Annotated in this window: 48 protein-coding genes (2 of these 48 cut by a window edge); 27 read left to right on the top strand and 21 right to left on the bottom strand. The window is 42.0% G+C overall.

Features of this window, described 5'->3' with window-relative positions; genetic code table 11:
* On the top strand, nucleotides 1-14 hold the 3' portion of the coding sequence (locus G7092_RS00220) for a DUF2264 domain-containing protein (RefSeq protein ID WP_166085008.1). Its footprint begins 1,207 nt before the window's first position; only the last 14 of its 1,221 coding nucleotides appear in the window; its start codon lies off the left edge, out of view; the stop codon is at nucleotides 12-14.
* Nucleotides 15-108: 94 nt separating this feature from the next.
* A complete protein-coding gene (locus tag G7092_RS00225; protein ID WP_166085011.1) occupies nucleotides 109-939 on the top strand; it encodes an MBL fold metallo-hydrolase in 831 nt (276 codons plus the stop codon).
* A gap of 44 nt (nucleotides 940-983) precedes the next feature.
* On the opposite strand, the gene G7092_RS00230 is transcribed toward G7092_RS00225, so the two are convergent.
* The 6 genes from G7092_RS00230 to G7092_RS00255 all read right to left on the bottom strand — a co-directional run bounded on the left by G7092_RS00230 (nucleotide 984) and on the right by G7092_RS00255 (nucleotide 12,101).
* Nucleotides 984-2,159: an alginate lyase family protein gene (locus tag G7092_RS00230; protein WP_166085013.1), complete on the bottom strand. Its 1,176-nt coding sequence runs from the start codon at nucleotides 2,157-2,159 to the stop codon at nucleotides 984-986.
* Nucleotides 2,160-2,162: 3 nt separating this feature from the next.
* Nucleotides 2,163-4,622 carry a glycoside hydrolase family 2 TIM barrel-domain containing protein gene (locus G7092_RS00235; protein WP_166085014.1) on the bottom strand — a complete coding sequence of 820 codons (2,460 nt, stop codon included), beginning with the start codon at nucleotides 4,620-4,622 and terminating at the stop codon, nucleotides 2,163-2,165.
* An 18-nt stretch (nucleotides 4,623-4,640) separates the two neighbouring features.
* The gene (locus tag G7092_RS00240) at nucleotides 4,641-5,837 is read right to left on the bottom strand and encodes an alginate lyase family protein (RefSeq protein WP_166085016.1); all 1,197 of its coding nucleotides are present in this window, start codon (nucleotides 5,835-5,837) and stop codon (nucleotides 4,641-4,643) included.
* A gap of 2 nt (nucleotides 5,838-5,839) precedes the next feature.
* Nucleotides 5,840-7,306 (bottom strand): RagB/SusD family nutrient uptake outer membrane protein, encoded by a 1,467-nt coding sequence (locus G7092_RS00245; protein WP_166085018.1) that lies wholly within the window; start codon nucleotides 7,304-7,306, stop codon nucleotides 5,840-5,842.
* Between the two features lie 27 nt (nucleotides 7,307-7,333).
* Nucleotides 7,334-10,483: a SusC/RagA family TonB-linked outer membrane protein gene (locus G7092_RS00250; RefSeq protein ID WP_166085020.1), complete on the bottom strand. Its 3,150-nt coding sequence runs from the start codon at nucleotides 10,481-10,483 to the stop codon at nucleotides 7,334-7,336.
* 580 nt (nucleotides 10,484-11,063) lie between these two features.
* Complete coding sequence (locus tag G7092_RS00255) at nucleotides 11,064-12,101, bottom strand: LacI family DNA-binding transcriptional regulator (protein WP_166085022.1); 1,038 nt, start codon at nucleotides 12,099-12,101, stop codon at nucleotides 11,064-11,066.
* Nucleotides 12,102-12,387: 286 nt separating this feature from the next.
* On the opposite strand from G7092_RS00255, the gene G7092_RS00260 reads away from it, so the two are divergent.
* The 10 genes from G7092_RS00260 (at nucleotide 12,388) to G7092_RS00305 (ending at nucleotide 20,461) form a co-directional block, all read left to right on the top strand.
* On the top strand, nucleotides 12,388-13,599 hold the full coding sequence (locus tag G7092_RS00260) for a glycoside hydrolase family 88 protein (protein ID WP_166085024.1): 1,212 nt from the start codon (nucleotides 12,388-12,390) through the stop codon (nucleotides 13,597-13,599).
* Nucleotides 13,600-13,602: 3 nt separating this feature from the next.
* Nucleotides 13,603-14,700: an alginate lyase family protein gene (locus tag G7092_RS00265; RefSeq protein WP_166085026.1), complete on the top strand. Its 1,098-nt coding sequence runs from the start codon at nucleotides 13,603-13,605 to the stop codon at nucleotides 14,698-14,700.
* 106 nt (nucleotides 14,701-14,806) lie between these two features.
* On the top strand, nucleotides 14,807-15,514 hold the full coding sequence (locus tag G7092_RS00270) for a TapB family protein (RefSeq protein WP_166085028.1): 708 nt from the start codon (nucleotides 14,807-14,809) through the stop codon (nucleotides 15,512-15,514).
* 191 nt (nucleotides 15,515-15,705) lie between these two features.
* Nucleotides 15,706-16,257: an RNA polymerase sigma factor gene (locus G7092_RS00275; protein ID WP_202985183.1), complete on the top strand. Its 552-nt coding sequence runs from the start codon at nucleotides 15,706-15,708 to the stop codon at nucleotides 16,255-16,257.
* Nucleotides 16,258-16,265: 8 nt separating this feature from the next.
* Entirely contained in the window at nucleotides 16,266-17,084 is an 819-nt protein-coding gene (locus G7092_RS00280; protein ID WP_166090834.1) for a zf-HC2 domain-containing protein, read from the top strand.
* A gap of 9 nt (nucleotides 17,085-17,093) precedes the next feature.
* Nucleotides 17,094-17,945: a DUF4097 family beta strand repeat-containing protein gene (locus G7092_RS00285; RefSeq protein ID WP_166085030.1), complete on the top strand. Its 852-nt coding sequence runs from the start codon at nucleotides 17,094-17,096 to the stop codon at nucleotides 17,943-17,945.
* Between the two features lie 11 nt (nucleotides 17,946-17,956).
* Nucleotides 17,957-18,784: a DUF4097 family beta strand repeat-containing protein gene (locus G7092_RS00290; protein ID WP_166085032.1), complete on the top strand. Its 828-nt coding sequence runs from the start codon at nucleotides 17,957-17,959 to the stop codon at nucleotides 18,782-18,784.
* Between the two features lie 78 nt (nucleotides 18,785-18,862).
* A complete protein-coding gene (locus tag G7092_RS00295; protein ID WP_317169979.1) occupies nucleotides 18,863-19,444 on the top strand; it encodes a Crp/Fnr family transcriptional regulator in 582 nt (193 codons plus the stop codon).
* Between the two features lie 82 nt (nucleotides 19,445-19,526).
* Nucleotides 19,527-19,943 carry a VOC family protein gene (locus G7092_RS00300; protein WP_166085034.1) on the top strand — a complete coding sequence of 139 codons (417 nt, stop codon included), beginning with the start codon at nucleotides 19,527-19,529 and terminating at the stop codon, nucleotides 19,941-19,943.
* Between the two features lie 11 nt (nucleotides 19,944-19,954).
* On the top strand, nucleotides 19,955-20,461 hold the full coding sequence (locus tag G7092_RS00305; RefSeq protein ID WP_166085036.1) for a cupin domain-containing protein: 507 nt from the start codon (nucleotides 19,955-19,957) through the stop codon (nucleotides 20,459-20,461).
* On the opposite strand, the gene G7092_RS00310 is transcribed toward G7092_RS00305, so the two are convergent.
* From G7092_RS00310 to G7092_RS00320, 3 genes are all read right to left on the bottom strand, one after another.
* Nucleotides 20,458-21,315, bottom strand: a complete 858-nt coding sequence (locus G7092_RS00310) for a pirin family protein (RefSeq protein ID WP_166085038.1) — start codon at nucleotides 21,313-21,315, stop codon at nucleotides 20,458-20,460. The two genes, G7092_RS00305 and G7092_RS00310, sit on opposite strands and share 4 nt — an antisense overlap.
* Nucleotides 21,316-21,446: 131 nt before the next feature.
* Nucleotides 21,447-24,221: a TonB-dependent receptor gene (locus G7092_RS00315; RefSeq protein WP_166085040.1), complete on the bottom strand. Its 2,775-nt coding sequence runs from the start codon at nucleotides 24,219-24,221 to the stop codon at nucleotides 21,447-21,449.
* 350 nt (nucleotides 24,222-24,571) lie between these two features.
* Nucleotides 24,572-25,261 (bottom strand): class I SAM-dependent methyltransferase, encoded by a 690-nt coding sequence (locus G7092_RS00320; protein ID WP_166085042.1) that lies wholly within the window; start codon nucleotides 25,259-25,261, stop codon nucleotides 24,572-24,574.
* 323 nt (nucleotides 25,262-25,584) lie between these two features.
* Here G7092_RS00320 and G7092_RS00325 point away from each other — a divergent pair, with 323 nt between their 5' ends.
* Nucleotides 25,585-26,298 (top strand): DUF92 domain-containing protein, encoded by a 714-nt coding sequence (locus G7092_RS00325; RefSeq protein WP_166085044.1) that lies wholly within the window; start codon nucleotides 25,585-25,587, stop codon nucleotides 26,296-26,298.
* Nucleotides 26,299-26,357: 59 nt separating this feature from the next.
* Nucleotides 26,358-27,128, top strand: a complete 771-nt coding sequence (locus G7092_RS00330) for a M90 family metallopeptidase (RefSeq protein ID WP_166085046.1) — start codon at nucleotides 26,358-26,360, stop codon at nucleotides 27,126-27,128.
* Nucleotides 27,129-27,260: 132 nt separating this feature from the next.
* Here G7092_RS00330 and G7092_RS00335 read toward each other — a convergent pair whose 3' ends face one another.
* Complete coding sequence (locus tag G7092_RS00335; RefSeq protein ID WP_166085048.1) at nucleotides 27,261-28,079, bottom strand: MBL fold metallo-hydrolase; 819 nt, start codon at nucleotides 28,077-28,079, stop codon at nucleotides 27,261-27,263.
* Between the two features lie 109 nt (nucleotides 28,080-28,188).
* Between G7092_RS00335 and G7092_RS00340 the strand changes: the two genes are divergently transcribed.
* The gene (locus tag G7092_RS00340; protein WP_166085049.1) at nucleotides 28,189-28,848 is read left to right on the top strand and encodes a YceH family protein; all 660 of its coding nucleotides are present in this window, start codon (nucleotides 28,189-28,191) and stop codon (nucleotides 28,846-28,848) included.
* A gap of 22 nt (nucleotides 28,849-28,870) precedes the next feature.
* Nucleotides 28,871-29,284 carry a hypothetical protein gene (locus tag G7092_RS00345; RefSeq protein WP_166085051.1) on the top strand — a complete coding sequence of 138 codons (414 nt, stop codon included), beginning with the start codon at nucleotides 28,871-28,873 and terminating at the stop codon, nucleotides 29,282-29,284.
* A gap of 41 nt (nucleotides 29,285-29,325) precedes the next feature.
* On the opposite strand, the gene G7092_RS00350 is transcribed toward G7092_RS00345, so the two are convergent.
* A complete protein-coding gene (locus G7092_RS00350; protein ID WP_166085053.1) occupies nucleotides 29,326-33,639 on the bottom strand; it encodes a hybrid sensor histidine kinase/response regulator in 4,314 nt (1,437 codons plus the stop codon).
* A 224-nt stretch (nucleotides 33,640-33,863) separates the two neighbouring features.
* Here G7092_RS00350 and G7092_RS00355 point away from each other — a divergent pair, with 224 nt between their 5' ends.
* Entirely contained in the window at nucleotides 33,864-34,082 is a 219-nt protein-coding gene (locus G7092_RS00355) for a VF530 family protein (protein ID WP_166085055.1), read from the top strand.
* A 1-nt stretch (nucleotide 34,083) separates the two neighbouring features.
* Here the strand turns inward: G7092_RS00355 and G7092_RS00360 are convergent, their stop codons facing one another.
* From G7092_RS00360 to G7092_RS00370, 3 genes are all read right to left on the bottom strand, one after another.
* On the bottom strand, nucleotides 34,084-35,394 hold the full coding sequence (locus tag G7092_RS00360; protein WP_202985184.1) for a DEAD/DEAH box helicase: 1,311 nt from the start codon (nucleotides 35,392-35,394) through the stop codon (nucleotides 34,084-34,086).
* A 193-nt stretch (nucleotides 35,395-35,587) separates the two neighbouring features.
* Nucleotides 35,588-36,367 carry a tRNA pseudouridine synthase A gene (locus G7092_RS00365; protein ID WP_166085057.1) on the bottom strand — a complete coding sequence of 260 codons (780 nt, stop codon included), beginning with the start codon at nucleotides 36,365-36,367 and terminating at the stop codon, nucleotides 35,588-35,590.
* A 105-nt stretch (nucleotides 36,368-36,472) separates the two neighbouring features.
* Nucleotides 36,473-36,697: a CDGSH iron-sulfur domain-containing protein gene (locus G7092_RS00370; protein ID WP_166085059.1), complete on the bottom strand. Its 225-nt coding sequence runs from the start codon at nucleotides 36,695-36,697 to the stop codon at nucleotides 36,473-36,475.
* A 313-nt stretch (nucleotides 36,698-37,010) separates the two neighbouring features.
* On the opposite strand from G7092_RS00370, the gene G7092_RS00375 reads away from it, so the two are divergent.
* Both G7092_RS00375 and G7092_RS00380 read left to right on the top strand, forming a co-directional pair.
* Nucleotides 37,011-38,042, top strand: coding sequence for an aldo/keto reductase (locus G7092_RS00375; protein WP_166085061.1), 1,032 nt, complete (start codon nucleotides 37,011-37,013; stop codon nucleotides 38,040-38,042).
* 97 nt (nucleotides 38,043-38,139) lie between these two features.
* Entirely contained in the window at nucleotides 38,140-38,487 is a 348-nt protein-coding gene (locus G7092_RS00380) for an MmcQ/YjbR family DNA-binding protein (protein WP_166085063.1), read from the top strand.
* Nucleotides 38,488-38,584: 97 nt separating this feature from the next.
* On the opposite strand, the gene G7092_RS00385 is transcribed toward G7092_RS00380, so the two are convergent.
* Genes G7092_RS00385 through G7092_RS00395 form a run of 3 tightly spaced genes read right to left on the bottom strand, consistent with a single transcriptional unit; the run spans nucleotide 38,585 to nucleotide 41,169 of the window.
* Nucleotides 38,585-39,031 carry a hypothetical protein gene (locus G7092_RS00385; RefSeq protein ID WP_166085065.1) on the bottom strand — a complete coding sequence of 149 codons (447 nt, stop codon included), beginning with the start codon at nucleotides 39,029-39,031 and terminating at the stop codon, nucleotides 38,585-38,587.
* Between the two features lie 37 nt (nucleotides 39,032-39,068).
* Complete coding sequence (locus G7092_RS00390) at nucleotides 39,069-39,743, bottom strand: hypothetical protein (RefSeq protein WP_166085067.1); 675 nt, start codon at nucleotides 39,741-39,743, stop codon at nucleotides 39,069-39,071.
* Between the two features lie 10 nt (nucleotides 39,744-39,753).
* A complete protein-coding gene (locus tag G7092_RS00395; RefSeq protein WP_166085069.1) occupies nucleotides 39,754-41,169 on the bottom strand; it encodes a hypothetical protein in 1,416 nt (471 codons plus the stop codon).
* A 365-nt stretch (nucleotides 41,170-41,534) separates the two neighbouring features.
* Between G7092_RS00395 and G7092_RS00400 the strand changes: the two genes are divergently transcribed.
* From G7092_RS00400 to G7092_RS00415, 4 genes are all read left to right on the top strand, one after another.
* The gene (locus G7092_RS00400; protein WP_166085071.1) at nucleotides 41,535-42,353 is read left to right on the top strand and encodes a peptidoglycan-binding protein; all 819 of its coding nucleotides are present in this window, start codon (nucleotides 41,535-41,537) and stop codon (nucleotides 42,351-42,353) included.
* A gap of 568 nt (nucleotides 42,354-42,921) precedes the next feature.
* Nucleotides 42,922-44,250: a Gfo/Idh/MocA family protein gene (locus tag G7092_RS00405; RefSeq protein ID WP_166085073.1), complete on the top strand. Its 1,329-nt coding sequence runs from the start codon at nucleotides 42,922-42,924 to the stop codon at nucleotides 44,248-44,250.
* 71 nt (nucleotides 44,251-44,321) lie between these two features.
* Nucleotides 44,322-45,689, top strand: a complete 1,368-nt coding sequence (locus G7092_RS00410; RefSeq protein WP_166085075.1) for a 3-keto-disaccharide hydrolase — start codon at nucleotides 44,322-44,324, stop codon at nucleotides 45,687-45,689.
* Between the two features lie 332 nt (nucleotides 45,690-46,021).
* Nucleotides 46,022-46,843, top strand: a complete 822-nt coding sequence (locus tag G7092_RS00415) for an alpha/beta fold hydrolase (RefSeq protein WP_166085077.1) — start codon at nucleotides 46,022-46,024, stop codon at nucleotides 46,841-46,843.
* Nucleotides 46,844-46,933: 90 nt separating this feature from the next.
* On the opposite strand, the gene G7092_RS00420 is transcribed toward G7092_RS00415, so the two are convergent.
* Entirely contained in the window at nucleotides 46,934-47,962 is a 1,029-nt protein-coding gene (locus tag G7092_RS00420; RefSeq protein ID WP_166085079.1) for a GntR family transcriptional regulator, read from the bottom strand.
* Between the two features lie 172 nt (nucleotides 47,963-48,134).
* On the opposite strand from G7092_RS00420, the gene G7092_RS00425 reads away from it, so the two are divergent.
* Nucleotides 48,135-49,793, top strand: a complete 1,659-nt coding sequence (locus G7092_RS00425; RefSeq protein ID WP_166085081.1) for an alpha-L-rhamnosidase-related protein — start codon at nucleotides 48,135-48,137, stop codon at nucleotides 49,791-49,793.
* Between the two features lie 111 nt (nucleotides 49,794-49,904).
* Here the strand turns inward: G7092_RS00425 and G7092_RS00430 are convergent, their stop codons facing one another.
* The 3 genes from G7092_RS00430 to G7092_RS00440 all read right to left on the bottom strand — a co-directional run bounded on the left by G7092_RS00430 (nucleotide 49,905) and on the right by G7092_RS00440 (nucleotide 53,625).
* Nucleotides 49,905-50,933 (bottom strand): cytochrome d ubiquinol oxidase subunit II, encoded by a 1,029-nt coding sequence (locus G7092_RS00430; RefSeq protein WP_166085084.1) that lies wholly within the window; start codon nucleotides 50,931-50,933, stop codon nucleotides 49,905-49,907.
* Between the two features lie 11 nt (nucleotides 50,934-50,944).
* Nucleotides 50,945-52,252 carry a cytochrome ubiquinol oxidase subunit I gene (locus tag G7092_RS00435; RefSeq protein WP_166085086.1) on the bottom strand — a complete coding sequence of 436 codons (1,308 nt, stop codon included), beginning with the start codon at nucleotides 52,250-52,252 and terminating at the stop codon, nucleotides 50,945-50,947.
* Between the two features lie 341 nt (nucleotides 52,253-52,593).
* Complete coding sequence (locus G7092_RS00440) at nucleotides 52,594-53,625, bottom strand: LacI family DNA-binding transcriptional regulator (RefSeq protein WP_166085089.1); 1,032 nt, start codon at nucleotides 53,623-53,625, stop codon at nucleotides 52,594-52,596.
* Between the two features lie 129 nt (nucleotides 53,626-53,754).
* Here G7092_RS00440 and G7092_RS00445 point away from each other — a divergent pair, with 129 nt between their 5' ends.
* The 3 genes from G7092_RS00445 to G7092_RS00455 form a co-directional block, all read left to right on the top strand.
* On the top strand, nucleotides 53,755-55,239 hold the full coding sequence (locus G7092_RS00445) for a xylulokinase (protein ID WP_166085091.1): 1,485 nt from the start codon (nucleotides 53,755-53,757) through the stop codon (nucleotides 55,237-55,239).
* 95 nt (nucleotides 55,240-55,334) lie between these two features.
* The gene (xylA, locus tag G7092_RS00450) at nucleotides 55,335-56,663 is read left to right on the top strand and encodes a xylose isomerase (RefSeq protein WP_166085093.1); all 1,329 of its coding nucleotides are present in this window, start codon (nucleotides 55,335-55,337) and stop codon (nucleotides 56,661-56,663) included.
* A 51-nt stretch (nucleotides 56,664-56,714) separates the two neighbouring features.
* A protein-coding gene (locus G7092_RS00455; protein ID WP_166090837.1) for a sodium/sugar symporter crosses the window boundary here: on the top strand, nucleotides 56,715-57,671 show its 5' portion. It continues 744 nt past the right edge of the window; only the first 957 of its 1,701 coding nucleotides appear in the window; the start codon lies at nucleotides 56,715-56,717; its stop codon lies beyond the right edge, outside the window.

Genomic DNA, 57,671 nt, shown 5'->3' on the forward strand with positions numbered 1-57,671 from the left:
ATGCTATCGATTAATACATTAATGTCTGGACTGTTTTGTTTGGAATATCTGGACTACATGAATGGTCCAGCAATGTCCGAAATTAGATCGTAATTAATCTAACCAGATATGAACGGAGATATTAGCGAACACCTAAAAAACACTTGCTGTACCTGTGGTACACAATATAAAACAACATTATCGTCACCTGAATTTTGCCCGATATGCAATGACGATCGGCAATACCTGACCGAGGATGGTCAAAACTGGACTAATTCAGCCGAAATAACGGCTAATCACCAGGTATTGATCAGAGAGCTTAGCCCCACGCTTTTCTCCTTGCAGGTAACACCATTATTCGCGCTCGGAAACAGGGCTTTAATGGTAATTTCGCCTGAGGGAAATATTTTATGGGACTGCATCCCGTTACTTAATCAGGAGATCATTGATTTTATTAGCTCAAAAGGAGGAATAAAAGCCATCGCTTTTTCGCACCCTCACTTTTACAGCAATGTGAACGAATGGGCACAGGTATTTGACTGCCCGGTTTATATCCATGCTGCTGATGACCAATGGATGTTTAACAAAGGCCCACGCATTAGATTTTGGCAGGGAAGCGAGCGGCAGCTATGGGATGGTATCTCCATCATCAATACCGGTGGCCATTTTCCCGGTAGCAGCGTGCTGCGAGTACCAGGCCTATCAGCAGACGGCACATTGCTTGCCGGTGATAGCATCTATGTGGCCAAAAGCAAAAAACATGTAGCATTTATGCACAGCTATCCCAACGTAATTCCCTTGCCAGAAAATGAATTGACCGAGGTGATCAGGCGGGTTGAACAGATAGAATTTGATAGTATTTATGGTGGTTTTGAGTGGCAAAATTTAACACAGGTAGCCAGGGAAGTTTTCAAATCGTCGATAGAACGGTATAAGCTTAGTTCGGCAGCATTGGTTTAATAAAAAAAGCCCGGTTCAATTGAACCGGGCTTTTTTTATAGTTTTTAATTGAGCCAGATAAGCGGGTGCCTTACCGGTAAGTTTCTGATGATCTCTTCGTCTGTGGGAGCATGATCCAGTTTTTTCCAGGTATCGAGCCAAGCGGCATTATCATAAGCCGCCGCGCCAAATACCAGGGAGGGTTGGGCCACCGGCCAGCTTTCCCAGTGCATTACGTCATGAGCGTAGGGCCATGTATTTTTATCCTTTAAAAAGGGATATAAAAACTCGATCCCTTTTTTGATGGAGCGACCATCGGGTGTTTGGTAGGTCCATAAGTTATCGTTTTTATCGCTCAGTATCTGGCATAGGGTGGTCATGGCATCCAGGTTAAATATCGAATAGCCATAAGGTTTGGTGCGTTTAAGCTCTAAAGGAAAACTACCGTCTACTGCTATCTGACTGGGGAGTAATACTTCTTTAAAGCGGTTACGGCAAAAATCCATGACCTCTTTATTACCCGTAAATTTGGCAAAGCAAGCGGTTTGCATAGCCCAGCAGGTACCATGATTGTTTTTGGCATTCATTTCGTCTTTACCATATGGATGGGTGGTAAGCCAGGTAATGTATTGGCTGAACCAGCTTTTGATACCTGCCAGTGTTTGCTGATCAACAAGAGGGGAGTTTTGCATGGTCTCCAGTCCCTGTACCACCTCCATTAACTGTATGGTATCAATAATACCAATACCCCGACCGGTGGCTACACCTTTGATGGCCTGTGCATATTGCAGGTTAGGGTTCATCTTGGTTTCGGGGGTGATGAACCAGGCTTTCAAATGCCAGATTGCCTGTTTAACATACTTTTTATCGCCTGTGATTTGATAAGCCGATGCTAGTGCTCCAATGATCCGGCTAAAACGGATCATAGCCAGACGGTGTGCTGTGAAGTTCTGCGGATTGGTCAATCCATCCTTTTGTATGTACGGTCCGTTGGGGTCCTGTGGATTTGGCCACCAGTAATCGCCTTCGGAATAGAAATCATGTTTACCTCCCGAACTGCGTGGGCAGGTTTCGGCAGTAACGGTTACAGGCGCCTGCTGAAGGGCCCAGGAAGCTTCTTTTAGTATATCGGCTTTTAAAGTAGCTGTTACCTGTTGTTTAACAGGTAATCCTGTATCTGTTTGCCAACTTATTAGGAGTAATGGCAAACAAAGAAATAATAGATACCGTATTTTAAACATAGCTTATAAATTAATAAATGCGGTTGGTAAGCCCGGCGATTGAACACCCACCACGCTTTTGCCATTGTTTGTTTTTATGCTGATCAAGGCGCGGCCATTATAGGCTTGTACTTTGCGCGAACCCCGTGAGGTGCCCAGATCATCTATCAAGGTACCATCGCCGGTTAAGGAAAACACTATCCAGTTTACAGCATCAAGACATGGTACACCTTTGCTGTCTTGTAATTTTACTTGTATAGTGGCCTCACCGTTTTCATCTTTCACTTTTTCGATCACAATTTTGGCCGGTTTACCCCATTTCTCGGTCTGGTATTGCTGACTGATCTGGTCGGTAACGGTTTGTTTGCCTTTGTGGGCGATTACTTTGATATCATTATTACCCGCTTGTAAAGGCACCATCCAACGTAAACCAGCCGCTGGAAAATCCTGACTGTTGCGTTTTTTTATACCGTAGCTTTTACCGTTTACAAAAAGCTCGGCATTATCACAATTGGAGTATACTTTTACCATCTTTTCTTCACCTGCATCACCCCAGCGTACTGGCCAGGAATGACCGTAGATGTGAGCCATCGGTTTATCCGTCCAGTAAGACTGAAAAACGTAATACGATTCCTTTGGTGTAAGATCGCGTTCAACCACACCCTTCTGATTCATGTAGGGGATAGGGTTATCCGGGCGGATGGGAGTGGAGAAGTCTTTAAAGATCCAAAACGCTGAACCTGTAAGCCAGGTCATGGTTTCCTGTTCTTTCAGGTGCCAGTCGAACAGGTTACAGATGTAGCTTTCGCTCCAGTCACCATCTTTAGAGGCGCGGGCTGCTCCGCCGTACAGGGATGCATCGCCCAGGCGTTCGTCGGTGCCTGTTCCCGCTTTGATATTGCTCAATGCCTTATCCGGATTTTCGGAATGACGCAAGGCGTGACTGTCGCCACCCCATTCGGCATGGAAAAAGTGTTTTACTTTTTTAAATTCTTCTTCGGATGTGGCTTTATATTCGGTGAATAAGCCACGATACCAGCCTGCCCAGATAGAGGGAGAATACACATCGGGTATATCTTTACAGAAATCACAACGCCTGATGGTAGTTTTGCGCGAAGGATCCAAACGATGGGCCAGGTCATTCTGTGCTTTCATAAATTCCCGGATCTTTTCTTTATCAAACACCGGGAAATCACCTTCCCAATCATTCTCATTACCTAATCCCCATAAAATAATGGCCGGGTGATTAAAATGCTGCTCAATCATGTTGGTCATCATTTGCTTGGCCTGGTTCTGATAACCTTCGCCACCAAGACCTCCACGACACCAGGGTTCTTCTTCCCAAACCAGTATACCCAGGCTATCGCATAAATTCAATATGGTACGGGATTGCTGATAGTGCCCTAAACGGATAAAGTTAACACCCATATCTTTCATCATCTGCATTTCCTGGCGCATCATATCATCGGTCATAGCCTCGGCAACGCCAGCCTGATCTTCATGACGATGTGTACCGCGTAATAACAAACGTTTTCCATTCAGATAGAAGGGGCCGTTATCCGCTAATTCAAAATTGCGGAAACCTACTTTTTCGGTTTGCACATCAACCTGATCACCCGATTTTACAGATACCTCAACCGTATACAAAGCAGGATCGGCAGGCGACCATAACTTTGGCCTTTTTAACTGAAATGATCCTATGGAAACATCACCGGTTAAACTATTGAGTTGGAAAGTTTTATCCGCAACAACTTTACCTTGAGGATCGATTAATTTGATCAAACAATCAGCTGCTGAGCTATTAGCAGGGTTATAAAATCTGGCTTTAACCTGAAGCTCGCCTTGCTTACCTTCTTTATCGGTTTGAGCCGAAGCAAATATTTTATCCAGCGAAACAGCTGGAACATAAACCAGGTTCAGGTAACGGTACAAGCCGCCGTAAACATTAAAATCGGATAATTGTGAGGGAATGGTTTCCAGATCACGGGAGTTAGCACACCTGATCTCCACTGGTATACGACCTTTAAATCTTTTCTGGTATACATCTGTTTTTTTGAAATCTTCTACTGCCTGGGTTATATCTACTGTCCATTCATCATAGCCACCCAAATGAGCGCCTACTTTGGTGGTGTATACATATACCTCGGTTTTTTGCCCGGCGCCTTCAAAGTGTAGCAGGGCATGACCATTGGCATAAGGGTTTTTGATATCCAATTGGGTGCGGTACCAACCCGGCCCCTGGTAATAATTGATATCCGGATCAACAGCATCACGGGCGTTGAAACAATGGGGCAGGCTTACCTTTTGCCAGACCGGTACACTCTCAGGATTGCCGGGTGTAACCGGACGAACGGCTTCCCACACGCTACCGATATCCTGCTTCAAAAACTCCCAGTTACCGGTAAGTCTTGTTTTTTGCTGGGCGTAACTCAACTGAACAAAAACACTAATAAAAGTTAAAAGGGATAATACTGTTTTTTTCATAAGTAGATTAAAAACCTGTTAATTGATATCGTTTAACTGATTTTTTATTGGGTGTTCTTTTAAATATTGTTTGAAGTTATCATCCGGATAAACAGCTGCAGCGCTACGAACGATACGGGTAAATGTACCATAGGTAATTGGCTCAATTTGCTCATGAGTCCATGCTTTTTGTTTAAGCGCGTAAGGCATGAGCCAGTTGATGGCCGTTTTGATGCCTTTGCCGTCGATGGTTTGTTCATGCCAAAGATCTACATTCACCAGCGTCGCCATTTTAGCCAGGCGGCACCAGCCCCAAAGGTTCATGTTGGCATAGCCCCATGATTTGGTGCGGATGAGTTCCAGCGGCATGGCACCATCAGGTGTAAATTGCTGATCGATCCTGGCGATAGTGGTTTGCTGCAGGGTTTGTTTGGCTAAAGCCGGGTTGCCGGTAAATAAAGCAAAATCAACTACCTGAAGGTCATAATAAGTACCGTGATTGTTGATCTGACTATGTTCCGATTTGCCATTTTTACTGGTTACCAGCCAATCCAGGTATTGTTTGTACCACTGTTTTATACCATCTACCAAACCACTATCGATGTTTTTGCTTGGTTGCAGCAGGGCAAGCATATCGGGGATAACGGTTAATCCCGTGGTTTCAATAATGCCAATACCCCGGCCATCATTAAGCCCGGGAATATATTGTGCATAGTTTAAATTGGGATTCATCCTGGTATCGGCATTTATGAACCAAACCTGCAGTAAGCTTTTAATTTTCTGTGTGTATTTTTCGTTACCTGTAAAGTACCAGGCCAGGGTGAGCTGCTCTACGCTATTGCATAAGCTGCCCATCTGGCTGCCATCATGCAATAAATAAATTTCGGGGTTGCGGCGGCCATCTTTGCGGATGTATGGCTTACCGTCTTTTTTGGAGGAATCGGCCCACCAATAAGGCGCCTGGCTCACATAGTCGTGTTTATCATTACTGGGAGCCAGTTTTGTTTTATGAAAGGTTACCGAGTAAGGGCCTGCACTTATTAGGCTATCGGCATGAATAATCAGGTTGCTAACCTGAGCTACCATAGCCGTGTCTTTATTTTGATACTGCTGTTTACATTGCTTAAGCACTTGCTCATCAAGCAATATAAAAACAGTTTTACCGGCTTTGCGTTGTGCAAAGCCGGTAAAATATAGGGGTATTAACAGAAACAGGATGATGTGTCTGTATGTCATGATTAATATCCAGGGTTTTGAGTTAAGTTAGGATTTACGTCGCGCTCTGGTTGGGGTATGGGTAGCAGCAACAGATTATCCGGAAGGGTAAAACCATTAATCGTCTGTTCAACTTGTTTAATGCGACCCAACCTGATCAGATCCCAACGACGATGCCCTTCTACGCAAAGTTCACGGGCGCGGTCTTTTACCAACGTATCAATAAAAGCCGAAGGTGTAGGCGTATTAGCCAAACTTAAGTGCACGGCAGATAAACCTGCTCGGTCCCTCACCGTATTTAGCCCGTTAAATTTGGCAGGATCGCCTGGGTTAAGGTTATTCATGGCTTCTGACTGCATCATCAATACGTCGGCATAACGCAGTATGATCCAGTTCATGCGGGAGTTATTGCTTCCCTGTACCCATTGCGGGTCTTTATATTTGCTGATCCAGGGAGAAACGGTTGTGGTAACTCCTTTTGAATCGGTTACTTTGTTGGTTACGTTCCAGGCTTTTCTTACATCGGCTCCAAAATAAAGATTGTTGAACACATAAGGGTTAGCCACAAATGATCCGGAACCGCCACCGGCCAGCGGTGTAAACATACGCACGGTTATATTTTGTGTGGTAGTGGTGTTATTGCTGCCAAACTGCACATCAAAAATGTGTTCTGTTTGCTGTGGGAAGTATTTGATATCCCAGTTAAAAACGTCAGTATAATTCGGCATCAGTTTGTAAAGGCCTGAATTGATCACTTTATTACATTCGGCAAGGGCATTCTGATTGTCGTTCGGATCGGCAAAGGTGGTGCTAGCCCTTTGCAGGTAAACCCGGGCCAGCATAGCTGATGCCGCACCTGATGATACCATCCCTTTATTAGCCGATGATATTTTATCTTCTGATAAACAATTAGCTTCGGCAAACAACAGATCGGCAATAGCTTGAGCGTATACTTTGCTTGCCGCTGTTCTTGACGGAGAAAAATCCGGATCGTTTTTGTCAACCACCGGATGTGTGATCAATGGAACATCGCCAAAGCTTTTGGCCAGGTCAAAGTAAGCCATGCCGCGTAAAAAACTGGCGTTACCCAATAGGTTGTTCTTGGTAGGGACATCCATGGTGATTTTGGGTACGTTGGCCAAAATATCATTGGCCCTGCTGATCAGTTTGTAGCTATTTACCCACCAGTTGTTTATTTCGATGTTTGATGGAGTGTAAGTTAGCTTGTACATATCAATACGCTCCTGATTTTGCGTAAGCAGGGGGATAAGACAATCGCCAGAAAGCTCACCCATAATATAAACCGTACGCTGATAGTAAGCCTGGGGCTGTAACTGGCTTAAAGCGCCTACAACCGCTGCCTGCGCATCGGCAGCACTTTGATAAAAGTTGGTATTGGTTAAAACGCTGGTTGGTTTTTCGTCTAACAGCTTTTTGCAGGAAGAAAAAGTTAATCCAGCCAAAGCACATAATATATATATCTTTTTCATGATTTTCTCTGTTTAAATAATTACCGGTTACATGCCTAATCTTAAGCCCAAAGTGTAGGTTTTGATATTTGGATACGGGTTATAATCGGTACCTAATGAAGTATAGTTACCGCTTGCCGTATCATAAGTATTTACTTCCGGGTCATAACCTGAGTATTTGGTAATGGTGAACAAGTTTTGTCCCGTTACATATACGCTGGCAGATTTAAATACCTTACTCACTTTTGGCAATGGCAGATTATAGCTTAAAGTGATAGTTTTAAATCTTAAATAACTCCCATTCTCTAATATATCACTGGTTGGACCTAAACTGCGACGCAAGGTACTACCCACGCTTGGCAAGGAGTTATCAGAGCCCGGCATACCAAAGCTTCTGGTTAACACATAAGCCAGTTTATTATCGTTGGTAGTTCCGTTTTCGGTCTCAATTTTGTTCTCGTTCATGATCTTATTGCCATAAACACCCTGTATCAATACAAACAGGTTAAACTGCCCAACAGTTAAATTACTGTTAAAACCGTAAGTGAATTTTGGTAAAGCATTACCGATGATGGTACGGTCAGACGCGTTGATGATATGATCGCCATTCAGATCTTTATATCGCGGATCGCCCGGTTTAACAGCATTGGTTATTCCGCTTGCGGCAATTTGCTGTGTTGATTGCCATATACCATCATACACATAGCCATAAAATGAGCCGATAGGCTTACCTACCTGCAGTATGGATGAGTTTTGACCGCCCGGATATAAGCTGGAGCTTACAGTACCGGTAAGTACGCTTTGAGGGCCACCCAGATCTAATATTTTATTGATGTTTTTGGCAAAATTGATACCGGTAGTCCATTTTATAAACTGGCTGCTGATGTTGGTAGTATTTAAAGCCAACTCAATACCGCGATTGCTCATGGCACCCAGGTTGTCCTGAAAAGTGGTAAAACCGGTTGTAGAGGGTACAGGGCGCTGGAACAATAATTTAGTGGTTTTTTTATCATACACGTCCGCATTAAAGGTAATTCGGTTGTTCAATAAACCTAGGTCTACACCAATATTGTATGACCGGGTCTGTTCCCATTGTAAATTATCATTTGGAATATTATTGGGCGAAAAACCTACACTACGGCCGCCGTTAAGAACATAGCTATTCAAAGCATACTGCGCATAAGGTGAATTAACAGGGATACTCTGATTACCCACAATACCATATCCTAAACGCAATTTTAAATCACTAATGGTTTTGATGTTTTGCATAAACTCCTCGCTTGATACCCTCCAGGCCAATGCGCCTGACGGAAATGTACCCCAGCGGTTATTGGCACCCAGAGCGGAAGAACCATCACGACGTACAGACACAGTTAATAAATATCTGTCCATCAAACTGTAATTTACCCTGCCTATAAATGATGCCAGTCGGCGTCCATTGGCAGTTGATGTGGCATTTAAGCTGGTACCCGCACCTAAACCATCTGTGCCTAAGTTATTGGTAGTTAATGATTGTGCCGTTGCTGTACTGGCTCTGTATTGGGAGTTTTGATAGGTAAAACCTGCCAACGCGGTTATGGTATGTATTTTATTGAAAGTAGCATTATAGGTTAACGTGTTTTCATTTAACCAATCCAGATTAGAAGGATTAATGATTGATGAATAACCATTGGTGGTTAAGCCCAGGTAAGTGGTGTTTGGTCTGAAGATCCTTTCTTTCTCAAAACGGTCATCAGTACCAAAGCTCGACCTGAATTTCAGGTTTTTTGTTATCTGGTATTCGCCATATGCATTAATAAACAAGCGCAGGGAGTTGTCAACATCGGTATTTAAGGTAGCTGCCGCAATAGGGTTACCCAATATATCCGCATATCCGGTAGGGCCATTTTGAAAAGTGAACGCGCCGCTAGCATCATAAACCGGTATAGTAGGGCTTATCCGTAAGGCATCAAGCAATGTACCACCACCGGCACCACCGCTTGTATTTACGTTAGCGATGTTTTGCTGATCATAAGATACTTGGGAGTTAAGGCCAAATGATAGTTTTTTGCTGATGTCATGGGTGAAATTAAAACGCAAGGTGCCTCTTTTATATCCGGAATTAAGGATGATACCTTTTTGATCAAAGTAACTAAAACTTACCAGGTATTTGGTAAGCTCGCTGCCACCACTGATAGAAAGGTTGGCATTGGTAATGGGAGCTGTACGAAATAACTCTTTTTGCCAGTTGGTACCGACGCCTAAGCTGTTGATCTGATCCTGGGTAAAGGGCAGTGGTTTTGGTGTTTTTGAGCCCACATTGTTATAGGCCGTTACCGAGTCAAGATATACAGCAAATTGCGATGCATTCATCAAATCTAATATTTTGCCTACTCTTTGAACACCGGAGTATACATCGGCCGAAACATTATTTTGGCCTGCTTTACCGGTTTTGGTAGTGATAATAACTACGCCATTGGCGCCACGGTTACCATAAATAGCCGCTGCAGATGCATCTTTCAATACGTCCATAGTAGCAATATCATTAGGGTTTATGGCAGATATATCTGCGCCGGCATAGCCGTCAACTACATATAAAGGCTCGCTGCTGTTAGTAATGGAGTTGGTGCCCCTGATACGCACGCTAAAACTGGCACCTGGTTGTGCATTGGTTTGCGTAACCTGCACACCACTTACCTGACCCTGCAGTAACTGGGCTGTTCCAAAAACGGGAGTCTTGGTAACGTTGGTTAAATTAGTTGAGGTTACCGCACCGGTTACATCGCGCTTCTTTTGAGCTCCATAGCCTACTACCACAACTTCGTTCAGGTCCTTAGCATTGTTTAATAATTGAACATCAATGGTTTTACGTCCGTTAACCGGTATTTCCTGTGCGGTATACCCAATAGTTGTAAATACCAGAACAGCATTATTGTCGGGTACCGTGATGGAGTATTTACCGTCAATATCGGTAGTAGTACCCGCTTTTGTACCTTTTACCCGTATACTGGCACCGGGTAGGGGTAAGCCTTTCTCGTCGATAACGCGACCGGTTATTTTTATATCGGCTGCAGTTTTTAAACTGCCGGCTGTTTTCATTGGCGTAGCCCCAGGCTTTGAACTAACGCTTGCAAAAGCACCGGTCAGTAAAAAGCAAATAAGCGCTAATTGCAGCGATGTGCTTCTGAATACGCTAAAAATTAAAGCTTTTCTCTTCATATTCTTTGTTTATGGTATTAATTAGGTTTAAAAAATTGGCAATAGGATTCCCGTGCAACTTTCGTTACTTAATTTTTTTGAGGAAACCTTAAATGAGGGGGAAGGGCGTCTGTCACCAGACTGGTTTTGTCTGTTATTCTTTCATATTCACTCTCGTTTTAGTAAGTTTTGGTTTTATTGGTTTTAGGTGGTTATTAGTACGCTATTTTACACTGTCAATAAATTGCATGACCGCACGCAGGTATCCTGTCATTAATGCATATGGGTATCGGTTACACTTACTATGTTTAGTGGCTGATCAATAGCATTTACAAAATATGAGGGTACAACCTTACACATACAGCAAACTTTAATAATTAATACAGGGTTTATAAATGGGTGATCACCTAATTCAGGCGAATGACACATATCAAAAGTACCTACATTTGATATGGTGTTTTACACTTTGCCCCAATTTTATTTACGCAATCGTTTTCGAAAAATTTGGAAATATAAAATTATCCCTACACTAAGGTGTATTTCATGAAGATGAATTGTTGTTAAAACAGTTCGGGTAGCTTTTTAAAATAAGAGATAAAATTTATTTATGCTTGCTGGCTGATGAACTCCTGATAAACAGCTCGGTAGGTAAAATCACATTCTCAAATTCGGTAACCGGACGTTTGCTGTTAATGATGCTCAATAACATTTCGGTTGCCTTTCTGCCAATTTCAAAAGCAGGTTGGTTTACTGATGTAAGGGAAGGGTTTAATACATCGGCCAGTACAGTATTGGAAAAACCAACTAATGCTACGTCCTGTGGTATTCTTATGTTTTTTTTATGCAGCAAGGTCATGGTGGATGTCGTGATCCTGTCAGAGGCGGTAAGAATAGCATCCGGGCGTGGCTCTGTCTGCATCAACTCATCTATCGCTTGTTCCAGCTCATCCAGGTTAAGGCCACCGTGCAAACAGTATTTAATGTTTTGCTCCTTTACTTCAATGCCTCTTTCAACAAGAGCATCTACATAGCCGGCCAGCCGCTGGTTGGTGACAGAGGATGTTACCGAGCTGGTAATATGCGCTATATTTTTATAACCTGAGTCGAGCAAATGTATAGTAGCCTGGTAAGCGCCACCCAAATTGTCGACTATAACTTTATGCGTATCTATCTCGTTACTTACCCGATCAAAAAAGACAATAGGTAAGCCTTGTTGCTGCAATCGCCTGAGGTGTTCTACATCAGCAGTCTCAGTCGCTATGGAAATTAAAAGACCATCTATTGCCCGGTGGATCAGGTGACCTACGTTTTGTACTTCCAACTCATATGATTCATGACTCTGGGTAATGATCACGTTGTAGCCCTGACTATAAGCCTCAGACTCCATACCATTAATCACCTGCGAAAAAAACTGGTTATCGATACTGGAAACTACAATACCAATGGATTTGCTATGCCCTTTTTTAAGGCTTTGGGCCATTGGGTTAGGTCGGTAATTATGTTTTTGGGCAAACTCTACTACAAGCTTTTTGGTTTTATCGCTGATTTCATAGCTGTCTCTCAGGGCTTTAGAAACTGTAGATACGGATAGATGTAATTCCCTGGCAATATCCCTTATAGTAATGGCATCAAAATTCATAATTGGCTCTCTCCCGGCAACTCAACAAGTATATGAGTATTTTCCTAAAATTAGATAAAAACATCAACTAAACAGCATTTTTTACCTGCTTTTTGCGAAAAATATATACCTGGAAATGTGTTGAAATCCAGATTGAATAATGGTAACTCAAACGTTTGCGTAAAAATTAACCGGCCATGCTTTTATTTTGGCAGGAATACGTCGTAATATTGAACTCATCATCAGCGTCTTTTATCCCCCTAAACTTTAGACGAACCAAACTGATCATAAACTTTTTATAAAACTCATGAGAACCAAAAACTTGACCGTATTTTTTGCGCTGACCCTTTTGACCACTAAGGTATTTTCACAAACCGATGTAGCCAAGGCTTTTTCATTTGCACAAAAACAAACCAATCTGATGCTTAAAGAGGTTGACACCGTAAAGTCAGACGCAGCTAATTCAGCACTTGTATCGCCACGGAGTTTAAGTGTTGATGGAAAATTGGTTATGGTGCCTTCAAAAGATTGGTGCAGCGGCTTTTTTCCGGGCGAGCTTTGGTTTTTGTATGAGTATACTCAAGATAAAAAGTGGATGGATCTTGCCCGCAAATTCACTGCGAATATTGAGGTCGAGAAAACAAATGGAGGCACCCATGATATGGGTTTTAAGGTATATAACAGTGTGGGCAATGGCTATCGGTTAACAAAAGATGCGCATTATAAAGAAGTGATTATAGAAGCAGCCAAAACACTGTCAACCCGGTTTAATCCGATTGTGGGTTCCATCAAATCATGGGATAACCGTAAACAATGGAAATTTCCGGTTATTATTGATAACATGCTTAACCTGGAGTTGTTGTTTGAAGCAACCCGTTTAACGGGCGACTCTTCTTTTTATAAGATAGCAGTTGCTCATGCCAATACTGCCATGAAAAACCATTTCAGGGCCGATTATAGTTCTTATCATGTTATTGACTATGATCCTGAAACCGGTAAGGTACTGCACAAACAAACTCACCAGGGTTATGCTGATGAATCGGCCTGGGCGCGTGGGCAGGCTTGGGGGCTTTATGGTTATACCATGTGTTATCGCGAAACACATAACAAAGCCTATTTGAAACAGGCCGAAAATATTGCTAAGTTCATTTTTAGCAATCCTAATTTACCGGCAGATCTGATACCATACTGGGATTACAATGATCCGGCTATACCCAATGTTCCGCGCGATGCTTCGGCTGCCGCGGTAGCTGCTTCGGCATTGTATGAATTAAGTACTTATAGCAAAAACGCTAAAGAGTACCGCTCTACTGCCGATAAGATTGTTAAAACGCTAAGTGAAAAATATCAGGCCAAAGCAGGAGGGAGCAAAGGGTTTTTACTCATCCACAGTACGGGCCACAAACCAGCCGGTACCGAAATAGATGTGCCTATAATTTATGCCGACTATTATTACCTGGAAGCGTTGCTGCGTAAGCAGCATCTATATAAAAGTCAGCCCGTAATTAACCATAATTGATCTATGAAAAAAGTAGCTTTATTGATAAGCCTTCTTGTCGCAGGAATTTACGCAAAGGCGCAATATGTAAGTTTAAATGATGCCGAAATTCAGGTATTGAAAAAGAATATTGCGGATAATGGTGAGGTGAAAAAAATTTTTGAATCCTACAGACAAACTGCCGAACAGGCTTTGAATGAGCAGCCAAATCCTATTGAATTAATTGTGTCGCAGGGAGTACTGGCTGGTAATCCAGCAAAAACGGCTAGTCTTAAATCATTACAGGATGGTAATAAAATTTATGCGTTGGCTTTTTGTTACAGGCTGTATCGGCAAAAATCGTATCTGCAGAAGGCACAGGATTTTCTGTTAGCCTGGGCAAATACCAATAAACCCAACGGCGACCCGATCAATGAAACCAAGCTGGAAGATATGATAACCGGCTACGATCTGATCAGGGATAACGTTTCCTCCGAATCAAAACAACAGATCGATAGTTGGTTGATCAAAGTGGCCGAAGCGGAGTTTAACAGTGCATCCGCAAAACCGGGTAGAACAACCAGTTTTAATAACTGGAACTCGCACCGGATCAAAACGCTCACATTGGTTGCCTTTACGTTGCATAACACTGGTTATGAACCACGTATTTATCAGGAATTAGAAAAACAAATCAATGTCAACCTGAATGCTGATGGAAGCGGGTTTGATTTTTTGGAAAGGGACGCACTGCATTACCATACCTATACGCTTGAACCTTTATTAAGGGCCAGTATGGTTATTTACCGGGCCGGCGGCAAAAACTATTTTAGCTATCAATCAGAAAAAGGAGCATCCATCCAGAAATCTGTCGATTTTTTAGTACCCTTTGTAACGGGAGCTAAAACTCATGGCGAATTTGTGAACAGTAAGGTGCCGTTTGATAAACAACGTGCCGCTAATCACGAAAAAGGATATGAAGCCGGTACCTTATTTGAACCCGCCAATGGTGTTTATACGCTTTCTTTAGCAGCGTATTTTAATCCAGCTTATATAAAAGATATACAACAGGTAAATAATACCAGGCAGAAACTCAACTGGCAATTAGTTCTTGACCAGGTTATGAAACCTGTTACAAATAACTAAATAACAAGTATAAAATATAGTTTTTGTACGAATGCGTAAAAACCGCATACCGATAGCGTGTTTGTACTGTTGTGAATAATAGATCATACTTAGACTTTTACACCCAATGTCAGAGTCTAAAATAAAAAGGGTTATTACTATTATCACAGTGCTGCTTTTTAGTGCGCAGTTTGCCGTAGCACAAAACTGTGGTCAGTTTGTGGGGGCGATAAGTGGAAAAAAGCTCACTTACGTAAATCTGGATACCAAAGGGAATTCTCTGGGGAAAATCTCCTATACAGCTACTAAAAAGAATGCCACAACCGTAGTGGTGCATAGCGAGTTTACAGATAAAGATGGAAAACCAGGCCCCAGTGGCGACACAGAAATGATCTGTGATGGTGATGCCATTAAAGTTGATATGAAATCCTTTGTACCTGCTTCTTCCATGAAACAGTACAACAATATGCAAATCACGGGAGATGTCAAATACATGGCTTATCCACTTAATTTAAGTGTTGGTCAAAAATTGGATGACTGCACGGTTACTCTTGATATTGGCAACGGCGGGCAGTCTATGTCGGCCATGCAGATGGATATTATAAACCGTATGGTTGAAAAAGAGGAAAACGTAACCACCAACGCAGGTAGTTTTGATTGCTATAAAATCACTTATGATTCTACCGTGAAAATCAAAATGATTGGCATAGGTATACCCTTGCATATTAAAGTAGCCGAATGGTTTTCTCCAAAACTGGGTCGCTTTATAAAATCAGAAACGTACGATAAAAAATCAAAGCTCAAAGGCTCTACAGTGCTTGACGCTATAAACTAATAGCATATTTATTAGTAACGAAGAACTTATACCTACCTTACCGCGAGAAAAGACAGGCCGACATGCACCATGGAGGCCTTCTTTTTTTTATTGATTTTACTCATAATCAATAAATTACAATATTTATTAAATTTATTGTAACCATTTCTTTTTACAGAAGTCTCCAATGTAAATTAAAATACTAAACCTGTTTGAATACGCTAAGTGACAATGCCATCATGCTTCGGGTTAAAACCGGGGAACTGGAAAAAATGGGGCTGCTTTTTGAGCGGTACCACAGGGCTTTATATGGCTTTTTGTTTCACATGACCTATAACCGGGAAGGTAGTGAAGATATGGTTCAAACTGTTTTTTATAAGATGCTCAAATACCGTAACAGTTTTACCGGCGAGGGTGAGTTTATGGCATGGATGTACCAGATAGCCCGCAATGTATTAAAAGACAGTTATAAAAAGAAATCGCAGAATGTTTCGCACTATGATGTTGCTGATTTTGCCGATGGGATTGCAGGAGGCATAACAGCCGATGAACAATTTGAACTCAAACAAACGCGTACCGAGCTTCATGGAGCTATGAAGAATTTAAGCAATGATCATCGTGAAGTTTTGATCATGAGCAGGCTGCAGGAGTTAAAGTACCAGGAAATAGCACAGATACTTCAAATAACCGAAGGTGCTGTTAAAGTAAGGGCACACTGGGCTATGCAAGAGTTAAAACAGGTTTATTTAAAAAGAAAATGCTAAACAGGAATATGATGAAGTGTGAGCAATACCAGGAGCTGTTTACAGATTATATGAATAAACAGTTAAGTCCGGAACAAAAAGCAGATCTGGAGGTACACGCTGCCGGCTGTGATACTTGCGGGCAAGAATTGGCCGCTATGAAAGAGCTATGGAATGAGCTGGGTGATTTGGAAACACCAGAACCATCAGTAAATGTAAAAGTGAAATTTTATGCCATGCTGGATACTTTTACAGCATCGGCTGAAGAGAAAAAGGGCTTTTGGGATAACATAGCCAACAACTGGAACCATTTATGGCAATTGCAGCCACGCTGGCCAATGGCTTATAGTATGCTTGTAGTGCTCATTAGTTTTGCCTGTGGGTACTGGATTTTTTCATCCGGTCGCAGTAATAAACAAGATCAACAGTTGCAGGCGCTTTCATCGCAGGTGCATGAGTTAAGACAAACCATGATGCTGGCTTTGTTGGAAAACCCATCAGCATCAGAGCGGATGCGAGGAGTAAGCTACACCAGCGAGATAAAACATGCTGATAAACAGGTTATCAACGCGCTGTTGGCAACCTTAAATAACGACCCTAATGTAAATGTACGCTTGAGTACATTAGATGCATTGGCGCATTTGTCTGATCATCCCGAGGTTAGGGAAGGGCTTATCCGTTCTATCTTAGACCAGGATTCGCCGTTGATGCAATCCGCCATAGCCGATGTGATGCTCAAGCTGCAGGAAAAACGTTCGATAGGTTCATTTAAAGAATTATTAAAACAAAAAGATCTGGATCGGGGCGTACGTGAAAAGATCAAGGAAACAATAACACAACTTATTTAAAACCAGTTTATGAAAAAATTATTGATCCCCGTTTTGGCGGGAGCAGGGCTTTGTTTTGCCCAATTTTCGGCCTCGGCCCAGGAATTTAAACAACACATCAGCAAGCAGTTTACTTTGCAAAGCGGAGTGGTAGCTATTTATAATGTGTATGGCTCCATCAATGTAGAAGGTTATTCGGGCGATAAGGTGATCATGGAAATTGATGAAACCATCTCGGGCAGAAGTCAGGAAATCGTGAATCAGGGAAAAAATGAAGTTAAGCTTGCCTTTGATCAGAAACCCGATAGTGTAATAGCCTATATAGAAAAACCATATAATTCAAAACCACATCACAGTTGGCACGATGGGGATGATACCGAGGTTAAATATAAAATCGGTCTGGAGTTTAAAGTGAAAGTACCCTTCAATACTAATCTTCGGGTATCAACCATTAATGATGGGCATATCGCGGTTAAAGATGTTTATGGCTCATTAAACCTAAATAATATAAATGGCCCTATAGATATCATTAACGCCAAGGGCGCTACGGATGCGCATACCATTAACGGGGCGGTTACGGCCAATTATCTTAAAGTTCCGGCAGAAGCGTCATCTTATAAAACCATAAACGGAGAGGTGAAAGTTACCTATCCCGCAGCATTATCTGCTGATATGGAGTTTAAAAGTATGAACGGTCAGTTTTATACAGACTTTCCTAACGCCGAAGTAATGCCTAGCAAAGTAATTACTACCCAGTCAAAAAATAGTAAGGGTACAACCTTTAAACTCAGCAAAAACTCCGATGTACGGATAGGGACAGGTGGTAAATTATTCAAGTTTGAAACCCTCAACGGGGATATCTATATTAAAAAGCAACAATAAAAGTTAAAGACATGAAAATGATAAAAGCTATAAAAATTACCTGTGCCCTCCTAGCAGTTTTATTATTAAACACGCGTGTTTGGGCGCAAGGGGGCTCCGGGCAACTGATTGTTCCGCTGAGCGATCCGGGAAAACCTTATAAATTGAGCGCCGGCCTGGTTCGTGGATCAATTACGGTAACAGGCTACGAAGGTAAAGACATTGTGATAGATGCCCAGTCGGGAGAAGAAAGACGTGGCCACGTTAAAGAAGATGGCAACGGCATGAAGCGCCTGATAGGCAATAATAATCTCGATATCACAGCCGAAGAAAAAAACAACGAGATTAATGTAGGCGGTAGTGCCGGCAAGTTTGTTAATTTAATTATCAAAGTGCCGCAAAGTGGGGCTAAACTAAAGTTATCTGCTATAAATGACGGTAATATTATGGTGTCCAATGTAAAAGGTGAGCTGGAGGTAATTAATGTGAATGGTCATATCAAATTAACCGGTATTTCTGGTTCTGTGGTGGCTAATACAATTAATGGTGATGTGACTGTTACATTCAGATCTATTGATCCTAAAGCGGCGATGGCATTCACTACATTAAACGGCAATGTAGATGTAACTTTCCCGGCCACGCTGAAAGCGAATGTAAAGCTCAAATCAGATCGTGGCGATATTTATACCGATTTTGATGTGGTGAATACAGCACAAAAGCCGGCGGTTACAAAAACGAATAAAAACGGTATGTACAGCCTCAAAATTGACGATTGGGTTTACGGAAAAATTGATGGCGGCGGTCCCGAAATGATGATGAAAAACATGAACGGCAATATATACATCCGTAAAGCGAAGTAGACAAACAATTTGCTATTATAAAAACATAAGCGCTATCTTGGTAGTTTAACTTTGAAAATTATTTTAAGGAGTTGAACTGTGGATGATATACTGGAAAGATTTTGGAAAGGGATAAACAACTATGCCAAATTATCGGATGAAAGCCGCACAGCCTGGGAGAAGGGTTTAAAAAGAAAGGTGTATAACAAAAATGACCTTTTTTTAACGGAAGGGCAGATCCCCAGGATGGTTGCCTTTGTTGGCGAAGGGCTGTTTGCACAAAGCTATACCTCCCAGGATGGCGATACCATTATCAAGCGTTTTTTCCCCGAAGGATATTTTGTAGCATCAACCAGCGCTTTATTGCTAAAAGGCCCAAGCATGTTTACCATTAAGGCGCTGGAGCCAAGCGTGGTGCTGGAGTATAATTTTAACGATTTTAAACAGTTAACAGAAAAATATAGTGATATAGCAGCCATGTATATCAGGTATCTGGAACTGCACTGGATCATTGAGAAGGAGCCACTGGAAATAGCCTTCCGGTCTGACACTGCTAAAACCAGGTATGTTCAATTTTTAAAAGATTATCCCGCGCTTGAGCCCCGGTTAAAACAGCACGAAGTAGCAGCATACCTGGGTATAACCCCCACTCAATTAAGTCGCATCAGGGCCGAATTATAAGTTTTTTTGGCGTCTCAACATTTGTAAATGTTTTTACTCAGGCGGTTATGGAAATTTGTTTTATCAATTAAAACAAATTATCATGACGCAACTTAATGCTTATTTAAAATTTAATGGAAACTGTCGCGAAGCGATGGCTTTCTATAAAAATTGTTTTGGCGGGGAATTAACCCTGCAAACAGTTGGCAATTCGCCAATGGCCGAATTCATGCCGCACGAAGCCCCGGATACCATATTGCACTCCAGCTTAATTAGTAATAGTATTACCCTGTTTGCTTCGGAACTGACTGAGCCCGCAGGTATCACCCAGGGCAATGCTGTTTATTTATGCATCGACAGCGAAAATAAAGAAGAGGTTAAAACTTTTTTTGAAAAACTTTCGGCCGAAGCCCGGTTTATTTCTCCATTACAGGATACCCCATGGGGAGCCTTTGGGGTAATTACAGACCGGTTTGGTTTCGGCTGGTATTTAAATTATGAAGTTAAAACTAAAGCATAAGATACAAGACTATGAGTACTCCAATAAATCATTATACCGACGTATTAAAAAACGAAGTAATTGTCTTTAACCCTGGCGAAGGAGAGATATTAGCGATAGCAGACAATAAGATCACGCTAAAAGTAACCAGCGAGATATCAAATAACCAAATGGGTGTGTATGAAATTTTGCTGCAACCCGGCACCGTTGGCGCACAGCTACACTATCATCGTTATATGGACGAAACTTTTATTGTAAATAAAGGTACACTAACGGTTCAACTGGCCGATAAAACGATAGATGCCGCAGAAGGATCTGTTGTTTACATCCCCCGGTTTACACCCCACGCATTTCGTAATAGCAGCGACAGCGTTGTTGTCACCACTTTGATATTTAATCCGGGACAGAACCGGGAAGGTTTCTTTTTTGGTTTAAAAGAAATACTGACCGAACAGCCTATCGATCCATCTAAGTTTTTAAAACTGTATGATAAATACGATAGCGTTTCGCTAAATACAGAAAATGCGCTGCCCGGTTAAAAACTTAAAGTTCCGAACAGGCCGTTCTTATAATCGGCAATGGCCTGTTCGTTTTCTTCTGGTGTGTTCATTACAAAATTGTCTTTAGCGGCAACAGGTTCCTCGATGGGTTCGGCCGAAAGGTATAATACCTGCGCATCGGTGGTCGCGGTTACAGAGATATCTTCATTTTCTTTGCTGAATACAATGAGATTATGAGCGGATACTGCCTGATGATCATTCACTTCCACATCGCCATGGATAATATATAACAAAGTCCAGTAGCCGGGTGTTGCTGTAAAATGTGCTGTTTTACCGGCTGTTACTTCACCAACTATAGAAATAACTGGTGTGAAGTTTTTAATAGGGCCGGTTTTGCCTTCATAATCGCCGCTTAACAGGCGGAAGTTCAAGCCGTCACTTAACAGTACATGAGGTTGCTGGTCTTTGGTAGCAGCCTGATAAAAGGGTTCATCCCATTTGCTGGCTTTAGGGGCATTTATCCAAAGCTGTATCAACTCCTGTGTGCCACCGGTTTTTAAAAGTTCATCGGTTGGGCCCTCGCTGTGTAAAATACCCTTCCCTGCAAACATTTGTTGTACATCGCCTGCCTTAACTACTTTATCATTGCCGGCATTATCCCGGTGGTAACCTTCACCCTGTAACATAATGGTATAAGGACTAAAACCACGATGAGGGTGCGGATGTATCCGTGACGATTGCCCGGGCCGAATAGTAACCGGCCTCATATGATGCAACACAATAAACGGATTTGCAAAGCGGAATTGCTGATGGGGTAAGGGCTGTAGCACTACATCTTCTTCCGTTATTTTTTTCTCTCGGGCTTCCAGTATATGGTCTATGGCTTTTTTCATGGCAGATATCAGCTGGTTAAAAACAATCTAAATATATTTATAATCTGCAGAACAGGGTTATCCGTAATGTCATAAAAACATAAAGCCATCTCTTTTTAGAAGATGGCTTTATTATGCAGATGCAATTAATTCTAGAAATTGAAACCCACGCGTGCAAAAAGCCTGCGTCCGTTGCTGCCCATTTGTACCGCATCAAATGGGCCGGCTGGCTCGTTGTTATAGGCAAAACCCTTTGCGCCTTTTACATAACCTAAATCAGGATGTACGTTAAATATATTATCAGAACCTATAGAGATACGGACTGATTTGTTGAGTTTATAAGCCAGATAAAGATCGCTGACTATCTTACCATTGTAATTATATACATCAGGCAGTTGCCCCGAACCGTTATCGGCTGGTACGGTTGGTAACAGGGTTGTTCCATCACCATAACCATCAATCACCACTTTACCAAAATAGGTGAAACGGGTGCCTACAGTAAAGTTTTTATGCCCGAATTCAGGATTTAAAGAAAGCTTTTGCGGCGGGGCCGATGCCAGGATAAATTTCTTTTCACGATCACTCAAAAAGGTTTCTTTTAGTTCTGGGGTAGTACCTAATATGGGCGGGTAGTTCACTTTGTCAATAGTCATGTGTTGAAAGTTCCCGGTAAACAATATATGGAAACGATCCTGACCAATGGTTTTGTTATAGTCTATAACCACATCCAAACCGCGATTGGTAGTATTTACCGCGTTTGCAAAGAATTGAGCCGTACCAACATGCAGATTATTTAAGGCTGCTATAAAAGCGGGAGCAAGAGTACTGTCTTTGGCGCTAAACTGTCCGGAGAGTACCACCCTGTCGGTCACCTTTATCAGATAGCCGTCGGTTGTAATGCTTAATTCAGGTATAGGTTTAAATGTAAAACCTACACCTAAGTTTTTTGATTTTTCCTGTTTCAATGTAGGTATACCGGCCGCTTTGGTAATAGGGCTGTAATTAGGAGCTATCTTTACTTCTGATATGATGTTGCCCTGAACATTAGTAAATGTGGAACTATAATTGATCTGCTGCAATGATGGTGCACGGAAACCCGTACCAGCCGAAGCGCGGATATTAAAGTTATCGGTTATTTTATACCGCGTGGCCAGCTTGGTGTTGAAGTTATAACCAAAATCGCTGTAATGCTCCAGGCGGTTGGCAAAATCTACCAGCCATTTTTTGGTAACATCGGCTTCCAGATCAACATAAGCGCCAAATACCGAGCGACTTTGTTTGGCAGCATCACTAGGCTGAAATCCAGGGAAACCCTGTGATCCCGGCGCTTTTACACCGGTAGGATCATAGTTTTTGTAGGATGCTTCTTCGCCGGCGAATAATTTGTAGTGTTCATAACGATACTCCGAACCAAAACCCAGGTTTAAACCCTGCATTACTTTGGAGTAGTGCTTGTTGATATTTAAATTAGAGGTACTTTGCAAAAACTCCGATCCACCGTCATCAAAATGTGTTTGGGTTGCGTTTAAAGATGCATTAAAGGTTTTTTCGCCAAAAAAGTGAAATTTATTATTACCTGTATTATTGCTCAGGTCCCAGTCCCAACCATCGCCTAACGTTCCTTTAAAACCTGCCGCAACCGCTACATCGGTATTATGTGTTTGGATAATGGGGTTATAATAAGATTCACCATCGGGTGTATTGAATATGATGCCGCTTACCGGGATTAGTTTGCCATCACTGGTGGTAGGGAAGCGGTCGGGCCTTGCCGAAAAATTACGGCTGAAGGCATAATCATCCGATGCTTTATAACTGTAACCGCCAAAGCTGTAAAAAGTAGTGCGGGTACCGGCCAATGGGATCTCGTTGTTGAAAAAGAAAGTGCCCGTTTCTGCTGAACCATCACCATTAGCCCTCCTGGAGGTGTTTATAGGCAAAGCTTTAGGATTTGAATAAGTAGTATCATGCACCTGGCGAAATGTTTTACCGTTTTTTGAATAATCGCCGGTAAGGTTTAAAAAACCACCGTTTTTGCCTATGGCTAAGCCATAATTGGCATCAATGGTAATGCCATTGCCATCGATAGCGCCGCCATGAGGATATTGGGCCGCGACAACACTTTTGCCGCTGTTAAAAGCCGGATCATAATAGCCAGAGTAGCCTACGTTGGCAGTGAACTGATTTATATTTTTCTTTAATACCAGGTTAATAACCCCAGCTATAGCGTCTGATCCATACTGAGCAGATGCACCATCACGTAAAATTTCTACCTTATCAATAGCAGCTGTTGGAATCGAACTCAGATCGACACCGGAATTACCACGGCCGCGGGTACCGAATACCGAAACAAAGGCTGTAGAGTGACGACGTTTGCCATTCACCAACACCAGCGTTTGATCCGGGCCCAGACCACGCAGGGTTCCCAACTCCACATGGTCGGCACCGTCAGATCCTGATTGTTTATTGTAATTGAATGATGGGGCAGAGTAATTTAATATATCCGTCAGATCCATACGACCGGTGGTAGAGGCCGCTTTGCTCACATTTACCACATCAACCGGCACCGCGGTTTCGAGTTTTACCCGCCCTGCCGACCGGGTACCTACCAGTACAACTTCATTGAGCTGGGCTACATCACTCACTAATGTAACATCAATTTTAGAACGGCCATTTACCTGGATGGTTAGAGTTTTATACCCCGTATAACTAATTACTATTTCGTCGGAAGGGGCAGCAGCGATAGAAAACTGACCTTTTGCATTGGTACTGGTACCCTGACTGCCGCCTTTAACACGTACGGATACGCCAGCCATAGGGACGCCTCCGGCAGCGTCGGTAACTGTTCCGGTAACTGGCTTTTTTTGAGCCGATGCTATTTCTATGCCGGTTAGAAATAATACGATAAAAAGTAATAATTTTTTAGTCATAAGAATAGGGGTTAATGTTAATTGAAAATTAAATTAATATCACCCAATATAACTCTTATTGATATATTTTCAAATTATTCATTTGTTAATTGAATTAATATTGATTGTATATTTTGTTTGTTAGTAAAAAAGCAAAATTTTTAAATGTTTGCAACATCTTATTATAATCGCTTTAAGAAATATTTTTTTGATTAAATAATGAACTTATCATCATAATATAATTATGATGATAAGTTTTTATAAGATAAATTGTAAGGATTATGACTGTAAATTAACCCTGGTGGGGCAGGGCTGATAACAAACTAACTTCCACAAGAAGTTGAAGCGGATGGCAAAGTTATGGACAGCTTTTATTTTACTGTTAACCTTACCAGGTATTGTTTAAATTCATCTTCGAGCAGTACCTCCATGTTGTAGCCCATTTCTTCGGCAATTTTGGTAAGTGTTTGTTCATCGATGTATAGCCAGGGAAACCAGTCGGTTTTTTGCTGGTTATATTGATACTGATATTGTATCTCGCCATAGTAAGGGCCGTTTTCGGGAAGTTTACCCTCATATAAATAAGCGATATCGGAAGAGTCGAAAAGTAGCTGCCCGCCCGGTTTAAGCAGTTGTTTGGTGTGCTTTAGAAAAATTTTTAATTGGAGTAATGTGCCGGTAAGACCGATGCCATTCATGAGTAATAACAAGGTATCGTATTGCTCATCCTGGTATTCAAATATGTTGGTAGTGATTACTTTATGAACTCCGCGCGCTTTCATTACTGTTGATGCCATATTGGATATATCTAAAGCAGTAACATCAAAACCACGTTCCTGTAGTATCAAGACATGTGCGCCGGCACCGGCACCAATATCCAATATATCGCCCCTGCATTCGTTTAAGGCCAGCCATTCTATATCGGGCATGTCATCTTCTTCTCGGAAATAAGCCTCTACGGGCATCTCTTCACGGGGGCCATATTGGTTATTGATCCAAAGTTGATGCTCCTGCTGCTGATGATAATAATCATGTATGGCCTGTCCTAATATATCTTTCATTCGTAGGCAAAAATATGGAGAAAGAGGCAAGAAATTAGAGTCAAGAATCAAGATTTTAAAATCTGGAAAAACAATAAAGTAAATGATTGATCAGAATCTAAATTGAATAGGCGGCTATTTTGAAAACTGTTTTGGCTAAAGCCGGGACTTTATTATGTTTACCAACCGTTGGCTGAAGCCAAACGGCAATGAAATAATAAGCTAATACTGAAACCGGATTTAGATTCATTGCCGTCTCATTTATGGGACGGAAGGGTGTTACAGATGAAAGTGGCTTTAGCCTCAATTACTTATAATTAATTTTTTTTATTAATCTTGATTCCATGTTGGCTCATTATGGTTTATTGGTATTAATTCTTATTGCGGGCGTTATTTATAGCATATCTGCCCGTAAACTAACCCCGGCAGCTGCCCTCACAGGCGCTATTGTTGCCTGCTTGGTTTTTGCGGGAGCAGGATATACTGGTGTAGCCATGATGACCACCTTCTTTATTTTAGGCTCGGCAGCAACCTCCTGGCAAAAACATCAAAAACAAGATTTCGCCAATACAGAGGAGCATCAAGGCGGCAGAAGCGCGGCCCAAGTGTTAGCCAATGCGGGTGTAGGGGGCATAACCGGGCTCCTGGTCTTGTTATTCCCAGCCTATACAACAATTTGGATACTGATGATGGCTGCCAGCTTTGCATCGGCAACAGCAGATACTTTGTCTTCAGAGCTGGGTACAATTTATGGCAGGCGTTTTTTCAATATCATCACCCTAAAGGCCGACCAACGGGGACTGGATGGTGTGATCAGTATGGAAGGTATCTTATTGGGTTTAGGCGGTAGTTGCGTTGTAGCCATACTTTATACTATTGGTTTTGGGTGGAGCAACAGTAGTTTTATCTGGATTATGATTGCCGGAACAATAGGGAATTTAACCGATTCTGCCTTGGGAGCCCTGCTGGAACGACGCGGGTATTTGGGCAACAATACAGTGAATTTTTTAAATACGCTGATGGCGGCCCTGGTTATGTTGTTGATTTACCTGATTTAATGCTGATATTTGACCGTTGATGTGAATGATTACATTGATTCTGTTGATTTTATAGCTTTATGATACCAATCATTATACTCCTGCTTGTTGTTATTGCTTTAATCGGATACTATTTTTCGACCAAAAAAAGTAAGCAGAAAAGAATACCTGCCAATACGGTTTATAAAGAAATTTTAGCCCGGTATATCCCATTTTATCAGACCTTAAATAATGAGGATAAGCTTTTATTTGAGCAAAAAGTAAGCGATTTTTTGGAAGGTATCACCATAGAAGGGGTGGGCACAGCCATTGGAGATACCGACCGGGTAATGATTGCTTCGAGCGCGGTGATCCCCATCTTCAGGCTGGGTAACTGGCGGTACAGTAACCTTACGAATGTGATATTATATCCGGATACTTTTGATGCCGAGTTTCAGTTTGAAGGTGAAGGCAGGAATATCCTGGGAATGGTAGGTTCGGGATACATGAATGGGCAAATGATCTTGTCGAGAGCTGCGCTTATCAAGGGCTTTTCCCGTTCGGCCGGTAAAGAGAACACCGCTATACATGAATTTGTGCATCTGCTGGATAAATCAGACGGAGCTACCGACGGTATCCCCGAAAACCTGCTGGCGCATGATTATGTGCTGCCCTGGTTAAAAATGATACACCTGGAGATTCATAAAATAGAAGAAGGCAGGTCGGATATTAACCCATATGCCGCTACCAGTGAAGCAGAGTTTTTTGCCGTAGCCGCCGAGTACTTTTTTCAAAAACCCGAAGAACTGAAACACAAACACCCGGAGCTGTATGAAATGCTGTTTATGATGTTTATGCGGGTGAAGAGATAGGTTTTTTAGTATTAAGTAGTTAGTATCAAGTATCAAGACTTTTTTTGTTTAAACCGCTGCCGCGAGATACGCTGCGCTAGGCTCGCGGCAGCGAAGTAAGAAGCTCAATTCAGTAATTCACTAATTCAATAATTAATTAAAGAGGCCCAGATCAAGCTGCCCTGCAAATGAAGGTGCTTTATCTGTTTCGCCGATATGATAAACCGGGGTTTCTTCAAATCGGGAGGCTACCACCACGTTTATGCCTTCGGCGCTGGCGGTAAACAGATCTTCTACCAGTTTGGGATTATTATTATTGTGCGATAAATGGGAAAGCAGCAGATGGGTCATGTATGCCGGCTTGTGTGTGGTGAATAATGCCAGGGCCTGTTTGTTTGACAAGTGCCCCTTACCGCCACGGATACGTCGTTTAAGATGATAAGGGTAGCCTCCATTATCCAACATGTCATCATCATAATTAGCCTCTAAAAAGGCGGCGTGGCACTGACTGAAATAGCGGATAAGCCTGTCGCACACCACGCCAATATCTGTAAATATGCCCACATTAATATCGCGGCAGCTCACAAAAAAGCTATGCAGTTCCGATGCATCATGTTCCTTGGGGAATGAAGTAACCTGCAATTCGCCAATGTTCACCGTTTCAAATTCGTGCAAATGGTGCACCATCTCCATATTTAAGTTATTACCTAAATGTAATAAGGTGCCTGGAGTAATATAAACCGGCAGATTGAATTTTTTGGCCAACACCGGTATACCACGGATGTGGTCTGAATGTTCGTGCGATACAAATATGGCCTTTACCTTTTGCATAGACAGGCCCAGGCGGGCCATGCGTTTTTCCGTTTCGCGGCATGATATGCCGGCATCAACCAATATAGCCTCCCGCTCGTTCCCTACGTAATAGCAATTGCCGTTACTGCCCGAATTTAGTGATGTGATGAATAATGACATGTAAATACAAAGTAACGGATTTAAGCTAAATTTTATCTTTACTTAACGTGCAGTGTTTAAAAATAATCACTAAAATTTTGCGGCTATAAAAAGCTGCTTATATTTAGCCATGGATTCACCCCAAACTTTACCCGTATTAGATGCTACAGAGCTGCGCGTGTTGGGCTCGCTGATGGAAAAAAGCAAAACTACGCCCGATTATTATCCCATGACCCTCAATGGTTTAACTGCTGCGTGCAATCAAAAAACATCGCGTAAACCGGTTGTGAATTATGATGAAGGTACGGTTACCGAAGCGCTAAATACGCTTAAAAGGCGCGGATTGATCTCAACCGTTACCGGTGGTTCTATCCGCAATATAAAATATAAACACAATTTTGCTATCGTATTCCCCGTAATACCGGCCGAAGTAGCTTTATTATGCCTGTTGATATTGCGCGGGCCGCAAACACCAGGCGAGCTCAATACCAACTCGGGCAGGTTATACGAATTTGAATCGATAGAGGAGGTACAGGAAATGCTGGAGAAACTGGCTGATCCGGCCTTACCTTATGTGGTGCAGTTACCTAAACGCCCCGGACAAAAAGAAGTTAGATATGCTCATCTTTTAAGCGGCACGCCCGATGTTAATGACTATGATGAGGTAGAAGAAACAGGAACCCGTTCAACCAGCGGCCTGGAAGCCCGTGTAAGCCAGCTGGAAAATGAATTAGCCGAAGTGAAGGAGAAACTGGTTAGGCTGATGCAGGAATTAGGGGTAGGGGAATAAGTTGTTTTTAAGATATTCTTAAATGATTATTATAGACCCATCCTTTCGTAAGTTATGTGAAAACAAAGACTTTATTTTAGGTAATGTTTATGAGAAAAGTTATCTTATTAATAAAGAAAATGGTAGTGTAATTTACATATCAGATTTTTATGGTGAACCCTCATCAGGTGTACTAAGCGATAGAAGTGAATGGTGCATAGTTGGGGGAGACAAACTAATAGTTTGGAAAAAGCCAACAAAGTTGGAGTTAATTAAAGAAGAAACGTTAAGCCCGATTTTTGGAATTAAATATCTCTCAGAGATTGAGGTGAAGATTTTGGTTGATCCTTGGTCTGAGAAAGGGGCCATATGGCTCCTGAATATACAGACATTGGAAAGAAAGAAAATGGCAGATTTTAAACTAAATAGTGAATATACTGAAGAATTTGATTGGTAAGCTGAAAGGAAATAATCTTTAAAGATTTTTATGAATTTATTCTATTTATACTTTTCTTTATCCATATTCTTTTTTTCTACAGCTTCATAAGCCTTTTTTAAGATCGCTACTAAATCTTCGGTTTTCATGGGTTTGGCAATATAATCGTCCATACCTTCTGTCAAGCATAACTCGCGGTCTTCTGGGCCGGCGTTGGCGGTCATGGCAATGATATAGGGTTGCTTAAAGGCGTATTTACGGATATGCCGTGTGGCTTCAAAGCCATCCATTTCGGGCATTTGCACATCCATAAATATCACATCTACAGGGTTTAGCTTTAATTTATTTAAGGCCTCAAGCCCATTTTGCGCCATAATAAATTTATAACCCAGCTTGGTTAACATCTTGTCAACTAGTTTTTGATTGATCAGGTTGTCTTCAGCCACTAAAATGCGCATGGGGAAATCATCCGCAAAGTATTCATCAAATAATTTCGAGGACTTGGGTTCTGTAAAAATCGAAGTTGGCTGGTTTTGAAACTCGGCTTGTATGCTTTTTCCCAGCTGATTTTGCTTTACAGGCTTGGTGAGAATAGCAGAGAATAAACCCGGATATTTTTTCTTTGAACCATCGCCAATGGAGCTTAACATAATTACAGGGAGGTTCTTATAGTTCCTTTTAATAGACCGCGCCAAGTCGACCCCGTCCATATCCGGCATTTCCATATCCGTGATAACCAGATTAAATTTTTCGCCTTCGGATAAAAGATCAAGTGCTTCCACTGCCGAAGCAGCAGATTCGGTGAGTATTCCCCATTGTTCCAGCTGTGTTTTTAGTATAAAGCGATTGGTTTGGTTGTCATCAACTAACAGTATCTTTTTTCCTGCCATTTCGGCCTGATTAAATACGACGGGTTGATATTTCAGCTGTTTTTTACTGATCGCCGCCTTGATGGTGAACATAAATACCGAACCTTCTTTGTAAACACTTTCTACCCAGATATCGCCGCCCATGAGTTTTACCAGGCGCTGACTGATCACCAGGCCCAAACCAGTACCACCATATTTGCGGGTAGTTGACGAATCAACCTGTGAAAAGGCATTGAACAATCCAGGAAGCTTTTCATCGGGAATACCTATCCCGGTGTCCATCACGCTGAAACCTATTTCGATATGGCCGTTTTTGAAGGTTTTGGATAGAAATATTTTTATAAATACTTCGCCTTTTTGAGTGAATTTTAAGGCATTGCCGGTAAGGTTGGTGATTACTTGTTTAAGCCTCAAACTGTCGCCAATAATTTGTGTGGGCAGGGCAGGATCTATCTGGTAAACCAGTTCCAGGTTTTGTTGTGAGGCCTGTTGCGAAAAAAGGTCCATTACCTCTTCCATACAATGGCGCAGGTCAAAATCGTCCTGCTCAATATCCATTTTGCCTGATTCTATTTTTGAAAAATCAAGAATGTCATTAATCACATTCACCAGGCTGTCGCCGCAGGCTATAATGGTATTGGTATATTCCCGTTGTTCGGGATTTAACTCTGTTTCGCCCAGGAGGGAAGCCATGCCTATCACGCCATTCATAGGGGTGCGTATTTCGTGGCTCATGGTAGCCAGGAATATGCTTTTAGCCTGATTGGCTTTATCAGCTTCTTTACGGGCCTGGCGCTCCTGCTGGCGCTGTAGCTCTAACTCTTCAGATTGTACCAGCAGCTCTTCGTTCAACGACTGTAGCTCTTCAGATTGCGACTGTAGTTCGGCGTTCAGGTTTAGCAGATCGGTCGATTGCTTTTTTAACTCATCAGACTGATGCATCACTTCGACGGTACGCTCTGATACCTGTTGCTCTAATAAAGCTTTTTGTTTAATAATAGCATTTACCTTTAAACGATATAAACCATATATGGCCGCAAACACCAACAGCGTTACCAGGATAATAAACCACCAGGTTAGCCAAAACGGAGGCAGGACAGTTAACTCCAAACTCAGCTCACGGGTTGACCATACACCATCGCCGTTATTGCTTTTTACTTTGAAAACATAATGGCCGGCGGGTAAATTAGTATAGGTTGCCGTGGTTTTACGGCCTACATAATTCCAGTTTTTATCAAAACCCACTAACTGATAAGCGTAAACTGTACTATTTAGCAAGGCATAATCCAGAGAAACAAATTCAAATGAAATTACCGATTGATCATAGTGTAAGGTAATAGCTTTGGTAACACTGATATTCTGTTTTAAAGGTGATGGGTCTTTATCATTTTTAGCTACCGGTATCGAGGTGTTAAAAATCTGGAAGTCGGTTAAAACTAAAGGAGGGTTGTAATGATGGTCCATGATCTTTTCAGGATCAAATACGTTAAACCCATTTACACCACCAAAATACAATTGACCATCCTTAGCCTTTAAGGCAGATTTTGCTTTAAATTCATCGGCTTGTAAGCCATCATCAACGGTGAAGTTTTTGAATTTTTTGGTTATGGGGTTGTATTTGGATATACCTTTATTGGTGCTTATCCAAAGATTGCCACGGTTGTCTTCCTTAATGGCATAGGTGTAATTATTGGGCAGGCCGTCTTTTGTTTTAAAAACCGTGAACCGGCCGGTTTGGGGATCAAAGCGATTCAGTCCGTCGAAAGTGCAGATCCAGATATTGCCGTTAAGGTCTTCCAGCAGATCGACCGCTTTATTGTTACTGATGCTGTTTGCCGATTCGTCGTGCTTATAAGAAGTGAAAGTACCAGTTTGCTGATCAAAACGGTTAAGTCCTCCATTACCGGTACCTACCCAAAGATTGCCTTTGGAATCAACCAATAATGAATTGATAACATTATCACTGATGCTTTTGGCATCATCTGGGTTATGCTTATAGTGGATGAACTTATTGGTTTTGGGATTATACAGGTCGAGCCCCTGCCCGAATGTGCCTATCCATATTTTATGATCGGGTGTGGCGGTGATGGCGTATATGTTATTGCCGGCTAAACTGCTGCTGTCATTAGCATTATGCGTATATGATTTAAACCGGTGGGTTTGCATATTCATGACGCTAACGCCATTGCCCCAGGTGGCTATCCAAAGGTTGTCGTTATCATCGTCCTGCATATCCAGAATATAATTGCCGGATATACCGCTTTTATCGTTTTCGCGGTGTTTGTAGGTTGTAAAAGTCCCTTTGTTGGGGTTAAATAAATTTAATCCCCCGCCATCGGTGCCAATCCATATACCACCTTTTTTATCCTGGTAAAAGCTTAAAACAAAGTTGTTTGATAAACTTTCGGAGAGGGAGCTATGTTTATAGTACGAAAAGTTTTCGGTCGTTTTTCTGTACAGATTAATACCCGATGAAAAAGTGCCAACCCACATATTACCGGTTTTATCCTTTAATATGGCATCAACAGAGTTGCTGGCTATAGTGGTATTGTCGATATCGTCATGATAGTGGGTTGTGAATTTATTTTCGGCGTAATTGTATATGCTTATCCCGCCGTTATTAACGCCTACCCATATATTTTGATCACTGTCTTCGGCGATGGCTTGTATGTAATTACCCGAAAGCGAGTTGCTGTTACCCGGGATGTTTTTAAAGTTTTTAAAAGTGCCTGTATTGCTATCATACAAATTTAAACCGCCGTTATCCCAGGTACCTATCCATAAACGGTGGCTGCTGTCTTCAAAAATAGTAGTGATGTAATTGGCCGATATCGATCCTGCTATCTTATCATCATGCTTAAAATAGGTAAATGTTTTGGTTTGGATATTAAAGCGATTTAAACCGCCGGATGTGGTGCCGATCCATAAGTTATTATGGCTATCGAGATAAATGGTTCTGGTGTTATTATCACTCAGGGTATTAGGGGCAGCATTGTTGTGTTTATAATGCGTGAACTTATTTTTGCTGATCTCAAATTCATCAACGCCCGCATCCTGGTAGCTGATCCATAAATTACCATCTTTATCAAAAACAAGTCCTGTTAAATTATTGCTTGCTACGGTATTAGCTGTTTTCTTATTATGCAGATAATGATAAAACCTGTTTTTTTTACGGTCGTATTTATTAAGGCCCCCGCCCAAGGTGGCTATCCAAAGATCCCTGTTTTTATCTTCGGCAATATGCGTTACATAGTTATTGCTTAGGCTGGTGCTATCCGCGATATTATTCTGGAAAACTTTAAATTTATTACCGTCAAAACGGTTTAAACCATCAAGGGTACCCACCCAGATAAAGCCATAGCTACCCTGAAAAATGGTATTAACGTTGAGCTCTGATAAGTTAGAGCGACTACCGATGCGCTGAAAATGCAAAGGCGGCTTTTGAGCAAACGCATATAATGAGATAGCCTGAAAAAGTAAAATAAGATAAAACTTACGGCCGCTCATTATATCAAATAGATTATGACTTATTGGTAGTGAATAATTACATAAAATGTTTATCTAATTTACTAAAATACGGTTAAATAAACAGTATTTACATATGACTATTTAAACGCATGGATATGATAACTGGTTGTGTTGTAGAATGAAGGTGCAATTAGTTGTTTAGCCAAAGTATATAATAAATAGGCCATGTATGTATAATAGCTTAATAACCATATTTTTGCCTTATGCAACAACAAAGCAAAGATCCGCTGCACGGTAAAACATTACAGGTAATATTGGAAGAGCTTTTGGCTCAATTTGGATGGGAGGAACTGGACAAACGCATCCGTATCAACTGTTTTCATGATAACCCCAGTATACAATCAAGCCTTAAGTTTTTGCGTAAAACACCCTGGGCCCGCAAAAAGGTTGAAGACCTGTATATAGCTTACTGCGTAAAATAGCTTAATGCTTGCGTTTGTTGTTCATCTTGGCCTTTTGGCCGGAGCTGTAATTATAGGTTTTGGCATTAGCAGCCTTTTTTTCATGAAAAGCAGCCCCAACAATTGGAGTATCAGCGTTTGATTTGGCCGTTTTTTTATCCGCTTCCTCTTTTTTTGCTTTTGTCTCTTTTTCAATAACCAGTTCATCGGGCAGGGTGGCAGCTGGAATTTTTTTGCCGCTGGCCTGCTCTATCTTTTTAACCTGGCTTAATTCCAGATCGGTAGCAAAAGTAATAGCCAGGGTTTCCTGCTCATGATCAGGATCATGGTTAGTGATACGCTCTATAAAGATTTCCTTTTCCAAGGGCAGGTCAAAGTGTATCAGGAAGGGGATACCACGTAAATCGATAGTTTCCTGATTTTCATTGGTTACAATCAAAACACGGGAATTCTCAGCAGTTTTAAAATCTTCGATATTTTTAAAACCATTGGTATCAAAAAACTGCGGATTTAAAAAGGCTACGGCATCGCGCAGGCGGCTATGCAGGCTTTTATACAATTTGTCGGCAGTAACTTTGGTATTTACAAATACTACTGTTTTGGTAAAAAGCTCATCATCATACAGGAACAGGTTGAGCAAATTGAGCTTGGTGCCAAAGTTCGGAACGTTATATAATAGCTGAGGGTGTGTTTGTAAAGGTTGCTCTTGTAATTCTTCTATCTCAATAATAGCTGGTTGATTCATAAACGGATCGAGCATTTTCTCTAATCTGCTGTGCATTACCTCGGTAAATACCAGGTGCTGACCCCGGCCTATACTGTTGGCCAGCTCCACAACCGGCAGTTGCAAGCCTTTTTTAACCATCAGGTCGGCATCATCAATTACCAGCAGATCAACTTTGTTTAGATTAAGGGCCAGTTTCAGGTAAATGGCCCTTGCCCTGTCTGGGGTAGCTACCACAATATCGGCGCCATCGGCCAGTGCATCCATTTGGGACTCAATGCCCGGGGCAACGTATAAGCCAACAATTGAGATCGATTTGTTTTTATTCAATAGATCAAATTGTTCAATTACGCTCATAACCTGTTCCTTTTCGGGCACCAGGATCAATACCCGCGGAACGCCTTCCGGTGCATAATTGAAACGGTTTAAAACGCCCAAAACATAAGTGGTGGTTTTGCCGCTTCCTTCGGGGCCTATGGCAATAATGTCCTGGCCGCCAACTATTCGGGTAAGCGTTTTTAATTGCAATTCTGTAGGGTTTGTAAAACCAGCCTCATTTACCGACCTAACCAGTTGCTTATTCAGCTTTAATTTTTCAAACCACACCATCAGAAATTGTATTAAATATTTAAGACGGCAAAATTACCAATTTAACTGCTCATATTTTTATAAAGATGAATTATAGATAAAAGAGCAAGGATGGAGGGAGCAAAGAGCAAGGATAAAAGACAAAAAATATGGATTGCTTTCTTTAAGCCCGCTTTCCACCAAAAGCGCAGACCGGGTGAGTAAATCCGTTTGATCAAAACAGGAAACCCGAAAAATTTGTGCGCGGGGCCAGGTCAAGATAGGGGTAAGTGACTTTAGAAAGATAGAGGCCCTGCGGATGAGCCGGTATAATGATCTGGGGTGTTTGTTTGCTGGCCAGGTAATGTTCAAATTCATCAACGCTCATATCTCCCCGACCAATATCCAGTAGCCGGCCTACAATGATTCTGATCATCTTACTCAAAAACCTGTTGGCCGATATGTGAAACCGTATCCTGTCGCCGCTTTGATCAACAAACAAACCGGCCGATGATACTTTGCAAATGGTATGGTCAATCCTGTCGGGCATTTTGCAAAACGCGCGGTAATCATCATACAAAGGCAGCAGCGCCGTAGCCTTTTTCATGGCATCAATATCCAGGTTTCTTTCGAGGTACAACGAACTGAAATCGCTCAAAAACGGATCTTTATAGGTATGGATAAAATAATCATAGGTGCGCTGTACGGCATCAAAACGGGCATGTGGCAGGCCCTGCATCGGGATAATGTCAAACAGGGCTATATCGTCCGGTAATATTTTATTGAGCCTGAAAAACAGGTCGAAATCCCATTCATGTTCCACATCAACATGAAAAAAGAACTGACTCGCGTGTACATGTGCATCGGTACGACCGCAGCCAACAACGGCAACGGGATGCTTAAACAGTTTGCCAAGCGCGGTTTCTAAAACCAGTTGTACACTCATAACACCGGCATGTTTTTGCCAGCCGCTGTATTTTGTACCGTGATAACCTATATGGAAAAAATAACGCATGAATATAGGGTTCAAAAATCCATAAAAAATCTGGTAAAACAGGTATAAAGTAAAAGCCCCTGGTTTTATACACCAGGGGCTTTTATAAATTTTATACGCTGCTGCTTAAACTTTTTTAGGTGGCAGATCAAACGCTATAGCATCATGTTCAAAGTGGCCTTTGTGGGCGCCATCGCAAAATGGTTTGTTGGCCGACAAGCCGCAGCGGCAAATAGATAATACTGTACGGCCTTGTAAACCGTATACGTTGCCTTGAGCGTCAACAATTTCAAAATCGCCGTCAACTTTTACAGAGCCGTTATTATTAATGGTAAGTCTGGTTTTCTCCATGTGTTAATTTTTTGCCAAAGTTAACCAATGGCATTATTTGTAAACAGGCTATTTCTTATTTAGAGTTGTTCCGGATTGTGCCAGTGATAGCTACAAATGACAAATGAATGATGTGTAAAATTTAATGTCGAAACACATAATTTTTAGCTTTGTTAAGGGTTAAGGAAAAAGAATCAAGATATTAGAATCAAGAATCAGGAAGAAAAACGATAACCAGGTAATTACATTGCCGGGCATTTTTTGCTTTGTCTTAATTCTTGATTCTAATATCTTGATTCTCTTTTCCTCCGCATTACATCAAAAACACTATCATATGGAATACAGACAATTAGGAGCATCGGGATTAAAAGTGCCCGTATTGAGTTTTGGAACGGCCACTTTTGGCGGTGGTAACGAGTTTTTTAAAGCCTGGGGAAATACGCAGGTAGATGAAGCAAAAAAGCTGATCCATCTTTGCCTGGATGCAGGTGTTAACTTTTTTGACACAGCTAACGTTTACTCGCGCGGGTTATCCGAAGAAATATTGGGCCAGGCGCTGGAAGGCTTACGCAACCGGGTACTTATTTCGTCAAAAGCTACTTTTACCATGGGCGATGGCGCTAACGATTATGGTTCATCACGCTATCATCTGATACAGCAGTGCGAGGCCAGCCTGCGCCGCTTAAATACCGATTATATTGACGTGTATCATATGCATGGTTTCGACGGTACCACACCCGTTGAAGAAACTCTGCGCGCCCTGGACGATCTGGTGACCAGCGGTAAGATCCGTTATATTGCGGCCTCCAACTTTTCGGGCTGGCATTTGATGAAATCATTGTCTGTATCTGAGCGTTACGGCTGGAGCAGGTATGTGGCACACCAGGCTTATTATTCATTGCTTGATCGTGAGTTTGAATGGGAACTGATGCCACTGGGCATTGATCAAAAAGTGAGCACCATAGTCTGGAGTCCGTTAGCGTCTGGACAATTAAGCGGTAAATATCGCAGAGGGCAGCCTATTCCCCAGGACAACAGAAGAGCACAAGGCGGCAGCCACGGCCCGGAAACAAATCTTGAACGTTTATACAATATTGTTGATGCGTTAGACGAGGTTGCCGAAGAAACCGGTAAATCGGTAGCGCAGGTATCATTGAACTGGTTATTACAAAGGCCAACTGTAGCCAATCTGGTGATAGGTGCCCGTAACGAGGAACAACTAAAACAAAACCTGGCCGCTGTTGGCTGGAACCTGACCACAGATCAGGTTAAAAAACTGGACGCCGCCAGCGACATTGATCCGATATATCCATACTGGCACCAGCGTCAAAACACCACTTTAAACCCGCTGCCTGTTTTTTATTAAGAAGAATGTCTGAATCAGAATTTCCAGAATGAGAAAATTTTCAGAATTTTAGGTTTAAGAATTTTGTTAATTCTTTAATTCTGATTCCAGACAAACTATGGCTACAGACATGTTCACCTTTATGCAGTTTATGCGTGCTACTTTGCTGCCATTGCCCGGAGTAACCGAAAAAATGCATTTTGAGGACCCCGCGTTTTATGTGAATAAAAAAATAATGGCCAATGTGAAGCTAAAGGATGAACTGGTAGCGCTACACACCCTTGAACGGGAAAAATGGATGACTGCCGATCCGCATACCTTTTTTATTACAGATCATTACCGGAACTACAAATACATGCTGGTACGGCTCGAAACCGTATCGCCCGATGATCTGAAAGAACTACTGATCACCGCCTGGCGCAACCGCGCTACTCAAAAACTCATCAGGGAGTACGAAGAGCGGTAAGTACGATAAAATTTTTGTATTTGTACATGAGTTTTTAACTATTGAGATATTGCTTTCAGCCAGATGAAATGAATAGAAGTTTAATTAAGTATTATAATTATTCCTTTTTAATAGAATTAATAATAAAAATATCTTGAGGGTTTGTTACTTCTATCTGTAATATGCCGTTGTTAATTGTTACAAGTCCATATACAAAAATGTTTTTATCTTTTAAGTCGTCCGCGTTTAATTTGATGTCATTTCCTTTGACGATAACATTTAGCTGCAAATGGTCTTTATTTTCAACTTTTAATATTTTAAGATCTTTGTTTACCACTTCATATTTCAGTACTCTCTCTTCAATATTTACTTTTTTTCCTTTAAATTTTTCTATTTCCTGAAGGGAAACAGGTGGGGGGTAAAGAGAAATTACTGTATCGTTTCCGATTATCTTGCGGCTAAATCTGTTTTGTTGCATTGTTGTAGCATATGCTAGATTGGATAAGGAAAAAACTATAAACATAGCCGAAAGGCTTCTAATTATATTTTTTGAATTTATTTTCATTTTAAAATTGATTAACAATCATGCTCAAAATCAACAACTATACTACTTTATAGTTTTCGTAGATAATGTCATTGTCAAAAAGATAGAAATATAAAGGATATATACTTTTACTCTCCGCGTTTATGCCATAAGGTGTTCCTCCTTCAACCGGATAAGAAAATAATATTTTGTGATGAACATATTCATGGTCGAAAAAAGAACTCTTTATTATTTCGATCATCTTATTAAGATAGGCTCTTTCAGGATCTGCTGTGAAATTTGCTGAAGATAATATTTTAAAATTTATTGGAGTATGCCTTGCAATTAGATGTTCTTTAAAAATATAAAGGTCTTCATAATATACCGTAAAGTGTTTTGATAGCAGTGATATCTTAATATTGAGACTACAAATATTTTGAACGCCATTTAATGTTTCGTCCACTAGTTTTACTGAAAAGGAATAGTTTGGAAATTGCCGGTGTAGCCTATTGGAGATTTCAAAGTTTTTAAAGTCTCTTTCTACTTTTCTAATAAAATCCTTGCAAGGATTTGGAATATCATTTGCAATAACATTGTTTATCTTGTCCTCCAATATTTTACGTAATTGTTTGTACCCATTATGCATTTCATTGAAGTAAGGTAGACCAATAGGATAAAAATGGTGAATCCTATCTAACAACACCATTACAACATCTGGCAATTCCACGTTAACTTCAATATTTCTATCAGCCATATTTTTGATTTTAATTTCTGCAATATGGGGCAGGTGTTGGTTGTATGTTACCAGCACAAGGCCCCGTGGCAAATGTCGATCCAGGTTTAAATGCATTTAAGTTGCTGACAACCAAACCGGCTACATCGGCACGTAGAGCCGGCGAATTGGGTGCTACCTCTCCGGTATGAAGCGCTGCTATAGACATATTCAAAGCTAAATTATAAGCAGCAATGAATTTCTCCGAAGCGGCAGCCGCAGTTACACCTCCATCCGATGGTATTTCAAAACATATAGTGCCAAAGCTAACAGGTATTTCCGTAGTCACACCATCGTGACGCACATAAGCCGTAAAGGAAAGGTTGCTCACCGATCCAGTCCAACTGTTCCCGACTTGAGTTACCCCTACACTGCCACATAAACCAGCCCCATTTTTATCAAGCGTTATTTCGGGATATGAAGTACTTACAACTTGAACTACAGTGCATTGTACATTGTCAGCTGGGGGCGGAAAACTACCACCAGGCCCATCAATTACAGGGGGATCAGGCTGAACCACATTAATGGTAAGTTTACTTGTCGCCTCAACGCCCTGACCATTTGACGAGCAAGGATCTTTTGGGGGAGGCGGAGGTGTATCAGTACCGGGGCTACTACCGCCACCACCATTGTTGCCTCCAGGGTTCGTTCCACCACCACCGCCGCCTGCTCCACCGCCGCCACTTATCGTAATGCAGCTTGTATACGCATAATGTGAGCCAACCAGCTGATCATTAACATAGGTATCCACGTAAAAGTCGGTGCACTCAATAACAGGCGAGGTTGTATTTACCTTCAGTCTATTTTGATCGTTTTGTGTTACAGAAGGGTTTATTAACCGGCCATTGAGGTACTTATATCCGTTTAGATATTTGCCTTGTGGGGTAAAATAAAGCACCAGTCCGCTAAAATCGGTATCGTGTTTACGGTAGGTATTACGGGCCAGTTTACTTGCATCGTAAGCAGGGTCACCAATTAAGATCATGATATAAGCCTTGTAACCGGTGCTATCTTTTAAAAGAAGAAAAGAACTGCGGCTATTGGCTTTGTTATTAAAACTTTTATGGTTAGTTGGATCTGTTAAAACCGAATTGACGCTCTGAGCCGGATCAATGGGCATTTCAATAACATCTTTAGCTAGTTTAGTATAAGTGTCGGTGTGCTGCCAATCAGGTTTGATCGTCTGACTAAAATCAAAGCTTGTTGTTGTAGATTGCGTGCCCAGTTTGCCGTTGCCAGCCGGATAAGTGGTTTCATACCAACTTTTAGCCTGGGCAATGACCGGGTCAGAAACAGTGTTTTGTTGATCTGTATGTGAATCTTTTTTACAACTATTGATAATAATAGCAGCCAGACAAACAGTGGTGAATAATAGCCAAGTGGCTTTTTTTAAAATGGGTTTAGGCATTGGATCGGAAATCTATTGCATGTTTAAATTAATACTTTCAATATGTAGTTAATATTTTAGCGCTGCAATAGGTGAAAACACGGTATTTTGAAAGTGGAGTAATTAGTGAATACCCAAGAAAAACTAAGGCTTTAAAGCGTTTTTGATAATTTCTAGAATCTGTTCATTTTTTACAATCCAAATACCTAATTTCAAGGTAACTTTATACGTAAAACTACGTATGCAATAGGGTATAATTACCTGTGTGAAATTGCAGGATAGGGTTTAATTTTAGGCAGTAAATGATTCTTGTTTAATAGCTGTTCAACGGGCTTAAAAATAACAGGAGTCAAACCTAAACCTTATCACTTTAAATCTAAACGGTCATGATTAAAAAGCAATACCTGAAAGAAATAGTTATAACGGGTACCCAGCAAAAAGGCGGAAACACCAACACCGTAAAAGATGTAATAAAGGTGCAAAGCTGGCTTAATTTATACGCTATGGTAAACCCATCGGCAGGCACGGCTACCGGTATCGACGGTGATTTTGGTCCGGCTACGCAGGCCGCGGTAAATGCTTTTCAACTGGCCAAAAATTTACCCCAAACCGGTATTGTTGATGCCGCTCTTTTTACCGAATTATCCAGACCGATGCTAAACGCCTTTACGGGCGTTGTAGCAGGAGCCGATCTGCGTACTTTGGTAGTAAATACCGCTTTTCAACATCTCAATAATGCCCCTTTTGAACTCACTATTAAAGGACAGAGTAACAGCGGCCCCTGGGTGCGCAGCTATATGGATGGAATGGAAGGTACGCCGTGGTTTTGGTGTATGGGCTTTGTACAAACTATTTTAGATCAGGCTGCCAGTCAGCTGGGTAAAGATTTTCGTACGCTGATGCCTTTGTCTTACAGTTGCGATACTGTAGCTACCACGGGGATTCAGAAGGGTATCCTGAGCCGTTTCGCTACTGTGCGCAGTAACCCTTCTATCGTGAAACCGGGTGATATCTTCCTGCTGGAAAAAACTACTTACGACTGGATACACACCGGCATTATCACCGCTGTCAATGGCGATGTGTTTGAAACTATTGAAGGCAATACCAATAACGATGGCAGCAGCAACGGGAACGGCGTGTACAAACGCGTCCGTAATTTCCAAAACTCCAAACTGGACGTATTTTCGATACAGAGTTTAGTTTAAAAGATACGCACAGTGCTTTAAAAGTACGACTTAAAGCTTCGGACTGCAACAGCCCGGTTTTCCGATAAAAAGGAAAACCGGGCTGTTTTGTTAAAGGGAAATACAACTCCAAAAACAACCGTTTGGTATGTAGTTATTTGAACATTAGTTGTGTGAAACTTTTTAAACCCAATAAATCCTGCCAGTAATTTGTTAAAAAATGTTAAAATCGATGGTTTTGAATGAATTTTAAGCCGTTTTTGAGCTGTGTAGACCCGGTTTTTGTGTCAAAAAGTGTTAAAATAAAACTTTAAAAAGTTTTGTGCCATGCACCATCTGTTACCTTATTCGTTAAATATTTTGGTAATAAATTTAACTTAAACCTAAAGCAGGTTCACGATCCAATCTGTTGTGTTTTGGTATTTTCTTTAAGTGATTGTTTTAGAGGTTGTTTTAAGTCACAGTTAAGTTACAGGTCATTTTGAAAAAAAGTTGTTCATTTTCTTTAAATGCCTTTCTAAAACTTAGGTAATTTGCCATATTTGCCTACGCAAGTAATAGGGTATAAACCAATTAACCGATTTTAGATATGATTAGCCGTAGAAAGTTCATCCAGACAACTTCATTAGCAGGTACCTGCTTCCTGCTTACACCAGAGCTATCAAAAGCGGGGGTTTTTAAAGGGTCGCCAAATGATAAGGTAGTGTTAGGAATGATGGGAACCAATAGCCGCGGGCTATACCTGGCTCAAAGCTTTGCCCGTATACCCAACGTGGAGATAGGATATATATGTGATGTAGACTCCAAAGTGGTTGAGAAAACCATTAATGAGATATTCAAAATTACTGGTAAAAAACCACAGGGCATTACCGATATTCGTAAAATGCTCGAGATCAAGGAAATTGATGCGGTAGTTATTGCCGCACCTGATCATTGGCATGCTCCGGCCACCATTATGGCCTGCCAGGCGGGTAAACATGTGTATGTAGAAAAACCCTGCAGCCATAACCCACATGAGGGTGAAATGGCGGTTGCGGCCTCCAAAAAATACAATAAACTGGTGCAAATGGGTAGCCAGCGCCGTTCATTTAGTAATGTACAGGCTATGGTGAAGGAATTGCATGATGGCGTTATCGGCCGGGCTTATTATGCCAAAGGCTGGTATACTAATCACCGTGCAAGCATCGGCCGTGGTAAGGAAACGGCTGTACCTGAAAATCTAAACTATGACCTTTGGCAGGGCCCGGCACCACGTGTGGTTTATCGCGATAACCTGATCCATTATAACTGGCACTGGCTTTGGAACTGGGGAACCGGTGAGGCTCTGAACAATGGTACCCACGAGTTGGATGTGATCCGCTGGGGCTTGGGTGTTGATTTTCCGAACAAGGTAGTATCAACCGGTGGACGTTTTCATTTTAACGATGATTGGCAAACGCCTGATACACAAAATATCCTGTACAATTTTCCCAATAATACTGCTGCTGAGTGGGAAGGCCGTAGCTGCAACGGATTTGGTATTGAAAAAATAGGCAGGGGAGTAATCTTCTACGGTGATAAAGGAACCTTGTTTTACGGTGGCGGCAACGGCTATCAGGTTTACGATGGTGATAACAAACTGGTAAAGGATGTGAAAGACGATACCAAAGTTGATGCTAACAATAAAGTTAGCCCTACCGAGGCACTGGATGGTTTTCACATGCAGAACTTTATTGATGCCATAAGAGGCAAAACTGCTTTAAACTGCCCGATTGAAACCGGATTTAAGTCGACATTGTTGCCTCAGTTGGGTAATATATCTTACCGGGTTGACCGGGTATTGCATGTCGATCCAGCTAATGGGCATATTATAAACGATCCGGAAGCTACCAAACTATGGAGCAGGGAGTATGAAAAGGGCTGGGAAGTAAATGTATAAATGCTGTTAAGCTTTTCCGGGCGTACGAGACTTAAAATTATCCAAAATATAAAACCAATATAACATTACACATGAAGAAAATCATCTACCCGGCCATGGCCTTATTTGTTGTGGCTGCCTTACTGCCTGTTAAAAGTAACGCCCAAACCACTTTATTTGATGGTAAAACCCTAAAAGGCTGGAAACGCCTGGCTGGTACTGCCGATTATAAAGTAGAGGATGGCCAGATAGTAGGTACTACTGTTTTAAATTCGGGCAATTCATTTTTAGTAACCGAAAAGGAGTATGGTGATTTTATATTAGAACTGGACACTAAAATAGAAAGCAAGCTGAGTAACTCAGGTGTGCAAACCCGCAGTCATTATGATCCTGCAGGCCATGAAGGTAAGGGAAAGGTTTACGGTCGCCAGTTTGAAATTGATCCATCTGACCGTAAATGGACAGGTGGTATTTATGATGAAGGCCGAAGAGACTGGCTTTATCCGCTTGATCTGAACGCTAAGGCAAAAGATGCTTTTAAAGTAGGCGAGTACAATCATATCAAAATTGAATGTATTGGCAATGAAATGAAAACCTGGATTAATGGCGTGCCTGTTGCTGATGTAGTGGATACTATCGACAGCAAAGGTTTTATCGGTTTGCAGGTACATGCAGTAAGTAAAGAGGAGCAGGCCGGTAAAAAGGTATATTTTAAAAACTTTAAGCTGCAAACCACCAATTTAAAACGTACACCATTCCCCAAGGATATCTATGTCGTAAACTTGCAACCAAACAGCATTACTCCTGCCGAAAAAGCAGCAGGTTGGAAATTACTGTATGATGGTAAAACCAACACTGGCTGGCGTGGTGCCACTTTAAAAATTTTTCCGGCTATGGGATGGGAATATAAAGACGGAACCATGCATGTACTTCCATCGGCAGGAAAAGAGGAATCAGGTGGTGGTGATATTGTAACTAACGATCAGTATAGCGCTTTTGATCTTTCGTTTGAATTTAAATTAACGCCAGGGGCCAACAGCGGTGTGAAATATTTTGTGACCCTGTCTGAAGTAACGAAAGGCTCAGCCATTGGATTGGAATACCAGGTACTGGATGATAAATTGCATCCGGATGCCAAACTCGGTCGTGACGGTGATCGTACCCTGGCCTCATTATATGATCTGATCAAAGCCAATAAACAGGAACGTTTTGTACATCCGATAGGCAGCTGGAACATCGGCAGGATTGTGGTATACCCCAATAACCACGTAGAGCACTATCTGAACGGCATTAAAGTGCTGGAATATGAACGTGGCTCTAAAGAATTCCGGGATCTGGTAGCTATCAGCAAGTACACCATCTGGAAAAATTTTGGCGAAGCAAAAGAAGGCCATCTGTTGCTGCAGGATCATGGCAACGAAGCGTTTTTTAGGAATATTAAGATCAGGAATTTGAAGTAACCACTTCAACCTATATAATTTGTCATTCTGAGCGACAGCGAAGAATCTATTAACAACCTAAATGGTTTATAGCAGATTCTGCCCTTTGTTCAGGATGACATTCTTTTGTGAAGTTTTCCTTCTAAGAAAACCCTCCATGAAGTATTGCCGGAAATTATTTTCTCCTCGATAAGAAGTACTTAACTAATGTTTATAAACTTTGAGTGATTTTTGATGGGTTGAATTAATAGATCTGCGCTTTTATTTGCTATTTTTAATTGTTACACCTACCTAACATCACGCTTCAAAAAAGCATGTTTTCAGCATTTTATTAATCACCATAATCAACAGAAATGAGTAAGATCACAGTAAAAGACGGAACCGAGATTTATTACAAGGATTGGGGAACAGGACAACCACTTTTTTTTCACCATGGCTGGCCTTTATCCGGAGATGATTGGGATGCGCAAATGATGTTTTTTCTAAAAAAGGGATACAGGGTTATAGCCCATGACCGTCGTGGTCACGGAAGATCAAGCCAGGTTTCGGGAGGACATGACATGGATACTTATGCAGCAGATGTAGCAGCGATAACCGAGGCATTGGATCTGAGAGACGCCATACATATCGGTCATTCTACCGGCGGCGGCGAAGCTATCCATTACGCGGCTAATTTGGGAAAAGGGCGTGTTGCCAAAGTGGTGCTGATTAGTGCGGTTACGCCGTTAATGGTTAAAACTGAAAATAATCCTGACGGAGTGCCCATGTCTGTATTTGATGAAATACGTGAAGGTACGGCATTTAACCGGGCACAATATTTTGAGGATTTTACTATTCCTTTTTATGGCTACAACCGTGAGGGAGCAAAAATATCTCAGGGAATCAGAGATAACTGGTGGCGTCAGGGCATGATGGGCGGAGTTAAAGCGCATCATGACGGCATTAAAGCTTTTTCTGAAACAGATTTTACAGAAGATCTTAAAAGTGTAGATATCCCTGTGCTTGTTTTGCATGGTGAAGACGACCAGATTGTTCCGTTTCCAATTTCGGGAGCAAAAGCAGTAAAGCTTTTGAAAAATGGAAAGCTGATTTCTTATCCTGGCTTCCCTCATGGAATGCCTGCAACAGAGGCTGCAACAATCAACAAAGATCTTTTAGCATTTATTCAATCATAAACCAAAAAGATCGTTCTTGTTGAATATTCAGAATAAAAGCCGTCAGTCGTTTATGACTGACGGCTTTTACCTAAAAATCACCACTGTGATTTATAACGAACTTCTGATGGTAACATGAAACGGTACTGCGAAGTGTTCGTGGCAATTGCTCAGGGCAAATTCTGCCGCTTTGCTGCCCATTAGCTTGAAATCGGTTGATATAGTAGTGATGCCATCCAGGATGATCTCTTTAAGCGCGGTTTCGTTATAAGATATTACACCCACGTCTCTGGCTACTTTTAAATCAGACGCGATGATCTTTTTGATCAGTTCAACCAGGTCGTCCTCCATTAGGCTGATATAAACCGTTTGCGGCTGGATGGTTTCTGCTGATAAGGAATCGACCACGGCATATTCAAAAGCATACTGCCGGCAAAAATTTAAAAACCCCTTCATGATCTCTTTAGAGTGATAGGTTTTGCCCGGGAATATCAGTTTAATGGTGTGGTAATTTGTTAGCTTATCCAGCAACTTTTTCAGGGCCTCGTATACATCGGTGGCGAAGTTTTCGTAAATCGCCGCAAACTTTCCGCTTACCCCGGGTACCAGGTTATCCAGCAGGATCAGTTTATCCTTCGGGATGATATTGATGATCTCATGCGCTTTGGCTTCATTATCCAGGAAATGCGGGATAATGATATACTTGGCATAATCGTTTTGAGCGCTTTCGGTAATGATCTTCTTGAAAAAATGGAAATCGTTATTGTAGATATAAAAATCGACGGTGGCCTTTTCACCAATAGTATCTACAAAAGCGTCGTAAATGATCTTTTTATGCCCGCTCAGTTTGTTGAACAGCAGGAATATTTTGATCGGTTTCTGAAAATCGGTATTGGAGATAAAAAAGCCCTTGCCAGGTACCGAACTTACAATACCTTTATCTTTCAATTCCTTATAAACCCGCTCAATGGTATTGCGTGAAGTATCCAGGGCAAAGCTCAGGTCATTGATAGAGGGAAGCATGTCATCTTTAACAATATCACCGCTTTCGATACCCCTGATAATGGCGTTGGATAACTGCAGGTATTTGGGCGTGATAGAGTATTCGTCTATCGATAATATTTTCAGATAATTTTTCACAAGTTACAATTGGAGCAGCACAAATGTAATATTACACAATTGCATTTTATTCATTAAAAAGATGGTAGGGGATAGTTTGAAAAATGTATATATTTATGTTGTTATAACCAATTAACAACCTCCGGTACAACCAATTACCGGAACCCTGAAAACTTAATTAAACTATTCCCCTATGGTATTAAATTTACTTACCCCAAAGTTTCTTCTTTTATCGTTTTTTTTAATGGTGACGTTTGCCGGTGGCGTAAAGGCCCAGGATCCATACCAGACATACCGGCAGGATTGGCTCAAAAAGGCAGAAGACAATAAGCCCAAACTTATCGAGACAGAAAAACAACCTATCGGCCTGGTACATATGGAGAAAGACCCAGCAGCTTTCCAGGGTTGGAAAGCGGTAAATACTGATAGCGTGGGTAAATTATACAACACATCATTCAAAACGCAAAGCGGCGTTGTGGTTGATTTTGGCGAACATCTTACCGGATACTTTACTTTTACCGTTAAATCTCTGAAAGGGACACCCGATGGTCCTGCCAGATTAAAATTTACCTTTGGAGAAGTGCCTGCTGAGGTATCCGTACCTTTTGACCCGTATAAAGGCAGCCTCAGCAGGGCCTGGCTACAGGACGAAACGGTTACCGTTACCGAAATGCCCGCCGATATTACGATACCACGCCGCGTGGCCTGCCGCTTTGTGAAGATCGAGTTGTTGGGCGCTTCTCCGAATTTTGATTTCCATATCAGTAATATGGTATTTAAAGCAACTTCGTCAGTTGCCTTTAAACCGCCGCTTTTGGCAGCAACTACGCCTCAGCTCATAGCTGATATTGACCGTGTAGGATTGGCCACTTTAAAAGAGTGCATGCAGACAGTATATGAGGATGGCCCCAAGCGCGACCGCCGACTTTGGATAGGCGATCTGTATCTGGAATCATTAGCCAACCAGTTTTCATACCAAAACAATCAGCTTACCCGGCGTTGTCTTTACCTCTTGGCCGGTTTATCGGCCAATGATGGCATTTTGCTCGCTAATGTATTTGAAAACCCCGAACCCCATGCACAAGCCGGTAGCCGTTTGCTGGATTATTGTTTATTGTACGGTGTAGCCCTGAAAGAATACGTTGCTGCTACCGATGATAAGCAAACCGGGCTCGGCCTATGGCCCGTTGCTAAAAAACAGCTGGATATCATCCGTAAATATGCAGGGCAGGATGGGATGATAGATTATCAGAAAGCCGGTAAAGAATGGTGGGTGTTTTTTGACTGGAAGGATGGTTTGGATAAACAAGCCTGTTTACAGGGACTTTCCATTTATGCGCTAAATCAAACATACGCGCTGGCTAAATTATTGGGCAAGGAAAATGAAGTGGATGATATACCATCATTAGCCAAAAGGCTGAAAGCAGCAGCCTATAAAAACCTGTATGATCCAAAATCGGGTTTGTTTGTAAGCGGTACAAATAAACAGATCTCCTACGGTTCACAGGCCTGGATGATATTGAGCGGAGTAGCTTCCAAACAGGAAGCACAAACCGCTTTAAAAGCGTTAACCACTGCTAAGGATGCCGTACATCCCGGTGCGCCCTATATGTTTCATTACTATATAGCGGCCCTGATCGAGAGCGGTTTAAAGGCCGAAGCAAAAGAAGAACTACAAAACTATTGGGGGGGCATGGTTAAAAAAGGAGCCGATACTTTCTGGGAAGTTTACGATCCGAAGGATGAACTGAAATCGCCTTATAATTTTTACCCGGTAAACAGTTATTGCCATGCCTGGAGCTGCACCCCGGTTTATTTTATCCGGAAGTACCCGGAGATATTTCAGCGCTAGACCGCTGATTTTTCCTTTTTGTCATTCTGAGCGTAGCGAAGAATCTATTCATCGACATGTACAGCGACCATTAGATCCTTCGCTACGCTCAGGATGACAGGTTTTTAAATATCAGTGCTCTTCAACGGTTTCATTACCCTTCTTCTTAAAACTATAATACAAATACCCCAACGCCGGTAAAATAAATAAACTACCCACAAGTAAACCTACGCCCAGATCATCGATAGATTTGCCTGTGGCATGATCGGTAAGCAGCGACATGGAACTGCCATCTTTAAAGATCACAAAACGCGGGAAACGGGTATGCCCAACCGAAATGAGGATCATACTTACCTGGAAGGCCGCCAGTACCCTGATCCATTGTTTGTTCTTTTTGTCGGAGATGATAAACCACAATAATACCAGCGAGAGGGTAGCTGCGATAACAGCTGCCAGGCTCAACAGGTTACCAAATATCCAGTCGGCCAGGTGCACATGCTCAACGTACGATGCCAGGAATACCAATGCGCCCAGTATTACAGCAGCTATGTTCATGGCTTTGGCTTTTTTGATAAAGCGTTTCACGTCATATACTTCGGGGCATTCGCCAATGAGATAAATGGCAGCCAGGAAGCCGCAGAGGGCTACGGTAAAAAGTCCGACAGAAACCGAGAACCAGTTCAACCAGCTGAAAATATAGACACCTGCAAAAGTTTTGGCCGTAGGATCTATCTGTCCCGATAAAGCGCTCCCCGCAATGATCCCCAGGAACAGGGGAGTAACAAAACTGGAATAAACGAATATATGGTTATAAAAGCCCTGCGTTTTCTCGTCCTTAATAGCATCATAATTCCGGAAAGCGAATGCTGTTCCTCGTGCTGTAATACCCAGCAGCATAATAAGCAGGGGAATATGCAGGTAAACGCACATTTCGCTGTAAATGGTAGGGAAGCCCACAAACAGGATCACCACGGTAATGATGAGCCACATATGGTTGGCCTCCCATATCGGGCCGATAGCCTGGTAACTTGTTTTGCGGGTACGGTGTTTATTATCATTGGAGGTAAAAAGCTCGATAATGCCTGCGCCAAAATCGGCCCCGCCTAACAGGAAGTACAGTGTAATGGCTGCAAATAAAAACAAAATAACTACGTACAACATATCTTTATAGCTTAACGGTCATACAATTCGGGTACCATTTGTATCTGTCGTTTCAACAGAAAAATAACAAATACACTCAGCGTAAAATAAATAAAGGTAAACAGGTAAAAGGAGTACTGGATACCCGGCATCGGTGTAACCGCTTCGCTGGTACGCATAACGCCTTGTATTATCCAGGGCTGGCGACCCACTTCGGTCACCGTCCACCCGGCTTCTAAGGCGATAAAACCGGCAGGCGTAGCCCAGATAAACATTTTCAGAAACCATCCTTTAGTAAACCAGTCCTTCTTTTTCCATAAGGCAATAAAGTACAATACACCGATCAGCATCATCAGCATACCAAAACCAACCATGATCTGGAAAGCATAATGCGTAACGGCTACAGGTGGTTGGTTTTTAACGGGGATTTTATCCAGGCCGTTAACCTGCTGTTTAAAATTATCATGTACCAGGAAGCTCAGTAAGCCAGGTATTTCGATACCATAATTTACTTTTTTAGCAGCTGTATCTGGTATACCGCCAATAACCAGGGGGGCATATTCCTGTGTATGAAAGTAGGCTTCCATAGCCGCAAGTTTGGCGGGCTGTCTTTTGGCTGCGCCTTTGGCAGATATATCACCGCTTAGTGGCTGTAAAATGGCTGCCGCGGCGCCGAAAATAATGGCTATTTTAAAGGCTTTGCTATGAAAATGTATATTGCGGTTGCGATAGATCATGAGCGCGTGAATACCGGCAACAGCAAAACCGGTAGCCGAGAACGCGGCGATGGTCATGTGCAGCGATTCGGAAAACCAGGCCTCATTAAACATAGCCTTCAGCGGATCGATATTCAAGTATTTGCCATTTACGAAATCAAAACCAGATGGACTGTTCATCCAGGAATTGGCCGATACCACCAGTATGCCCGAGGCTATACCGCTGATGCCTACTACAATGCCAGTAACCCAATGGAACCAGGTGTTGAGTCGGTTCCAGCCATAAAGGAAAAAGCCCAGCGCTATCGCTTCAATAAAAAAAGCTACCCCTTCGAGCGAAAAGGGCATCCCGAATATAGGGCCTGCGTGTTTCATAAAACCCGGCCATAACAAACCCAATTCAAAGGACAACATGGTGCCCGAAACAGCGCCTGTAGCAAAAAATATAGCTACTCCTTTACTCCAGGCTACGGTAATGTTTTTGTAAACCGGATCATGGGTTTTGATCCATTTGTAGTGCGATATGGCCATAAAAACTGGCATCACCATACCGATGCAGGAGTATATGATATGAAAACCTAACGATAAGGCCATCTGCGACCTTGCTGCAATAAAATCATCCATATGCGTAATACTAAATAATGGCTGAATTTAAAGCTATAATGTAACAAATTCGTAGAGATTTGTTAATTGATATTAAATATAAAATATACTTTTTGAGGGTAATGGATTGGATTAGTGCGTAAAATTTAGTAAACCAAAAGGTTTAAAGGATGTCATACTGAGCTCCGTCGAAGCATGGTGGGTAGGCCTCTGCGCTCGACCCTTCGACGGAGCTCAGGGTGACAGCCCCGCTTTTATGATACCACAGGAGCTGAGCAACTCCTACAGAACACATCCTTGCTTACACTCAGCCCATTGAACTTCCTCTCAAAAGGGGAGCTGAAAAAACAATTCAATGATTATTACCCGTTCCGCTTCGTCGACCCCCTGATAATCAGCTCCGGTTTAATGCTGATGATTTTCGGTTTGGTGTTGGTATCATTATTACCTATCTCCTGGAAAAATAAATTGGCCACCGTATTACCCATATAAACGCTGAACTGGTCGATGGTGGTTATGGACGGACTGGTGATCTCCGAAAAGCTTTCATTAGCGTAACCGCATATACCCAGCTCAGAGGGAACTTTGATACCCATGGCATTAGCCACATCCAGAACGCCAAGCGCTGAAAAATCGGAGGTTGAAGCAAATATCGCATCCGGAGGCTGGGGCAAGCTTAGCAGCTTGCGGGTTCCTGCAGCGCCTAATTCTTTGGTCCAGGCGTTTTCTACGATCAGCTCTTTTATTACCGGAACGTTATATGCTTTGAATGCTTTCAGGTAACCTTCCTTGCGCTGTTTAAAAATACTTAGATTTTGAGGACCTTCCAGCAGGGCTATTCTTTTATAACCACCTTCGATGAGGTGCGATACAGCTTCGTACGAAGCCTGAACGTTATCATTGATCACCTTCAGGGTTTCCAGCTCTTCGGCTACACGGTCAACCTGGATAAGCTGGATACCATGATCCAACACATTTTGCAGGTGCTGGTAATCATTACCATCGGCCGATACCGATATTACAATGCAATCCACATGCTGGTTGATGAGAGTATTGACGCATTGAATCTCTTTCTCATGATCTTCATCCGATTGGCAAATGATCAGGCTATATCCTTTCTGATAGGTAACTTCCTCAATGCCGGCAATCACATTCGAGAAAAAATTCTGATTGATGCGGGGTATCACTACACCAATGGTTTTGGATTGTCCCTTGCGCAAGTTAGAGGCCAGTGTATTGCGCTTATAATTGAGCTCATCGGCTGTTTTAATAATCAGCTCCTTGGTTTTTTCATTTACCTGGCTGCTATTATTCAGCGCCCGGGAAACGGAAGAAGCGGTAATGCCCAGTTTTTCGGCAATGTCATAAATGGTGGTACGTTTTACTTTCTTCATTACAAAGTGCAAGTTGGAAAAAATATTTTACGCAATCGATTGTAATTTTAAATAATTATTTAATTTCGTCTCGTTAAGTTACCAAAAAATAAACACACCCTAATTATTCACGTCATAACCATCTAAAATATGCTGCTATTAGGCATCGATATAGGTACGTCATCGGTTAAAGTGAGCGTTGTTGACTCGGCTAGTCAAAAAATATTGGCCTCGGTGCAATACCCCGATGAGGAATCGCCCATAAAAGCTTTACACCCCGGCTGGGCCGAACAATCGCCACAAATGTGGTGGGAGCAGGCGCAGCAAGCCCTGGAGCGCTGTCACGCAAAAAAGGCTTATGATCCGGCAGATATTGCCGCTATTGGCATTGCCTACCAGATGCACGGTCTGGTACTGGTTGATAAAGACCAAAATGTATTGCGCGATAGCATCATCTGGTGCGATAGCCGCGCTGTAGAAATTGGCGACAAAGCTTTTGCCACCATAGGTGAGGAGTACTCTTTGTCGCATCTGCTCAATTCGCCTGGTAATTTTACGGCATCAAAGCTGGCTTGGGTAAAGGAAAACGAACCCGAAATATACAGCAAAATAGATAAGATCATGCTGCCTGGCGATTATATAGCCATGAAGCTTACCGGCGAGATCACCACCTCGGTATCGGCATTATCGGAAGGGGTGTTTTTTGATTTCAAAGCTAATGGCATTTCTAAAGAGATCATCAATTATTTCGGTTTTGATGAGAGCCTTTTCCCAACAATCAACCCGGTATTTTCATCGCACGGCACTTTATCAACTTCTGTAGCAGAAAAACTGAAACTGAAAGCCGGTATCCCGGTGGCCTACAAATCAGGCGATCAGCCCAATAATGCCCTTTCCTTAAATGTGCTTAATCCGGGTGAGGTAGCTGCTACAGCAGGAACTTCGGGTGTAATATATGGTGTGAGCAACGAGCTGACCTATGATCAGCAATCGCGTATCAACACTTTTGCGCATGTGAACTATGCCGAAGAACAAAAACGCCTGGGTGTGCTTTTGTGTATCAACGGTACCGGCAGTTTATATCGTTGGGCCAAATACAATTTTGGGGCGGGACTAAGCTATACTCAAATGAACAATGAGGCCAAAAAAGCACCACTGGGGAGCGATGGCTTGCAGATACTGCCTTTTGGTAACGGAGCGGAGCGCATGCTAAACAACAAACAAGTTGGTGCCCATATTCAAAATATCGACCTGAACCTACATACACAGGCGCATATTTTCCGCGCGGTGCAGGAAGGCATCGCCAGCGCGTTCCGTTACGGACTGGATATTATGCGTAGTAACGGCATGAACCCAACGGTGATCCGCGCGGGCAAAAGCAACCTGTTCCTGAGCGAACTGTTTACCGAAACATTTGTTAATGCCACCGGAGTACCTGTTGAACTGTATAATAACGATGGCAGCGTTGGCGCGGCCTTAGGGGCTGGTATCGGCGCAGGCATATATAAATCGCCAGCCGAAGCATTCAACAATGCTAAGCCAATCCAATTGATTGAACCATCAACAAACCAATTTGAACCCGTTTACCAGGAATGGAAGGAACTGTTGGATGAGAGGCTAAAGCTGAAAGGTTAAAGGCAAAAGGAAATCAGGACTAAATCAATAATTCAATAACTCAGTAATTCAATAATTAAGAAATTCACTAAATCAATAATTCAATAATTAAAAATATGAGCATCGTAACCGGAGAAAAACAGTTTTTTAAAGAAATAGGACAGATCAAATATGAAGGAACGCAGTCGGATAATCCGCTGGCTTTCCGTTGGTATGATGCGGATAGGGTAGTGGCGGGCAAAACCATGAAAGATCATTTGCGTTTTGCCTGCGCGTACTGGCATTCGTTCTGCGGTACCGGTGCCGATCCGTTTGGCGGGCCCACTCACGTATTTCCATGGGATGAAAAAGCCGATGCCGTTGAGCGTGCCAAAGATAAAATGGATGCGGCTTTTGAGTTCATCACCAAAATGAACTTACCATACTATTGTTTCCACGATGTGGATGTGGTTGATTATGGCAACGATGTAAATGAAAATGACAGGCGCTTACAAGCTTTGGTAGAATATGCCAAACAAAAGCAAGCTGCAAGTGGTGTAAAACTGCTTTGGGGTACATCCAATCTGTTTAGCCACAAAAGGTATATGAACGGAGCTTCAACTAATCCCGATTTTCATGTACTGGCACACGCAGGCGCGCAGGTTAAGGCCGCTATTGACGCTACCATTGCTTTGGGCGGCGAGAACTACGTTTTCTGGGGTGGTCGCGAAGGCTATATGAGTCTGCTGAATACCGATATGAAACGCGAGCAGGAACATTTTGCCCGTTTTTTACATACAGCTAAAGATTATGCCCGCAAACAAGGCTTTAAAGGAACTTTCTTTATCGAACCAAAACCTTGCGAGCCAACCAAACATCAGTATGATTATGACGCGGCTACCGTATTGGGCTTTTTGCAGAAATATGATCTGATCAATGACTTTAAACTGAACCTGGAAGTTAACCACGCTACGTTGGCCGGTCATACGTTCCAGCATGAATTGCAGGTAGCTGCCGATTCGGGTTTATTAGGTTCGATAGATGCTAACCGCGGTGATAATCAGAACGGATGGGATACCGACCAGTTCCCGAATGATATCAACGAAGTAACCGAGTGTATGCTGATCATCCTGGAAGCAGGCGGTTTCCAGGGCGGCGGTATCAACTTTGACGCCAAGATCCGTCGTAACTCGACCGATCCGGCCGATCTGTTCTATGCCCACATTGGTGGTATGGACATTTTTGCACGCGCTTTAGTTACTGCTGATAACATTTTGCAAAAATCTGCCTATAAAAAGATCCGCAAAGAAAGATATGCTTCATTTGATACCGGTTCTGGTAACGATTTTGAAACAGGAAAGCTATCTTTAGAGGATTTGCGTAACTATGCTATCGCTAATGGTGAGCCTAAAACCATCAGCGGCAAACAAGAATATTTAGAAAATTTGATAAATCGCTATATATAGTTTATAATTGTCAATCTAACATATTAAACCAACTTAACCAAAACAATGAACCTGAAAACCCTCTCGATCGGCGATTATGCTGTATTCTTGATCTACTTTGTAATAGTCGCCAGCTATGGCTGGTGGGTATATAAGCGTAAGCACAACGCCGATGCCACTTCAAAAGATTACTTTTTAGCCGAAGGGTCACTGACCTGGTGGGCTATCGGTGCATCGCTGATCGCTTCCAATATATCTGCCGAACAGTTTATCGGAACCAGCGGATCGGCATTCAAGATGGGTTTGGCCATTTCCACTTATGAGTGGATGGCTGCGATCACATTGATCATTGTGGCGGTATTTTTTATCCCGGTATATCTAAAAAACAAGATATTCACCATGCCGCAGTTTCTGCACCAGCGTTATAACGGCACGGTGGCTATGGTAATGGCTATATTTTGGCTGTTGCTGTACATCGTAGTTAACCTGATGTCGATATTGTACCTGGGTGCCTTGGCTATCAGCGGTATATCTGGTCTGGATATCCATTTGTGTATCTGGTTGCTGGCTATATTCGCGGTGATCATTACGCTGGGAGGTATGAAAGTGATTGGCTACACCGATGTTATACAGGTTGCTGTATTGATATTGGGAGGTTTGGTTGCAACTTATCTTGCGCTTAATAAACTAAGTACTTTTACAAATACGCCTGGAATTATAAGCGGCTTTAAATCGATGTATAGCGAGGCGAATGATCATTTCCATATGATCTTTAAAAAGGATAACGCCAACTATATGGATCTGCCGGGTTTAACCGTGTTAATTGGCGGTATGTGGATCACCAACCTTAACTATTGGGGCTGTAACCAGTACATTACGCAAAGGGCATTGGGTGCAAATCTTAAAACTGCCCGTGGCGGTATCTTATTTGCCGCGTTCCTGAAATTGCTGATGCCTGTTATTGTGGTGTTGCCTGGTATTGCAGCTTATGTACTTTATCAAAAAGGTATGTTTCATCAGGAGATGCTG

Source organism: Mucilaginibacter inviolabilis (assembly GCF_011089895.1).
In the GTDB taxonomy this organism is placed as follows: domain Bacteria; phylum Bacteroidota; class Bacteroidia; order Sphingobacteriales; family Sphingobacteriaceae; genus Mucilaginibacter; species Mucilaginibacter inviolabilis.

Bases quoted from the DNA above. Each gene is read 5' to 3' on its own strand.
- G7092_RS00400 (WP_166085071.1), top strand. From the start codon at position 41,535: ATGATTAAAAAGCAATACCTGAAAGAAATAGTTATAACGGGTACCCAG.
- G7092_RS00395 (WP_166085069.1), bottom strand. From the start codon at position 41,169: ATGCCTAAACCCATTTTAAAAAAAGCCACTTGGCTATTATTCACCACT.
- G7092_RS00290 (WP_166085032.1), top strand. From the start codon at position 17,957: ATGAAAATGATAAAAGCTATAAAAATTACCTGTGCCCTCCTAGCAGTT.
- G7092_RS00250 (WP_166085020.1), bottom strand. From the start codon at position 10,483: ATGAAGAGAAAAGCTTTAATTTTTAGCGTATTCAGAAGCACATCGCTG.
- G7092_RS00320 (WP_166085042.1), bottom strand. From the start codon at position 25,261: ATGAAAGATATATTAGGACAGGCCATACATGATTATTATCATCAGCAG.
- G7092_RS00425 (WP_166085081.1), top strand. From the start codon at position 48,135: ATGGTATTAAATTTACTTACCCCAAAGTTTCTTCTTTTATCGTTTTTT.
- G7092_RS00390 (WP_166085067.1), bottom strand. From the start codon at position 39,743: ATGGCTGATAGAAATATTGAAGTTAACGTGGAATTGCCAGATGTTGTA.
- G7092_RS00225 (WP_166085011.1), top strand. From the start codon at position 109: ATGAACGGAGATATTAGCGAACACCTAAAAAACACTTGCTGTACCTGT.
- G7092_RS00305 (WP_166085036.1), top strand. From the start codon at position 19,955: ATGAGTACTCCAATAAATCATTATACCGACGTATTAAAAAACGAAGTA.
- G7092_RS00260 (WP_166085024.1), top strand. From the start codon at position 12,388: ATGAGAACCAAAAACTTGACCGTATTTTTTGCGCTGACCCTTTTGACC.
- G7092_RS00445 (WP_166085091.1), top strand. From the start codon at position 53,755: ATGCTGCTATTAGGCATCGATATAGGTACGTCATCGGTTAAAGTGAGC.
- G7092_RS00380 (WP_166085063.1), top strand. From the start codon at position 38,140: ATGGCTACAGACATGTTCACCTTTATGCAGTTTATGCGTGCTACTTTG.
- G7092_RS00265 (WP_166085026.1), top strand. From the start codon at position 13,603: ATGAAAAAAGTAGCTTTATTGATAAGCCTTCTTGTCGCAGGAATTTAC.
- G7092_RS00385 (WP_166085065.1), bottom strand. From the start codon at position 39,031: ATGAAAATAAATTCAAAAAATATAATTAGAAGCCTTTCGGCTATGTTT.
- G7092_RS00310 (WP_166085038.1), bottom strand. From the start codon at position 21,315: ATGAAAAAAGCCATAGACCATATACTGGAAGCCCGAGAGAAAAAAATA.
- G7092_RS00415 (WP_166085077.1), top strand. From the start codon at position 46,022: ATGAGTAAGATCACAGTAAAAGACGGAACCGAGATTTATTACAAGGAT.
- xylA (WP_166085093.1), top strand. From the start codon at position 55,335: ATGAGCATCGTAACCGGAGAAAAACAGTTTTTTAAAGAAATAGGACAG.
- G7092_RS00335 (WP_166085048.1), bottom strand. From the start codon at position 28,079: ATGTCATTATTCATCACATCACTAAATTCGGGCAGTAACGGCAATTGC.
- G7092_RS00375 (WP_166085061.1), top strand. From the start codon at position 37,011: ATGGAATACAGACAATTAGGAGCATCGGGATTAAAAGTGCCCGTATTG.
- G7092_RS00355 (WP_166085055.1), top strand. From the start codon at position 33,864: ATGCAACAACAAAGCAAAGATCCGCTGCACGGTAAAACATTACAGGTA.
- G7092_RS00430 (WP_166085084.1), bottom strand. From the start codon at position 50,933: ATGTTGTACGTAGTTATTTTGTTTTTATTTGCAGCCATTACACTGTAC.
- G7092_RS00360 (WP_202985184.1), bottom strand. From the start codon at position 35,394: ATGGTGTGGTTTGAAAAATTAAAGCTGAATAAGCAACTGGTTAGGTCG.
- G7092_RS00350 (WP_166085053.1), bottom strand. From the start codon at position 33,639: ATGAGCGGCCGTAAGTTTTATCTTATTTTACTTTTTCAGGCTATCTCA.
- G7092_RS00315 (WP_166085040.1), bottom strand. From the start codon at position 24,221: ATGACTAAAAAATTATTACTTTTTATCGTATTATTTCTAACCGGCATA.
- G7092_RS00270 (WP_166085028.1), top strand. From the start codon at position 14,807: ATGTCAGAGTCTAAAATAAAAAGGGTTATTACTATTATCACAGTGCTG.
- G7092_RS00410 (WP_166085075.1), top strand. From the start codon at position 44,322: ATGAAGAAAATCATCTACCCGGCCATGGCCTTATTTGTTGTGGCTGCC.
- G7092_RS00440 (WP_166085089.1), bottom strand. From the start codon at position 53,625: ATGAAGAAAGTAAAACGTACCACCATTTATGACATTGCCGAAAAACTG.
- G7092_RS00230 (WP_166085013.1), bottom strand. From the start codon at position 2,159: ATGTTTAAAATACGGTATCTATTATTTCTTTGTTTGCCATTACTCCTA.
- G7092_RS00330 (WP_166085046.1), top strand. From the start codon at position 26,358: ATGATACCAATCATTATACTCCTGCTTGTTGTTATTGCTTTAATCGGA.
- G7092_RS00365 (WP_166085057.1), bottom strand. From the start codon at position 36,367: ATGCGTTATTTTTTCCATATAGGTTATCACGGTACAAAATACAGCGGC.
- G7092_RS00300 (WP_166085034.1), top strand. From the start codon at position 19,527: ATGACGCAACTTAATGCTTATTTAAAATTTAATGGAAACTGTCGCGAA.
- G7092_RS00245 (WP_166085018.1), bottom strand. From the start codon at position 7,306: ATGAAAAAGATATATATATTATGTGCTTTGGCTGGATTAACTTTTTCT.
- G7092_RS00325 (WP_166085044.1), top strand. From the start codon at position 25,585: ATGTTGGCTCATTATGGTTTATTGGTATTAATTCTTATTGCGGGCGTT.
- G7092_RS00255 (WP_166085022.1), bottom strand. From the start codon at position 12,101: ATGAATTTTGATGCCATTACTATAAGGGATATTGCCAGGGAATTACAT.
- G7092_RS00340 (WP_166085049.1), top strand. From the start codon at position 28,189: ATGGATTCACCCCAAACTTTACCCGTATTAGATGCTACAGAGCTGCGC.
- G7092_RS00345 (WP_166085051.1), top strand. From the start codon at position 28,871: ATGATTATTATAGACCCATCCTTTCGTAAGTTATGTGAAAACAAAGAC.
- G7092_RS00235 (WP_166085014.1), bottom strand. From the start codon at position 4,622: ATGAAAAAAACAGTATTATCCCTTTTAACTTTTATTAGTGTTTTTGTT.
- G7092_RS00405 (WP_166085073.1), top strand. From the start codon at position 42,922: ATGATTAGCCGTAGAAAGTTCATCCAGACAACTTCATTAGCAGGTACC.
- G7092_RS00240 (WP_166085016.1), bottom strand. From the start codon at position 5,837: ATGACATACAGACACATCATCCTGTTTCTGTTAATACCCCTATATTTT.
- G7092_RS00370 (WP_166085059.1), bottom strand. From the start codon at position 36,697: ATGGAGAAAACCAGACTTACCATTAATAATAACGGCTCTGTAAAAGTT.
- G7092_RS00280 (WP_166090834.1), top strand. From the start codon at position 16,266: ATGATGAAGTGTGAGCAATACCAGGAGCTGTTTACAGATTATATGAAT.
- G7092_RS00285 (WP_166085030.1), top strand. From the start codon at position 17,094: ATGAAAAAATTATTGATCCCCGTTTTGGCGGGAGCAGGGCTTTGTTTT.
- G7092_RS00435 (WP_166085086.1), bottom strand. From the start codon at position 52,252: ATGGATGATTTTATTGCAGCAAGGTCGCAGATGGCCTTATCGTTAGGT.